The sequence below is a fragment of the Streptomyces sp. SirexAA-E genome (assembly GCF_000177195.2).
In the GTDB taxonomy this organism is placed as follows: domain Bacteria; phylum Actinomycetota; class Actinomycetes; order Streptomycetales; family Streptomycetaceae; genus Streptomyces; species Streptomyces flavovirens.
In genome coordinates this window covers 115,344-173,014 of sequence record NC_015953.1, presented here as the reverse complement: position 1 = coordinate 173,014, position 57,671 = coordinate 115,344, and the positions used below count along the sequence as shown (strand labels likewise).

Here is a 57,671-nt window from a genome sequence, read left to right as displayed (position 1 = left end):
ACCTGCTCGGGCACCACCCGCACACCCAGCCGTTCCGTGAAGAGTCCCGCCACCTCTCCCAGCCAGCCCGCCGCCACGGCCGGATCGAGACCGGGCCGGACGGCCCCGCTCATGTAGCGGCCCGACTTGTCGTTCACCGTCCACCGCTCCAGCTCCTGACTCCACCGGAATTCTCCGGAGATCCGGCTCATCCCGGTGTCCGACCGTCCTGACTCACCGAAGCGGGCCGCGATGCCCGTGTGCCCCAGCCCGTCCAGGTCGTCCCGCAGCTCGTCCGGCGTCAGGTCCGGGGTCACCCGCCGCATGCCTGCGAGCAGCGCCTCGAACTGTTCGGGCGTGACGATCGCGCTCGGCCGTTCGCTGCCGAGCAGGACCCGCCCCTCCGCGTTCACCGTGTAGATCCAGACCGCGTCCTTGTTGCCGGTGATCAGCAGGGCGGGGTCGACCTCGTCCAGGGGCGTCCACAGCGGGTTCACCCGTACGTCGCCGGCGGCGTCCCGCTCCTCGGGCTCGACGCGTTTCGGAGCCACGCTCTCGCCGAAGACGAGCAGGTCGGTGGGTTCCGCGGTGCTTCCGTCGTAGTGGTCCCTGCCGTTGTAGTGGACCTCGATCACTCGGGACGCGCGGCTGGGTCCGACCCTGCGGGTGTCGGCCAGGCGGCCGTTCCACGCCACCTCGATTCGGGCCTCGAACGCGTGGGCTAGCAGGGGCAGGAAGATCTCGCCGACGTCGGTCATGTAGCGGTCCTCCCAATGGGAGACGGCGTCCAGGACCGCGTAGGTCTCCACGGTGTCCAGCGGGGCCGTACTCGTCGGGTACACGGCGGCCAGCTCCGCGCGCAGGCCCGCCTCCGACCGGTCGGCCAGCACGTCCGCGTCCACGCCGTGGTGCGCGAGCAGCGGAACGAGCCCGGCCCGGTGGAGTCGCGCGATCCGCTGCCCGAACTCCGTCACCGTCGACAGGCGCAGCTGGCCGATGACGGACTGGGGCAGCCGGCCTTCGCTCGTGGTCAGGTAGCTCCGGACGGCCTCGCGCATCGCGCTGACGACAGCGGTCTCCGGGCCGCCCGGCTCGTACCGGGTCGCGGACCTGACCACCGCGCGGCCGCTCAGGTCCCGGCGTACGCCGCTCGCGTCGCCCAGCCAGGCGTACGCGTCGGGGTGGGACTCCGCCAGGCCGGGCAGTCGGCTGCGTACATGAGCGGGGTCGCTGGCGATCAGCGAGAAGAAGAGGCACTCCCCGGTGCCCGGAACCCGCACCGGCCGCCCCCTGGCAGCGGCAGCAGCGCCAGGCGGAAGCGGAGCGGGCGGGGACGGCGGAGCGGGCGGGGACGGCGGGGCGGGCGGGGCCTGCTCCGGCCCCGGCTCATCGGTTCTGTGGCCGTGCTTCGGCTGGTCGAACCGGGGCCCGGAACCCGACACGCCGGAGTCGGCCCCGACCGTCCCTCCCGCCGGATCGACCACGTCGACCGTCGGCCTCGCCGTCTCAGCCGTCTCAGCGGTCTTCGCCGAGGGCGCCTCGGTCTCCGCACCGGACTCGTCCGTCACCTCCACCGCCGCTTCCCGTACCGCGAGCTGGTAGTGGCGGCCGACCAGGCTCAGCACCACACGCGGTCTCGGGCCACCCGTCCGTACGTCCAGCGAACCCGCCAGGTGCCCGGTGGGGTCGGACGGGCCCGGGCCGAAGTCCTGGAAGCGCCCTTCGCCGTCCACGACCGTGATGTCGACGTCGAACGTCCGGGCGGCCAGCACCGGCAGCAGGTCCGCGGCCCCGTGGTCCCAGCCCGCCTCGCCCTCCGTGTTCCCCGGACGCGTCAACTGGGCGACGGCCAGCGCGGCCCGGGCTTCGGGACCCAGGTTCACGGAGTGCGGGACCAGGCCGCCGAGCCCGTCGAACTCGCGGCCGCCGGGGGTGTTCTCCCCGAGCGGCCCGGACCCCCGCAGCCCGGCCCCGGAGGCCTCGGCGTCGCTGAAGGTGTCGGTGACGTCCGGGGCGACGGCGTCGAGCAGGTCCGCGTCCGACGGGTCCATGAGCCTGGCCGCGAGCGCCCGTCGCACGGTGTCCACCGCCGCCCGCCGGTCCGCGAGGTCCACCCCCCGGTCGGTGAGCAGGTCCGGCGCGCTCCTGCTCAGCCCCTCCACCAGGGCGTGCAGGAAGGCGTCCCCGTCCTCCGGCACATCGTGCAGGGCGTACGTGACGTGGTCGGGCGAGGTCAGCCGGGAGCCCTCGCCGGTGCCGGCCCTCGTGTACACCGGCGGCCGGGTGGCGGCAGGCGGCTTGGGCGGCGGGGGAGCGGCGGCGGGCTTCCGGTGGCTGACGGCCGGGGGCTCCGGCCGCCCCGCGAGGCGGGCCCGGCCCTCGGCGGTGGCCGCTTCCTGGTGCCAGCGGGTGAGCTGGTCGGTCGCCGCCCGCACCCGGTGGTACTCCGCCGCCGCGGTCTCCGCCGTCGTCCTCAGGGCGTCGAGCAGGGCGCGCCGGTTGTCGAAGGCGGTGACGGCGGCATCGCGCCGGCGGGTGGCCGCCGCGACGCGGAGCGCCGCGGCGGCCACCGCCTCCTCGGCACGGCCCACGGCGCGGTCGGCCTCCTCCGCAGGCCCGCGCAGGGCGGCCATCCGTGCCTCGGCGGCCCGCAGTCGCGCCTCGGAGGCGGCAAGCGTGCCGCGGACCGCCGCGATCTGCTCACGCATCAGGTCGGCCCAGCCTTCGTGAGCGACTTCGCCGGCCGACTCCACGAGCGCGTCGAGTTCTGTCCGGGCCGCCCCCACTTGCGCCCGCACCTCGTTCCGGCGGGCCGTCGCCGCCGCCAGGGCGTTGCGGGGCCCCTCGGCGGCCCGGCCGGCCGCGGCCAGGCGCCGGCGGTCCGCCTCGGCGGACCTCTCCGCGTCGGCGAGGGTGACCCGTGCGGCGTCCCGCTCCTCCCGCAGGCCGATCGCCGCCCGCCGCTTCTTCCAGTACGCCTTGTCGGCGTCGACCCACGCCTTGCTCGCGCTGCCGACGGCGTCCCACGCGGCGCCCACCCGGGCGGGGAAGTTCGTGTCGTCGATCAGCCCGAGCTCCCTGGCGACGTCGTCCCTGACCCAGGCCAGGGCGTACGCCTGGGAACTCACGGCCTTCGGACCGGGCCGGACGTGGCCGAAGGTGCCGCCGACGAAGCGCCCGACCCGGCTGTCCTTGACGCCCCGTCGTACGTCGGCGACGCTCAGCCAGGAGGTGGGGACCGCGAACAGGAAGACCCGCCCCGTCTTGGGCTTCGTGTTGATGGAGGTCAGCTGGTCCGCCGAGGTGGGCAGCGCGTCGCCTTCGGCGGCGTAGGGACCGGTGCCCGACCCGCCCAGCTGGTGGAGCCCCGTCTTGTCGGAGCTGATCAGGACACCGGCCCCGAGCGCGGAGTCCTGGGCGTTCTCCCGGCCGACGGTCGCCGCGGCGCCGACCCCTGTCCGCCGGAGCATCTCCATCTTCTTGCCGTCGGCGACGGTCAGCAGCCGGGCACGGCTGAAGTCGGGCTTGGCGTACAGGTCGAGCTGAGCCCTTTCGTCGCCGACGATGTTCTTCTCGCTCAGACCCGGGATGCCGTAACCCTGCGGCATCGTCGCCCGGTGGTAGTACGCCGTCAGGGCGGCGTTGCCGGTTCCGTCCTCCAGCGCCTGGGCGGATGCCGTGCCGAGCCGGGTCAGCCCGGTGTCCCGGGCCCGGCGGGGCGCGTCGGGCCCGTCCATGGAGAACCCCGCGTCGTACGAGAGGGCGAGCGCGTAGGTGTTCGCGACCTGGATGTCGGTGAGACCGACGATCCGGCGCACGTCGAAGCCGGTGTCGGGGAAGCGGAACGGTTTCAGGGAACCGTCCCCGTGCAGGGTGTCGGGCCCCAACACATACGGCGAGACGTCCTGCCGGGGCGCGGCGAGCGCCGTCAGGTCCGGGGCGTCCAGCAGGTCCGCGCCCGGATCCGTGTCGGGGGCCATCAGACTCAGGGGGACGTGCTCCCGCAGGGTCCCGGCGGGCCCCTCCTCGGTGAGGACCCGCTTGCCCCGGAACCGGTCGAACCCGGTGCGTACCGTGCCTCGCCCCTCCGGCGGCGGATCGTCCGCCTCCAGTGTGATCCGGAGGGTGTAGGGCGTCGCGATCTCCGCGTACGGTTCCGTCGAGGCCACCCGGAACACGGTCAGGGTGGACTCGGTACGGCTCTGGCCGCTGGATTTCCGGCCGGAGCCGGTCTCCGTGAAGGTGGGGCCCGCGGCCACCGCCGTGGAGTTCTCCGTGTGCACCGCCTCGCCGACGAGGTATCCGAAGTCGGCGCCCTTCGTGGACTCCGCGCTCTCGGTGACCGTCTCGATCGCCCGCCGGTTCTCCTCCATCTCCACGCTGTGATCCAGCATCGTGAACACCGCCTCACCGGGCACGAGTTGGACCCGGATCCGGATCTGCCGCTTGCCGAGGCGGATGCTGTGCCACCCCCACGCCCCGGTGCGGGCGGGAACTGACGCGCCGCCCCCCGTCATCTCCTTGTCCAGGGACCGCATGACCCGTGACGAGACCAGGGTGCGTACCCGCTCCCGGCCCGCGTCGTCGAGACCGAGCGTGGCCACCCGCCGTTCGAACGCGGCGAGCACCGTCGACGGGTCCAGCGCGTTGACGGCGTACGTGCCGAAGTTGTTCTCCCTGAGCCATGGCTGCGGGGACCAGCGGGCCTGGGTGTAGCGCGGCACCTCGCCCATGCCGTCCTCGATCAGCCCCACGAGGTGGGCGCTCTTCTCCGGTACGTGGGCCAGCCAGCCGCCGGGCACGGTCGTCATCCGCCCGGCCGCCGCGGCCAGCCGGTCGGGCACCAGCGGCCTGCCCGCGGCTCCGGAGCCCAGCAGGCTGGACGTCAGCGCCAGCCAGTGCTCGGCGGTGCCCGACACGAGTACCTGATGGCCGAAGCCCTTGCGGTTCATGTCGTGGACGAAGGAGCGGGCCACGGTCCTGCTCGTCTGGTCGGCCGTCGACCACGGGGAGGCGACCAGGCCGTACGTGCCGAGCAGTCCGGGCCCGGTCGCGTGGGAGCGGGCGTAGACGATCTGCCCGCCGGTGAAGAAGGTGCGGGTCCTGGTGAGCTTGCCGGCCGACTGGCCGCTGCCGCCGAGCACCATCTCCGTGTCCATCGGCACCGCTCCGGTCAGCGCCCGGATGCCGTCCACCGCCGTCAGATGCCGGAAGGTCGCCCAGAGAGTGGCGTACGGGCCCTTGCCCATCAGCCCCGAGGCACTCCAGCCCAGCGGTCCGGAACTCTGGTCGAAGTTGGCCGTCAGGTACTGGGCCTGGAAGGCCCGGAGCACCGCCTCGCGGGTGGGCGCGCCCTCCTCGGTGAGCTGCCACGCGCCGCCCGACCCGGAGGTCATGACCTGCCCCAGCGCCGCGACGAGCGCGGGGGAGGGCACGACACCGACGGTCAGGAACGGATGGTTCTGCAACTCCCGGAACATCCGCGAACCCCGGCCGTCCGGTGTCACCGGGCCCGCCTCACCCACCAGGTCGGCGGCGCGCACCAGGCTCCCGGGCCGGGACAGATCGCCCAGCGCCAGCGCCCGTGCCCGGTCGGGCCGCAGCGTGCGCACCGGCTGCGTGGCGACGGCCGTGTAGGGGTTGGCCGCCCCCCGGCCGTGCGGGTCCACGGCGGGGGCGTGCGAGCCCGGGATGCTGATGAGCACCTGCCCGGTCCGGGGGCCCCCACCGACCGTACGGCCGCCGGGCGTCGTCCCGATGAGCAGGTCCAGCGGTTGCCGGAAGACGAACGGCTGGGTCCCCAGCAGACCCAGCGTCGCGGCCCCGCGCAGCAGGCCGCGGAAGCGCCAGTACCCGCCGCGGTCCACGGTCAGCGAGAGGTCGTAGCGGTAGAGGTGCGAAGGCCCGGCGCTCACCGTCATCGGCTCGTACGTGGCCGTCGCGCCGAAGCTGGTCTCGTCGTCCGACTGCCACCCCCAGCGCACACCGGCGCTCGGCCCGCCCGCGTTGTGCGGGGCGCCGATGTCGTCCGCCATCGGGTCGCGGAAGGCGAGCAGCCCCTCGACACCCGCCTCCCCGAGGCGCTTGGCGCTCTTCTGCCCGTCCACCCGCTCCACACCGACCGAGCTGTAGCGCAGCTTGAAGTCGTCCTGCACACCCTCGAAGCGACGGTTGGTCAGCTCTCCGCGCAGCCATATGTACCGGTGCCCCTGCCCGATCCGGCCCGGCTCGACGAAGCGGACCCGGATGCCGGTCGTGGTCAGCGCCTCCAGATTCCCGGCCATGCTCCGGTGCGACAGGGCGGTGAGCACCTCGAGCGTGTTGGCGAGGGCCGTACGGTACTCGTCGTCGTCGCGCCACCGCGGCGGCAGGGCGCGCGCACCGGCGGACGGCCCGGACGGGGCCAGCAGGGCCGCCGTCCGCTCCCGCCACGTCCTGCGCTCCGGCGGCGCCAACTGGTCGAGCCGCGCGACGAGTCCCGGGTACGCCTCCGCGAGCACGGTCAGCACCTCGTCGGCGAAGGAGTCCAGAAGGGTGCGCCGCTGCCCCGCGGGGCCCGGCGGTCCCGTCCTCGTACCGTCGTCGAAGGCGAACTCCTCCACCCGGTGCATGCCCAGGGTGTGCGGCCTGTCCCGGGTCAGGTACGCGGGGGCGAACGGCTCGGGCGCTCCCGTCCGCAGCGCACGCCGCAGCCCGTCGTCCCAGCCGGCCAGCCGCCGCGCCTCCGTACGGGTCATCCGGTCGACGCTCCACGTGTGGAACTGCCGGGGCGGGGTGGCGCTGCCGCTGAGCTGGACGTGGACCGTCTTGCGGACCAGATAGAGGCCGGTGAGGTCGCCCTTGACCTGGCCGGCCGACTTGATCGCCCCCGATCCGCCCAGTCCCGCGGTGCGTGACACGGAGAAGAGACAGCGGAACGCCCCGCCGAACTGGAGCCGGAGATTGAGGGTGCTGTCCGCCAGGTCGAAGAAGTTGAAGGCCGGGCCCGCGACCCCGTCGATGCCGACCGCCGCCGTCTTCTGGAGACTCCGGTCGTTGCGCACGGTCAGGGTGTTGATGTCGCGCATCTCGGCGTCGGCCGTCTCCGTGATCAGCGTCGCCCGGCCCGGCACGACGTCGACGACGAAGACACCCAGGGGCGTGCGGGCCTTGTCGTCGGCGAACAGCGGGACGGTGGTGACGCGGCCCCTCGACAGGGCGGGGCTCTGCCGCTGGAAGCTCAACGAGGAGAAGAAGGAGTTCAGTTCACCGTAGGCGGTGCTGCCCGGTGCCACGCCGATCTCCTGCGCCGCCCAGTCCCGCATCCGGGAGACCGGCCCGAAGCCCTCCGTCCTGACCAGCCGGTAGGACGATTGCCGGTCGAGCTCCATGGAGCGGGGGATGCGCCCGGGGGCGGCCTTGGTGCTCGTCACACTGTCCGGCAGCCGCACGGACAGCCCGTCCCGCACCGCGAACCCGCGGAGGGCGGGCCCGGCGCCGGTCACGGTCCGGCCCTCCGCGTCGGTCACCCGCAGCTCGTAGTACACGTGGTCCAGGTAGACCCGGGAGCCGTCCAGCGAACGCGTCTCCGTCTGGGTCGTCCCCTGCTCGGTCTGTCCGTACCCCACCCGGTCGGTCCGGCCGAGCCGCAGACCGATCCGTCCGAAACCGCTGAACGCCGCCGCCCCCACCGGCCCGACGGGCCCGCCCAGAGCCATCTGGGTCACCGACTGCATGGTCTTGTTCTGTCCGGCCGCCGCGACCGAACGGTGCATCCCGTCCACCTTCACGGGACTGCCGTACGTATCGGTGAACTGCTCCCAGTCGCCGTAGTGGCGCACGGTGACCGCCAGCTTCCGCACACCGCCGTCCCGCGCCGTGTACGGGAAGACACGCCCGTCCCCGGCCAGCGTCTTGGGCTCGTGCGTGAACGCGTACGTGACGTCGTCCATCAGGGCCGACCCGGTCGGCCGGCCCTTCCCCGGCGGCGCGGGCCGCACGGTGTCACCGCCCTCCGCCAGTACCCGGCCGATCTCGGCCAGTGCCTGCCCCGTGCCGCGCAGCACGACGTCGCTGTGTCCGAAGGTCATGCCGCCGGAGACCAGCGAGAGGAGGATGTCGGGCGGCACGTCCCCGACGAGTTCGCCGACGTCGTCGATGTAGGCGGGCATCCGGGTGCCGTTGCCGAAGTCGACCGGCTCCCGGCGCCCGCCGAGCGGGCGGGGCAGGCTCCGGTCCAGGACGGGCGGCCTGGCGCCGGGGAGCACGGGGGCGTACGGCTCGGCACCGAGCGCACGGCCGGCCGTGGCCGGCCGCACGGCGACGGACGCGGTCGCCGTCGCGGGTGCGGGCGCGGTGGCAGGGGCGGTGATCGGGGCCGGGGCGGCGGTGGGTGCCGGTGTCGCGGGGGTCGACCCGGTGGTGGCGGGCCGGACAGCGGGAGGGTCCCCTATGTGTGCCGCGATCAGGTCCAGGTGGCGCCCGCGCAGGCCGCCCTGGGCGAGCCCCTGGGGCGCGGGGCGCCGGTAGTCCCCGAGGAGGCTTCCCTCGATGTCCGGGCGGTGCGGTGCGACCGCGTGCCGGGACTCGTCGCGAAGGCCGAGCATGTGCGAGATCTCGTGGGCGTAGTCGACGGGATCGGCGTCCGCCCACCACGCGGACCGTGTCATCTGCCGGTCGCGGCCGACGAGGTGGACGTCGAGACCGTTGGGGTGCGGATCCCTCTCGACGCGCTCCACGGTCACGTGCAGAAGGTCCCCGTTCGGCAGCCGGTGGCCGGGGGCGTTGAACACCGTCTCGACACCGCTGACGACCTTCTCCCAGACGCCCTCCGGCAGCCGGCCGGAACGGCCGACGCCGACCTGGACGGTCAGATCGGTGACCAGCTCGCCCCCCACATCGAAGCGCCGTACGTCGAACTTCGACCTCACCACGAACTGGGTCGTCCGCCCTGGCCGTTGCGGGTCGGGCGGCGTCGACAGCGGATCGACCCAGGTGTGCGAGCGTGCCTCCGGCACCGCCCCGGCACGCGCCGCCTCCCAGGCGGGCGATCCGAGGGCCCCGCGCCCCGGGGCCCCGGAAGCCTCCGGACTCTCCGTGGCCGCGAGGCCGTCCGGGGCCGCTGCCCCGGACGGCTCCTGCTCTCCCCCGGAGCGCATGTCCGGCGACGGCGGTGTGGATGCGGCCGACGGGGCGGGGGGAGTGCCCGGCCCGGAGACGGGCGAGGTGGTGGCGGGAACGGCCGGGGACGAGGCGGACACGGGGGAGGCCGGGCCCGGCACACCCGTGGCCGACGTGGTGGGAATCGGCGACGCCGGTGTTACGGACAGGGCGGCGGAGGCGGAGTCCGGCGCCACGGCCGGTGCGCTCGGCGGCGCCGCACCAGTGATTGCGGTCTCGGAGCCGGCGGCCCCGGAACGGGTGGTTTCGGAGTAGGCGGCCCCGGAACGGGTGGTTTCGGAGTAGGCGGCCCCGGAACGGGCGGCCCCGGCATCGGTGGCCCCGGAATCGGCGGGGAGTTCCCGCCCCGGCTCATCGGCCGGGCCGGTCCGGTCCACGCCGGGCGCTCTTCGCGCGGGCGGGGGAGAAGGGTCCGCCGAAGCGGTGGGCGAGGCCGACACCGGGACGTGCGGCACGGTGGCCGGAGCCCCGGACGGCTCCCTGCCGAGGGTGGCCTCCGTGTCGTCGACGCTCGTCTCCGTCACCTCGGCCGACCGCTGCGGGGCCCCGGTTGCCGCGCCCGGACCGGCCGTCGGCCGTATCGCCTCCGTAGGTGCCACCGCGTCGTCGCCTACGGACTCCGGAGGGGGCAGAAGCGTCTCGGCGAGCGGCGGCAGCACGGACCGTTGCGAAACGGGCGCGGAGCCCCAGGACGGCACCGACGCACCACTTGCGAGCCGGGCCGTGTCCGACGGACCGCTTCGGACACCGTCCGGCGGCGTCGGGACGGGCGTCGATGCGGGCCCGTCGACCGTCCGCGAGGACGTGGCGAGCGGAGTGGACGTCAGAGGCGTGGACGGCGCGGGCGTCGTGGGCGCGCCGGACGCCGTGGGCGCCACGGACGTCGTGGCGAGCGGGGACGGGGCCGCCGGTGGTGCCTCGGGCGCCGGGGACAGCGACGCGGGCGGCACGGCCGGCAACGGCACGGTCACGGGAGGGGGCGGGGTGCCCGGAGGTGTCGTGGTCAGGTGCAGGCCGCGTCCCATGACCGTGCCGGGGCCGGCCCCGGGCCCCGTGGACGGCGCCGTACGCGCGACCGGCCCGTCGCCGGGGGTACCGCCCGTCCGCGGCGGATCATTGAGCCTGCCGGAAGCCACCGGCGGAGCGGGGAACTTGTCGTTCAGCCAGAGCGCTCCTCGGCCGACCGCCGACTCGGCGTACATGCCGAACACCCCGCTGGTGCCGGACCCCACGAAGGTCTCCCACTTGAACTCCCACGTCCCGTCGAAGAGTCCGGTGACCAGCACCTCCGCGAGCGTCTCGCTGAGTCCCGAGACGACGAAGACCGCCGGGACGTCGTACGCGTCGTTGAGTCCCTTGGACAGAACGGGATTCCGCTTCGGGATGTCGATGTTCAGGTGGTCGAGGTACTGGCCGCCCCCTTTTCCGAACCAGTTCTTGAAATGGTTCGAGAAGTGTCCGAAGACGCTCCCGAAGACACCCCCGAGGGCACCGAAGGCCGCCGCCTTGCCGACATCACCCCAGTCGATGCCCGACGGCCTGCGGCCCGGCGGATTGACCGCGATCTGGGTGAGCTTGACCGCCAGCGTCTGGATCGCCTCGACGAAGGCCTCGCTGAGCGCGGGTGCGAGGTGGGTCATCCGCAGCAGCCGGTCGATGATCATCAGCAGTGCCAGCCTGCTGCGTGCCCGGGCCAGAGCCATCTGGGAGATCGAGGTGCCGCCCGTGAAGAACGCCAAGGCGGCCAGGAAGGCCAGCTCGATCAGGAGCATGACGATCTCGGCGATGATCTCCCACTTCGACTCCTGGATCTTCATCGAGTAGTCGATCTGACCGCGCGCCATGTCGTCCAGCTGATCGACGAACCCCTGGAGCCGGTCGACCCCTCCGTCGCCCGTCAGCAGGGACAGCCCCTGGGTGTACCCACGTGCGACGTCCTCCGGAAGCGCGTGGCCGGCGTTGCGCACGGACTGCTGTATGGCACCGCGCAGTTCGAGGACCCGTTTCGCCAGGTCGAGGTAGAGGTCACGGCTGTTCCAGGCCAGGTTCTCCCTGGCCTGCAACGGCATCTCGCCGAGCAGGACCCAGAGCATCTTCCTGACGTCCTCGGGGAAATCGATCTCCCGCACTCAGTGCTTCCCCTGCCCGCCTTGGACCTGGGAGCCCTCGTGCGTTCTCCTGCCGTGGGCCTCGATCCGTTCGGTGGCGTCGGTGCGGGTGCTCTCGATGTTCTCCAGGTTGGCGAGCGTCGCCGAGACCAGTGCGTCCAGCGCCTCGTACAGTCCCTGGACGACGTCGGCGCAGTACGTGTTGTTCCGCTGGTACCGCGGACGTACCTGGAGAGCGAAGTCGTCCGTCCAGCCGGGCCAGGCCGTGTAGGCGCTCTCCTGGTGCCGGAAGTCCCGCACCATCCGCTTGGCCAGGACGGGCAGGCTCTTCATCTCCTCGACGCTGCGCCGCAGACCGCTCGGGTCCGCCTCGTACACCCCGCTCATCCCCGGACGCCCTGCTCCTGGACAGGCCGCGGACCGGCCGCGGGTGCGTCGGCGGGGGCGGTGAGGCCGATGGCCCGGGCCGGAGCGCGGAAGGGCGTGCGGCACGGTCCGGCCATCGCTGTGACGGTCATGGGGGCCTCTCTCCTGGAGCCGTGTACGCCCGAACAGACGCCGCTGCCCGAGGTGTTGGTCCGACGGATCGTAAGCACGGAGACCCGCCTCCCGGAGCGCTCCGGCGGGCGGGGAGACGGACCCTCCGCCAGCATTCACGGCCGCGCCCCTGACCGTTGTCCGGCCGTTCACCACTCCCGGTCCATGCTTGCGTCGCACCCGTGTATGCCCGCTCCGCGCCTGCGGTTCTGCGTGACGGGACGTCGACCACGAGAGCAGCAGACACTCGACGAGTCGCTCGACGGGGGCCTGACGTGCCGTTCGTCAGCGACGTCGGACGGGCGGAGGGATCACTCCTCGACATCCGCGGCGTGTGGGGGCGGCGACCACGAGCGCGTACTTCTCCGCGGCCCCCGGAGACCGTTCGGCGGCCCGGACGCGCCTCGTGGCGGCCCGGACGCGCCTCGTTCGGCGCCCTGGCCGTCGTCTCGGAGTGCCCCCGGCGCACGCACACCCACGCCCGGGGCCGGTCAGGCGCGGGGCGGGGCCTGGGTGGGTGAGGGGACGGCTGAGGACCGCAGTTGCTCGATCACGTCGTCCAGGTGCGCCGCGGCGGCCCGGGCGGCCGCCGGGGCGTCACCGCTGACCACCGCGTCGATGATGGCCAAGTGCTGCGGCAGGGACTGCGCGGGGCGTCCGGGCCGCAGGGCCAGCCGGAACTGGAAACGCACCATCGGTCCGTTCAGCCGGTCGAGGTGGCGCCGGGCGACCTCTTGGCCACTGGCCTCGATGACCAGTTCGTGCAGCCGCTGGTTGAGGGCCGAATAGGCATCCCACGCGCCGTCGGTGACGGCCCGGCGCATGTCGGCCCCGATGCGTCTCAGCTCCGCCCGCTGTTCCTCGTTCGCCCGTGTCGCCGCCTTCTGGGCGCACAACTGCTCCAGTGCCGAGCGGCACTCCGTGATCTGGATGGCCTCCTCCACGGAGACCGTGCGCACCCGGGCCCCCCGGCGGGGGACGATCTCGAGGATCTCCTCGGCGGCGAGGTCCTGCAGTGCCTCACGGACGGCGCCCCGGGTCGCCCCGTAGGACTCGGCGAGGTCGTTCTCGACGAGCCGTTGCCCAGGGACCAGGTCACCGGAGCGCAGAGCGTACCTGATGGCGTCCGCCACGTACTGGCGGCCGGCGGCACCCGTGAGCCTGTCCGTCACTCGGTCGACCTCTTCCGTCGTCTCATCGGCGGTTCTCCTGCAGGGAGAACCCTAGTGTGCGGACGAGACGTGCCCGCACCCGAGTCCCCCTAGGTCGACAATTTTATCGAACATCTTGTCAACAATCTCGTTGATGATTTAGCTTCCTCTGCATACCCCGATCACGAAGGAGTCGGCCATGCCCGCCGTAGCGGCCCCCTGGGCCCCAGAGGTCACCAGTCGCGGCTCCCAGACCGCGATTCCGTGCCTGTTCATGCGGGGCGGTACATCACGGGGGCCGTTCTTCGACGCACGTCGGCTGCCCGACGACCCCGGCCTCCGGAATGCCGTCCTGCTGGCGGTGATGGGCTCACCGGACCCGCGGCAGATCGACGGCATCGGCGGCGCGCACCCCCTCACCAGCAAGATCGGTCTCGTGCGCCCGGCCACGGACGCCGCCAACGACCTGGAGTGGACCTTCGCCCAGGTGCAGCCCGGCGGCAAGGACGTCGACACGTCGTCCAACTGCGGCAACATGCTCGCCGCCGTACTGCCGTTCGCCGTCGAGACCGGCATGGTCACACCCACCGGGGACCGCACCACCGCCCGCGTGCTCACCCGCAACACCGGCATGGTCGCCGAGATCACCGTGGACACCCCGGCGGCCCCGTCGGGGGAGCGGTACGTCTCCTACGAGGGCCCGGTCAGCATCGACGGAGTCCCCGGCGGTGCCGCTCCGATCGAGATCGCGTTCCTGGACACCGCCGGCTCCGTCGCCGGTTCCCTCCTGCCCACCGGGCGGGTGCGGGACACCGTCGAGGTGCCCGGGACGGGTTCCGTCGACGTCACCCTGATCGACAACGGCCAGCCTCTGGCGATCGTCGCCGCCGAGCGCCTGGGAGCCACCGGCTACGAGACACCGGAGGAGATCGACGCGGACGAGGACCTCCGGGCCAGGGTGGAGGCACTGCGCCTGGTGTGCGGCGAGGCCATGGGCCTGGGAGACGTGACGGAGCGGAACTACCCGAAGATGACGTTGGTGGCGCCGCCGCGCGACGGCGGCATCCTCTCCACCCGCAGCCTCATCCCCCGGGTGTGCCACCAGTCCATCGGCGTGCTGGCCGCCGTCACCGCCGCCACCGCCTCCGTACTCGAAGGCACCGTCGCCCACGACGTGGCCGCCGCCGTGTCCGGCACGGAGCCCACCGTCCGCGTCGAGCACCCGTCCGGCGCGCTCGACGTGATCCTGGGCCGCGACCCCGATGACCCCCGCCGGGTCACACGCTCCGCGCTGCTGCGCACCGCCCGCCTGCTCATGGCCGGCGACGTGCTCGTTCCCCGTTCCGTCTGGGACCCGGCTCCCACCGCTCAGGAGAAGTCCTCGTGATCATCGACATCCACGGCCACTACACCACGGCCCCCGCACCGCTCGGGCAGTGGCGTGACGCCCAGGCCGCCGCGCTCACCGACCCGGTGCAGGCTCCGGACCCGGCCGGTCCGGTCATCAGCGACGACCAGATCCGCGAGTCCGTCGAGACCAACCAGCTACGGCTGATGGACGAACGGGGTATAGACGTCACCGTCTTCTCCCCCCGCGCCTCGTTCATGGCACACCACATAGGCGATTTCGCGACCTCCTCGGCCTGGGCGCGCATCTGCAACGACCTCTGCCACCGCGTCTCCGAGCTGTATCCCGACCGTTTCGTCCCGGGGGCGATGCTGCCGCAGTCGCCCGGGGTGGACCCGGCCACCGTGGTCCCGGAGATCGAGCGGACCGTACGGGACCTGGGAGCGGTCACCGTCAACCTCAACCCGGATCCCAGCGGTGGCCACTGGACCGCGCCCCCTCTGACCGACCGCTCCTGGTACCCGGTGTGGGAGAAGCTCGTCGAACTGGACGTGCCCGCCATGGTGCACGTCTCCAGCAGCTGCAACCCGGCCTTCCACACCACCGGGGCGCACTACCTCAACGCCGACACCACCGCGTTCATGCAGCTGCTGGCCGGGGACCTGTTCGCCGACTTCCCCGGTCTGCGCCTGGTCGTGCCGCACGGCGGCGGCGCCGTGCCGTACCACTGGGGCCGCTTCCGGGGCCTGGCCCAGGCACTCGGCAAGCCGGAACCGGAGGAGTCGCTCCTGCGCAACGTCTACTTCGACACCTGTGTCTACCACCAGCCGGGCATCGACCTGCTGCTGGACGTGATCCCCGTGGACAACGTCCTCTTCGCCTCGGAGATGATCGGCGCCGTCCGTGGCGTCGACCCGCGCACGGGCCACCACTTCGACGACACCCGCCGCTACATCGAGAAGGCGGGACTGTCCCCCGAGGACCTGGTCGCCGTCGAGGAGGGCAACGCCCGTCGGGTCTACCCCGCGCTGGACGCCCGCCTGACCGCCCGAGGCCGCTGAACCCCCCCCACCCCGTGAGCGGGGGACGGACGGGCGCCGCCCGCGCCGGTCCCCGTCCCCTCAGAGAAGGAGCCGCACCATGCACCACCTCGGAGTCGTCCACCGGAACATCGAACGCGCCGACCGGTCGGTGGTCGAGGCGCTGTCCGGGTTCGGGGTCGCCACCGTGCACGAGGCCATGGGCCGGCTCGGCCTGATGCGCCCCTACATCCGCCCCGTCTACGAGGGGGCGAGGCTCTGCGGTACGGCCGTCACCGTCCTCCTCCAGCCCGGCGACAACTGGATGCTGCACGTGGCGGCCGAGCAGGTGCGCGAGGGCGATGTCGTCGTCGCGGGCTGCACCACCCAGAGCGAGGACGGCTTCTTCGGGGAACTGCTCGCCACCTCGCTGCGCGCCCGCGGGGCCGAGGGCCTGGTCATCGACGGCGGTTGCCGCGACATCGACGACCTGCGCCGGATGGACTTCCCCGTCTTCTCCCGCGCGGTCAACGCCAAGGGCACCGTCAAGGCCACCCTCGGCTCGGTCAACGTCCCCGTCGTCGTCGCCAACGCACTGGTCACCCCCGGCGATGTGATCGTCGCGGATGCCGACGGTGTCGTGGTCGTCCCCGCCGCACGGGCCGCCGAGGTCGCCGAGGCGGCCGCGAAGCGCGAGGCCGCGGAAGAGGGCAAGCGTGAGCGTTTCCGGTCCGGCGAGCTGGGACTCGACCTGTACGCCATGCGCGGCCCCCTGGCCGAGCTCGGCCTGACCTACGTCGACTGACGCCCCGAGGAGAACCCGCCATGACTGATTTCACCGTCACCCCCGGCTGGCTCGACCGGCACCCCGATCCCAGCGAACCCGTCTTCGCCCTGCCGCCGGGTGCCGTCGACGCCCACTGCCACGTCTTCGGTCCCGCCGCCGAGTTCCCCTTCGCTCCCGAGCGCAAGTACACGCCCGCCGACGCTTCCAAGGACGACCTGTTCGCCCTGCGGGACCACCTCGGGATCGCGCGCAACGTCATCGTGCAGGCCACCTGCCACGGCGCCGACAACAGCGCCCTGGTGGACGCGCTGCTCACGGCCGGCGACCGGGCCCGTGGTGTGGCCACCGTGCGCCCCGACGTCAGCGACGAGGAACTGCGGCGCCTGCACGACGCCGGTGTGCGCGGCGTGCGCTTCAACTTCGTCAGGCGCCTGGCCGACGCGGCGCCCACCGAGGTGCTGGCCGCCGTCGCCCGCCGCGTCGCGCCTCTGGGCTGGCACGTCGTCCTCTACTTCGAGGCGGCGGACCTGCCCGACCTGGAGACCTTCTTCGCCTCCCTTCCGGTGCCGCTCGTCATCGACCACATGGGGCGCCCCGACGTCACCCGGAGCCCGGACGGGCCCGAGTTCGCTCGCTTCCTGCGCTTCGTGGAGGCCAACGACGTCCTTGTGAAGGTCTCCTGCCCCGAGCGTCTGACCGTGACCGGACCGCGCGCCCTGGACGGCGAGCGGCACGCCTACCGGGACGTGGTGCCCTTCGCCCGGAAGGTCGTCGACGAGTTCACCGACCGCGCCCTGTGGGGCACCGACTGGCCCCACCCGAACCTCAAGGACCACATGCCCGACGACGGGCTGCTCGTCGACCACATCCCCCACGTGGCGACCACGTCGGCCCGGCAGCAGGCCCTGCTGGTCGACAACCCCATGCGTCTGTACTGGCCGGAAGAGGCCCGCTGACGTCACCTGGGCCCGGCAACGGAGCCGGGCCCCCCATTTCCAGGAGCGTGCCGTGCAGCACATCCGCACCACCAACGCGGCGAACCGGCTCGACCGTTTGCCGATCTCGAGGTTCCACAAGACCACTCTCCTCGCGGTGGCGTTCGCCTATTTCTTCGAGTTCGCGGACATCAACACCTTCGCCATCACGGCACCGGTGGTACGCGAGCAGTGGGGTACCGACGTCAACCACATCGCCTATGTGACCTCGACGTCCTTCGTGGGCATGTTCATCGGCGCCGTCGTGGCCGGCGGGCTGGCCGACCGGCTGGGACGCAAGCGCACCCTGACCGGGACCACCCTGTGGTTCACCCTGTGGTCGTTCGCGTGCGTCTTCGCCTGGGACATCTGGTCACTCGGCGTCTTCCGCGTCCTGAGCTCGGCCGGTCTGTCCGCGATGACCGTCGTCGCCGTCGTCTACATCAGCGAGCTCTTCCCCAGCGCCAAGCGCGGCAAGTTCCAGGCGTACGCCATCGTCGTCGGCATCTGCGGCACCCCCGTCACCAACCTCATCGCCTCCGCGGTGGTGCCGCTTTCCGACTGGTCCTGGCGCCTGGTCTACCTGTGGGGCGCGCTCGGCGTGTTCTTCCTGCTCCTCGTGCGCAAGCTGGAGGAGTCCCCGCAGTGGCTCGAGTCCCGCGGCCGCCACGAGGAGGCGGAGGCCACCCTCGCACGCATCGAGGCGAGCGCGACGGCGGAGCACGGCCCCCTTCCCGAGGCGAGGGCGCCCGAGCCGCAGGGCCCGGTCGTCAGGCCGGGGCTGAGGATGCTCAAGGACAGGAAGTTCCTCTACCCGACGCTCCTGCTGTCGGTCCTGTGGGTCACCCAGACGATCGGCTTCTTCGGCTACTCCAGCTGGGCGCCCACGCTGCTGGCCGCCGAGGGCGTCAGCGTGGAGGACTCGATCTTCTACGTCGCCCTGACGACGGTCGGCGCGCCGCTCGGCTCCTTCCTCGCGGCCATGGTCACCGACCGGTTCGAACGCAAGTGGACCCTGGCGGTCTTCGGCCTGGTCATCGCCGCGTCCGGACTGATGTACGGGCTGACGTTCACCCCGGTGCTCATCGTCGTCTTCGGGTTCCTGGTGAACCTCTTCGAACGGGGCTACACCGCCCTGGCGTACGCGTACGCCCCCGAGCTGTACAACACCAGCGGCCGCTCGCTGGGCACCAGCATCGCCTACGGCCTGGGGCGTCTGTCGAACGCGGCGGGTCCGCTGATGATCGCCGGCATCTACAACGGCGTCGGCTACGAGGCGGTCTTCATGTTCATCGCCGGTACGTGGACCGTCGGCGCCCTCGTGCTGGCCGTCTTCGGCCCGGCGACGCGGCGCCAGAGGCTGGCCGCCGAGGCCGCGGCCCAGCCGCAGCCGCGCTCCGTCACCACGACGTCCTGACGGGAACCGAGGAGCACACCGGCCCACGCCCCACCTGAGGGGTGCGGGCCGGTGTCTCTTCTCATGGGGCGTCAGGGATCAGTCACTCATGTCGTGACGGTCAGGAATGCCGAGCCCGTGCGCTGGAGGGCCGAGTTCACCGCCGTTGCGCACGGCGATGCCGTCGTACTGGGTGGCCGTGTCCGTCGGGCTCTTGGGATCCCAGGTGAGTCACCGTCCGCGTGTCCGCGTCGTAGGTGTGGCTCAGCACGGTCGGGGCGGGCGCCGGTTCGGCCGTCGCCCGCGCAGCCGCGGGGGCGGCGGAATGCGCGGACGGCGCCGCCAGTGCGGGCACCGCCGCCGACCCGGCCGCCAGGGCCGGCCCCGCACTCACCACTCCCGCACGGCCCGGCCAACGCATCGAGCGCCTCAGGTCGTTCCTCCCATGATCGGACTGCGTACGAGATCACGTGGTGACAAGGCCGAACGAACCCCGGACGGACGGCAGACGGCCAGTCCTTCTCCGGGGCCGTCCCGTGTTCCCGCCGCAGCCCGTCGGGGAAGTGCCGACGGGCTGCGGCGGGCACCCTGAAGAGCGCTCAGCGTCGGCCGGCGGGGCGCGGTGTGAAGGGCAGGGGCGGAGTCAGGACGGGTTCGAGCAGCTGGGTGAGCTGCCGGCGCTGTGCCGCGTCGAGTCGGCCTGTCGCCGGAGCCAGAGCGTCCTTGACCTCCTCGTAGAGCCGTCCGGTGAGCTCGCGCCCCGCGTCCGTGATGAGGACGTCGACGACCCGCTTGTCGTCCGGGTTGGCGGCACGCGCCAGGAGCCCTCGCCGTTCGGCGCGGTCGATGAGGCCGGAGAGGGTCGACTTGTCCAGCCCGAGGAAGGCCGCCAGGTCGCTCATGCGGGGGCGCCGGTCCCGGAGGATGCCGAGGACCCGCAGCTGGGTGAGGGACAGGTCGTGCTCGGCACCGATGCGGGTGAGCACGCCCATGATCTGGAACGCGCTGCGGACGAGTCCGTCGATCAGGGCGTCCGTGGAGTCGTCGGAGGAGTCGTAGGAGTCGTCGGTGGGCATGGAGGCACCCTACTTGACATTGTTTGTAATCCCAATGACTCTGGATGTGCTTGGTAATGCAAACGAAACCCCTGGGGAGTCCCTCATGCGTGCTGCGGTCATCACCTCGTTCGACGCTCCGCCGGCCTACGGCGAGCACCCCGATCCGGTCGCCACCGGCGAGCACGACATGGTCGTGGAGGTCCTCGCCGCGGGCCTGCACCACCTCACCCGGGCGAAGGCGAACGGCACGCACTACTCCGCCACCGGCGACTTCCCGCTCGTGCCGGGCGTCGACGGCGTCGTACGCGACGGTGCGGGACGCCTCCGCTACGCGGTCCTGGACGACACGAATCTCGGCACGTTCGCGGAGCGGACCGTGATCGACGCCCGCCGCAGCGTGCTCCTGTCGGACGACATCGACCCGGTCCGCGTCGCCGCCGCGATGAATCCGGCCATGGCCTCCTGGGTGGCGTTGCGCCGGCGCATCGCCTTCCGCGAGGGCCAGAGTGTGCTCGTCCTCGGCGCCACCGGCAGCGCCGGAGGTATGGCGGTCCAGATCGCCAAGCGGTTCGGCGCCGCGCAGGTCGTCGCCGCAGGCCGCGACACCACCCGCTTCAAGGCCATCGAGGCTCTCGGAGCGGACCGGACGATCACTTTCGACGAGGCCGGGGTCGCGGCCGACGTCGATGTCGTCCTCGACTTCCTGTGGGGCGAACCTGCCGCCGGTGCCATGCTCCCGATGCTCACCGCCCGCGCCGACCGCTCCGCCCCGCTGACCTGGATCCAGATCGGGTCCATGGCCGGCGCGACCGCCCCTGTTCCCTCGGCGGCGCTGCGCGCGGCGCGACTGCAGATCCTGGGCAGCGGCATCGGCTCGGTCACCCCTCGCGACTTCATCGCCGAACTGCCCGAGCTGGCCGACGCGGTCACCGAGGGCGCCCTCGACGTCCACGCCCGGGCCGTGCCTATGGCGGAGATCGCGCAGGCGTGGACCGAGCGGACCAGGGAACGCCTCGTCTTCGTCCCGTAGTGCCTGCTGCCCCGCCCCCGAAGCGGGCGCCGGAAGCCCCCACCCCGACATGCGGAATCCCCGGCCGCCCGCCGCCCGAGAGCCGTGGCAGGCGGCCGGCCGGAGCCAGGGAGTGAACATGCGGAAACGCGCGTTGATCGTGGGCCTCGGTATCGCGGGCATGTCCGCGGCCGTCGGACTGCGAGAGGCCGGATGGGACCCCGTGGTCGTCGAGCGGGCACCCCGGCGCCGCACCGGTGGCTATTTCGTCAACCTGATGCCCGAGGGCGTGAACGCGGCTGCCGACCTGGGCCTCGACGACCTGCACACCCGCGATCCCGAGCGGGGAACCACGTGGGTACTGAACCGTCGGGGACACCGCAGGCCCGCTCTGAGCTGGCTCGATCTGCCCAGTCGGCCCACGGCGATGGTCCGCGGTGACGTGGAGGCAGCGCTCTGGCACACGATGGCCGGTCGACGGCAGGGCGAGGGCGGCGTGGAGGTGCGCATGGCCACCGTGCCCCTGGAGATCGTCCAGGACGACAGAGCGGTGGAGGTGATGCTGGAGGACGTCTCCTCCGGCACACGCTACCGCGAGACCTTCGATCTGGTCATCGGCGCGGACGGGCTGCGCTCCACCGTACGACGGCTCGCGTTCGGCCCTCATGAGCGCTTCATGACCTCATGGAACGCCATGATCTGCGCCTTCGGACCGCCCGAACAGGCCCCGTCCTTCGGCGCGCAGGACAGTATCGTCAGCGCACGCCCAGGGCGCGCGGTGTGGGTGTTCGGCCTGGCCGACCGGGCGCCCACCGCCCTGCTGACGTACTGCACCAAGGACATCGACGCGCAGTTCACCGGAGACCGGACCGAGCGCCTGCGCGCCGTGTTCCACGACATGGGCCACCCCGCCGTGCGACACGTCCTGGACGCGCTGCCCCAAGCCCCTGACCACCTGTTCGACTCCGTGCACCAGGTGAAGACGGACAGGTGGAGCACGGGGCGGGTCATGGTCACCGGCGATGCGGCATGGTGCCTGAACCTGTTCTCCGGTGTGGGCACCACAGCCGCCCTGAGGGGCGGGGCGGAGCTCGGCCGTGTCCTGCGGGAGCGCCCTGACCACCTCGGCGCGGCGCCGGCCGCCTGGGAGGCGGGGCTCCGGCCCTTCGTCGCCACGCATCAGCGCATGGCACGGCTCAAGCACCAGTGGTTCGTGCCGACCAACCGCGTGCTGGCGGGAGTGCGCGCCCTCGCCATGCACCTGGCCGTCAACGCCCGCCGCGCGGACACCGAAGCCCGCCTCCTCCGAGCGGCCTTGCGTGACGAGGTCGGCGGCACCTGTCACCCGCAGAGCGGAACCAGGCGACATCGCGGTACCGCAGTGCCGGGCAGCTGAGCCGGTCGGGGGGCGCGGCTGCCGGTCCTGACGCCTGCTCAGACCTCTTCGGTGATGAAGTCCGTCAGCGCGGCAGCGACGGCACCGGGCTGTTCATCGGGGATGAAGTGTCCCGCGTCCGGTACGACGACCCCGGTGGCGTGGTCGGCCCACGGTCTGATGGAGGCCGCCATGTCGGGAATGGAGCCGTGGCTGCTGGAGACCCCGAGGACAGGGACCGTCAGGCGCTGTCGTTCCAGCGCTTCATGGTTCTTCCGCGCGGACTCGGTGGCGTCCCGGTAGTAGGCCAGGGACGCACGGAGGCCGCCGTCGGCGGCCACCGACGCGGCGTACCGCTCGATCTCGGCGTCGTCGAAGGCGTCGGAGGCCAGGGCCTTGGCCTTCAGGAACCAGCCGACGTACTCCCGTTCGCGGCCGGCGAGCAGGGTCTCGGGCAGGTCGGGCACGAGGTGGAAGGCGAAGTGCCAGGTCTTCCACGCCCGTTCGGGGTCGGTCGGGACGGCGTCAGGGAGTGTGATGCCCGGGATTCCGGCGTCGAGCAGTGCCAGGCCACGCAGCCGGCTCCGGTACTTCAAGGCGAGGGAGAAGGCGACCCACGCGCCGATGTCGTGGGCGGCCAGCCAGTATGCCGAGACTCCGAGCGCGTTGACCGCGGCGTGGACGTGCGAAGCGACCGTATGCGTGTCGTAGCTGATGTCCGGGCGTTCGGAGTGGCCCTGGCCCGGCAGGTCGATCGCGATGACGCGGAATCGGTCCGCCAGGTTCGGCATCACCTTGCGCCATGCCCACCAGGTCTGAGGGAACCCGGCGAGCAGCACGACGGCCGGCCCGTCCGGCTGGCCGCCTTCGACCGCGTGGAGCCGGACGCCGCCCGCGTCGACCCACCGGTGGGTGAAACCGGCCAGGTCGGGCAGCGGCAGGTCGCGGACCGGGTTGCCGGAGTCGCGGGGGGCGCCTGCGGGGTCATTCATGGTTCTCCTCCACCGGTGTGAAGCGTGTGAGGCGTGTGAGGCGTGTGAGGTCTGCGGGATGTCCGGCCGGGATCATGCCTTCACCCTAAACCATCTTGAACTGCTTGGTTCAAGATGGTTGGATGGTCTGCACCACGAAGGCGGAGCAGGGGGGGGGCGGTATGGCGGGCAAGAAGCGGTTCGACGTCTCCGCGGCGCTCGACGCGGCGATGATCCAGTTCTGGCGGGCCGGCTACGCGGACACGTCGGTGGACGACCTGTCCCGGGCGACCGGGCTCAACCGCAGCTCCATCTACTCCTCCCTCGGCGACAAGGACGCACTCTTCCTGCGCTGCCTGGAGCGCTACACCACCCGCTACGGAGACAAGTACGACGCCGCGTTGTCCTGCGCCGCCGACCGGCCCCTGGCGGCCGTGCGGGCGTTCTTCGACATCACCCTGGAACGCATCGCGGATCCCGGTCTGCCCGACGGATGCCTGGTGGCCCAGACCGTCATGGCGACCCCGGTGCTGAGCGCGGGCGTCGCGGCGCGTGCACGGGAGGCGATCGGCTTCCAGCACACCCGGCTACGCGCCGCGTTGCGGGCCGGCCGGCTGCCCGAGGAGGCGGCCGAGTCCTTCGCGACCCACCTTGCGGCCGTGAACCAGTCCCTCGCCGTCATGAGCAGGGCCGGGACGAGCGCGGAGCGGCTGCGCGCCGTCGTCGACGTGGCCCTCGACGCACTTGCGCGGACTCTCGGCGCGAGCCCGGCTCTGTAGGCCCCCGGACGGTACGTCCTGTTGGTCGCCGGGTCGCCGGGTCGCCGGGTCGCCGGGTCGCCGGGTCGCCGGGTCGGCGCGGCGAGTGGCGGGCCGCGGCGCGAGCTGACAACCGACAGCGTCCGGAGGCCGGTCGCCGGACCGGACGCGCCGTCGTACCGGCCGAGATCGTAGGGCGCTGTCGGCGGGAAGGGGGGCCGCCCACGACGCCGGGCCGAACTTTGAACTCGGAGATGACAAAGTATGGACTTGCCCAGCAGAAGTCCCCTAACGTGACGGCGCAACCGCAGGCGTAGCGCTATTTCGCGGATCCGTACAGCCCGACCGGAGTGCAACCCCGTTCTGGAGGACCTATGCATCCACGGCTGTTCCAACGTGCCCGAAGCCGGCTCGTCACGCTGCTCGTCGGCGGCTTGTTCGCGGGAGGTGTCGGGATCGCACCGCCGGTCGCCGCCGCACCGGACGACATCCCGCCCCAGGAACCGGGCGTCACCCTGCGCGTCTTCGACACCCAGGTGCCCCTCGGCGAACTGTGTACGCTCAAGCCGGGCCAGACCCCCAACCACGACAAGCTGATGCCCACGGTGGACTGGTCCACGGTCGAGGACTTCGGCGGCTACGCCGACAACTTCGTGGCCGAGGTCTCCGGGTATCTCGTCGTCCCCGCTGACGGGACGTACGCCTTCCGTCTCAACAGCGACGACGGTTCACGGCTGACCATCGACGACCGGGAGGTCATCGACCACGACGGTCTGCACGGTGCCGAGCCCAAGGACGGGTCCGTGCAACTCACCGCGGGATCACACCCGTTCCGCGTCGACTACTTCGAGCGGGGCGGCGAGCAGCAACTGACGCTCGCCTGGAAGCCACCGGGCGTGGAGGAGTTCGGCGTCGTCCCGCGCGAGGCCCTGAGCACCGACGCCGGGGTCGTCCGGGTCACCGCGCCGGGCCGCAAGGAGTGCGAATCGGGCGCGGACAGTCCCGGCGACGGCCTGCCGCTCGCCGATGTGCGTCCCGACCTCGATCTCACCGACCTGCGCCCGGACGGCTTCGAACCACAGGTCACCGGCATGGACTGGCTGCCTGACGGACGTCTGGCCCTCTCCACCTGGGGTGGCTCCGAGAGCCGGACCGGCGAGGTGTACCTCCTCGACCACGTCACCGGGGGCACCAGCCGGGACAAGGTGACGGTGAAAAAGGTCGCCGAGGGCCTCCGCGAGCCGATGGGCATCAAGTACGTCGACGGTTCCCTGTACGTCTCGCAGAAGCACGAGCTGACGCAACTCGTCGACAACGACAAGGACATCGTCACCGACGAGTACCGCACGGTCGCCACCTGGCCGTACGGCGGGAACTTCCACGAGTTCGCCTTCGGACTGCTCTACCGCGACGGCTACTTCTACGTGAACCTGTCCGTCGCCATCGACTACGGCGGCGCGACCACCACGCCGCAGCCGGTCGAGGGCCGCGGCACGACGTACAAGATCGACAAGAAGACGGGCAGGATCCACGCCATCGCGGGCGGCCTGCGGACCCCGAACGGGATCGGCTGGGGTCCGGGCGGTTCCCTCTTCACCACCGACAACCAGGGCGGCTGGCTGCCCGCGTCGAAGCTCGTCCAGATAAAGCAGGATCGCTTCTTCAACCACTACACCCAGCCGTCGGGCCGGTTCGACGACCGGCCCGTCACCCAGCCGGTGCTGTGGCTGCCGCAGAACGAGATCGCCAATTCTCCCAGCACGCCGCTGTACCTGACAAAGGGCCGTTTCGCCGGCCAGATGCTGTTCGGCGACGTCACCTACGGCGGACTCCAGCGTGGCTATCTGGAAAAGGTGAAAGGCCAGTACCAAGGCGCCGTGTTCCGCTACACGCAGGGGCTCGAGGCCGGCGTCAACCGCATCACCATGGGTCCCGACGGTGCCATATACGCGGGCGGCCTCGGGGCCGACGGCAACTGGGGCCAGGAAGGGAAACTGAAGTTCGGCCTGCAGAAGCTCACGCCGAACGGCGGCAACACCTTCGACATCAAGGAGATGCGCGCCGTACCCGGCGGCTTCGACCTCGAGTACACCCAGCCGCTCTCGGAAGCCGCCGCCGAGCAGTTGGCGTCCCACTACCAGGCGGAGCAGTGGCGCTACACCCCCACCTCCGACTACGGCGGTCCCAAGATCGCGGAGGAGCGGCTCGCCGTTCGCTCGGCGGCCCTTTCCGACGACGGCCGCACCGTGCGGCTGCGACTCGACGGGCTCAAGCCCGACCGGGTCGTACACCTCCGCTCACCGCGCCCCTTCGCTTCCGCGTCCGGCGAGACGCTGTGGAGCACGGAGGCCTGGTACACGCTCAACGCCCTGCCGGGCGAGCAGCCGCCGCCGGCCACGCTGTACGAGGCGGAGGAGGCGCGGCTCACCGGCGCGGTCGGCATCCGCACCGACCACACCGGATACTCGGGCAGCGGCTTCGTCGACCGCTACGCCACGGAGGGCCAGGGCACCACGACCTTCGAGGTGACCGTCCCCAAGGCCGGCGAGTACGACGTGAACCTGCGTTACTCCAACGGCCCCGACCCCTTCGAGGGCACCAAGTCCCTGTCCCTGTACGCCAACGGGAAGAAGCTGCGGCAGACGGAACTCGCCTCGACCGGCACCTGGGACGCCTGGTCGACGCAGACCGAGCGGGTCCGTCTGCACGCGGGGGCCAACACTCTCTCGTACCGCTTCGACCCGGGCGACACCGGTCATGTCAACCTCGACCTGATCACCGTGCGAGCCCCTGGGGCACCGGTCTCCCTCTTCGACGGCACCGCCGCATCCCAGGAGCAGTGGCAGCACACGGACGGCCGCCGCGTCGAATGGCCGTTGACCGACGAGCGGTCGATGGAGGTGTGCTGCGGGGACATCCGCACCAAGGACGCCTACCAGGACTTCCGGCTGCGAGTGGAATTCCGGGTGCCGCTGCTGCCGGACGACGTGACCGGCCAGGACCGCGGCAACAGCGGCATCTACCTCCAGGACCGTTACGAGCTCCAGATCCTGGATTCGTACGGCGACACCACCCTCGGCGCGAACGAGGCGGGTGCGATCTACGAGAAGAGGGCACCGGACGTCAACGCGGCCACGGCCCCGGAGACGTGGCAGACGTACGACATCACGTTCCGCGCGGCGCGCTTCGACGACGACGGCCGCAAGACCGCCGACGCCCGCGTGACGGTGGTGTGGAACGGCCGGAAGGTCCACGACGACGTCGCGATCGACGGACCGACCGGCGCGGGTGCGCCGGAGCTCCCGTCGGCAGGAGCGATCCGCCTCCAGGGCCACGGGAGCAAGGTGCGCTTCCGCGACATCCGCATCGAACCGCTGAGCTGAGGCCCGGGACCCTCTGCCGGTGCGGGGCACCCATGAGACCTGGGCGCCCCGCACCGTTCGACGCGGGCGAGACCGCGCGGACGTCACGGGCCTCCGTGGGGACGCGGCGCGCGGGCGCCGGACGCGGCCGCCGTTGTGTCGTGCCGGCGTGGCCGGAACCGCACGCACCAGGCCCGGTGCGAGGCACCACCGTGCGGCGGCCGGTGGTCACCAGCAGGGGCTGCCGTCGTCCTCGCGCCAGGTCACCTTCGTGACGGACATGGGCACGGTGAAGTAACTGCCCTGGCCCCTGCTGACACACGCCGTGCGCGCGGTCCCCTGTCCCTCGTCCTGGGCGACGACGTACGTCATCGTGACGTCCCGGGACGTGTTGTTGTAGAAGATGTGGCCGCGAGCGCTGCCGGACCATTCGCCCTGGGTCGCCAGCGACGGAGGCATATCGGTGTCTCCGTACCAGAATTCGGGCCAGACGCAGAACGTGTTTTGCGGGCAGTTGCCGGAAGCCCATGCCGAAGCGGTGGGCGCCGAGGCCATAACTCCGAGGAAGGCCGCGGGCAGTGCTGCGAGGGCGATGGTCCTCAAGCGCATGGGGGTATCCCTTCCGGAGACGTCTCGTTCACGCTAACCGTAATGATGTTGAAAGATCAAGTGTCAGGTTCGCGACATCCCCGAGGTCGGGAGGTCCGGGGGTCGGTGTCGGGTGATCGCGCCGATTCTCATACCGGTATAGTTTGACCGGTATAGTTGTTGGTTCACGTGAGGAAAGTGGCACATGATCGAGATCCTGAACCCCGCCCTGCTGGCCCGTGCGAAAGACACAGGTGCCCTGGTCGCGGACATCCTGCAGTCACTGAAGGAGCGGAGCACGATCGGGACGAACCTTCTGGACATCGACCGGTGGACCAAGGCCATGATCGCCGAGGCGGGAGCGCTGTCCTGCTACGTCGACTACGCGCCGTCCTTCGGGCGCGGTCCGTTCGGCCACTACATCTGCACGGCCGTCAACGACGCCGTGCTCCACGGGCGGCCTCACGACTACACGCTCGCCGACGGCGATCTGCTCACTCTCGACCTTGCGGTCTCCAAGCGCGGGGTGGCCGCGGACGCCGCCATCAGCTTCGTCGTGGGCGATGCGCGGCCGACGGAAAGCGTCGCCATGATCGAGACGACCGAGCGCGCACTGGCTGCGGGGATCGCCGCCGCCGGACCCGGAGCTCGTATCGGCGACATCTCCCACGCCATCGGCACGGTCCTCGGCCAGGCCGGCTACGAGATCAACACCGAATTCGGAGGCCATGGCATCGGGTCGACGATGCACCAGGACCCGCACGTCGCGAACACCGGGCGGCCCGGCCGCGGATACAAACTGCGCCCCGGGCTCCTGCTGGCGCTGGAGCCGTGGATCATGGCGGACACCGCCGAACTCGTCACCGACGCCGACGGATGGACCCTCCGAAGCGCGACGGGCTGCCGGACGGCACACAGCGAGCACACGATCGCCATCACCGAGGACGGAGCCGACATCCTCACCCTGCCGAAGTCGTCGCGGTCGTAAGGGAGCCGGTTGGTCATGGTCGGGCCGGCGGTCGTCGTGCACGGCAACCCGTCGCCGTGCTCGGCCGACGAGGACGCGTCGGCGGCCGTCGCCCGGTTCCGGTGCGTCGTGACCTGCCGGGCCCGGACGCACCGGAAGCGGCGCTCACCGCGCGTGGAGGGCTGCCTCTCGTAACGCGTGGCCGTAGCGCGTGACCCTGACGGCGATGCCGTTCGCCACTGTCATCACGTATCGGGCGAGCAGGTCGGGGTCCGTGGCCGAAGGCAGGTCCCACTCGTCGACGGCCCGCTGGAACCGGTGGCGGAGGCGGCTGCGGCCGTCCTCGCGCCAGGCGGTCAGGGCGTCCTGGGCGGGTCGCTCCGGGCGCGATCGCCCCCCTGAGTCGACATCGCCATAGGCGAGGAGCACGCGGTCACCGTCAAGGCGGAACTGGCGGCGGGAGTGCCGATCGGCCACAGGGGGCGCCCGGAGGAGGTCGCCGCCGCCGCGGCCTCCCTCGCCTCCGCGGACAGCAGCTTCGTGCTCGGCACCACCCTGCACGTCAACGGCGGCGAGAACCGGTCCTGACCCCGTGACAGGTCGTCCGGCCGTCACGAGCACCGCGCAGCACGCCCGGGCCGGACACCGAACACTCGCGGTCGAACCAGGTGCGAGGCGGGGCGGCTTCGGGGAGGGGTGTGGTGAGTGAGAGGGGTGTGTCAGAGTCTGTGCATGCTTGAGATCGTGGTGAAGACCGAGAACGGGGAGCGGCACGTCCGTGTGTCCGCCGAGGAGCTGGCCGGGTTGGTCCGGCGCATCGGTGGCGACGGCGACCGGTTTCTGGTGGTCCAGCGGATACCCGACCTGCCTGACGTCTTCGCCCAGGTCTGGCACGAGGCCGGTGCGGACTACACGCTGGAGCGCCGGGACGGTGCCGTCGACCGGCACTTCCGGACGACGGCCGACGGGCCCGAACCCGTGATCGCGGCGATGACCGGCTGGGCCCGCCAGGGGGTTCGTCGGGACCAAGGCCTGACCTGGTCGCCGCTCGACATGGGCCCCGCCCGCGAAGTGCCGCCGCTCGAACTCGACGACGACCAGCGCGTGGAGTTGGAGAGGCACGTCCGCGAGGTGCTGGTCGGCGGCTACGCCTCCCGCGCCGAACTGGCGGAGCTCGCGGAGGAGTTCCTGGTCACCCGGGACCGCCGGCCCGTCTTGCGCGAGCAAGCGGAGGCGCTGGCCGACCGGTTGTGGCTGGAGCGGGTCGCGGAGCAGGCCGCATGGCAGGGCGAGACCGACCCTGAGCGGCTCTCCCGCGCGTTCACCGCCCTGCGGGAGGCCGGCATCACGGCCCGCGAGAACTTCACCTGCTGCCGCACCTGTGGTCAGTCCGAGATCGGCGGCGAACGCGAGCCCGGCGCCCGTGGCTTCGTCTACTTCCACACCCAGTGCACGGACTCCGCCGCAGCCGGCCACGGACTGATGCTCCTCTACGGCGGTTTCGACGGCTCGTCCGAGACCACGGCGGCCATCGGCCACGAGGTCGTGGCCGCCCTCGAAGCAGCCGGACTCCGCACCGAGTGGGACCGTGACCCCGACCGGGCCGTCACCGTCACCCCATTGGACTGGCGGCGCCGCCTGGTCGGCTGAGGGCTCTCCCGTGATACCCGGCGGGCGACAGGTGCCTGACAGCATCCGGCTGCGCTACCGGCGGGAGGCCGTCGACGGCTTCCTGGCAGGGCCGGCACAGGGCGGGCCCTGTGGGCGTGATCGTCAGAAGTCGCCGAAGAAGCGATTACCCCCTGATCACTGAACATGCCGGGGCAGTCGGATTTGCCCGTCGTGGTCGCCGGTGCCGGTGAGAGCAGAACGCGCTCACACACACGACGATCCGGGCCCGACAGGGGACACCACGCTCGCGCGGCGGACGGAGTCTCGCCACGGCCGAGGTCAGTGACCGCTCAGGCACGCACGGGCCGAAGCGCGGAACGCGGCCACCAGCCGGCCATGGTCCCCGGCCCGGGTCGCCACGACGACGTGGCCCGGTTCGACGCCGTGCAGCGGGACGGTGGTGAGGTCGCGTCGTGTGCCGCCGGTGTGCAGCGCGGCCGGAATGATGGCCACGGCCTCTCCGGCGGCAATGCGTTCGATCTTGTCCTCGATGGTCGTGACCGGGGGCCCGCCTGGTGCGGGGCGGCCTCCCGGCCGCGGATCGATGCGCCAGTGAGCGTCCCACTCCGGATCCGGGAAACGGGGGATCGGCTCCTCCTCGATGTCGTCGAGCGTCACCGACTCCCTTCCCGCCAGCCGGTGCCGGGCGGGTACGAGCAGCAACTTCGGCTCGTCGTACAGGACCGTCACGTCCAGGCCGTCGGTCCGCAGCGGCAGCCGGGTGACCGCCGCGTCGACCCGTCGGTCGAGCAGGGCCTCGCGCGGCTCGTTCCACTCCAGGTGCAGTGTGCGTACGTCGGCGTCAGGATGTCTGTGCCGCACGTCCCGTACCGCCGGGGTGACGATCAGCCCCGCGGTGTAGCCGACGGTGATCCGGGTGGGCTCCGCGGCGGCCCTGGCGGCGGCCGCGGCCCGCTCGGCCGAGCGCAACAGGCCGCGTGCGTGGGGAAGGAAGGACTCTCCGGCCTCGGTGAGCCGCGTGCCCTGCCGCGTACGGTCGAGAAGCCGCGCACCCACCTGCGTCTCGAGCTGTCTGATCTGCCGGCTCAGCGACGGTTGCGCGATGTGCAGTTCGGCTGCGGCCCGGCCGTAATGCAGGTGCGACGCGACGGCGGTGAAGTAGCGCACCAGCCGGAGGTCGAGATCCGTCATGCCTGAAGTGTATGACGTGTTCCGGAACAGGTCTTTGATCACCGAGGGGACGCGTCCCTAGCGTGAGATCCATGCCAACCAACAACGAGATCGTGGTCCGGCGCTTCTACGAGGCCCTCTCCACCGGTGACACCGCGCTGGTCGACGAGGCACTCGCCGCCGACTGGGAAGCCGTGCCGCCCTTGCGTACCGGGTGCGGCCCCGAGGGGTGGAAGGCGAGCATCGCGCACCTTCGCGGCGTCTTCAGCGACCTGACCGTCGAGTTCGAAGCCGTCGTCGCGAACGGGGACATGGTCGCGGTGCGTGCGGTCAACCGCGCGAAGCACACGGGGGAGTTGCTCGGCGTCGAGGGAACCGGCCGCGAGGTCGAGTTCCGGGCGGCCGACTTCCACCGGGTGGTCGGCGGCCGCATCGTGCGGACCTGGCATCTGGAGGACTACTTCGCGATCGCCACCCAGATCGGACCGGAGTTCACCCGTGGCGCTTGAGGGAAAGACAGCGGTGGTGACCGGGGCAGCCCGTGGCATCGGGTACGCGTACTGCGAGCGGCTCGCCGCGGACGGCGCCAACGTGGTCGCCGTCGACATCGACGACCCGGCGAACGCCGTGACACAGCTGACGGGCAGCGGCGACGGACTGGGGCTGGTGTGCGACATCAGCGAGCCGTCACAGGTCGACGCCGTGGTCGGCACGGTCCTCGACCGGTACGGGCACTGCGACATCCTCGTCAACAACGCCGGGGTCTTTCCCTTCACCGACCTCGACCACGTGACGATCGAACTGTGGCGAAGGGTGCAGGCGGTCAACGTCGAGGCGATCCTGCTCTTCACCCAGGCGTTCGCGCCGGGGATGCGGGCCGTCGGGTGGGGGCGCGTCGTCAACACGGGTTCGGGCATCACCACGACGCAGAACCGCGACCTGGCGTACATGACCAGCAAGGGCACCGTGCACGCGCTGACCCGGGCGCTCGCCAACGAACTCGGCGACAGCGGCATCACGGTCAACGCGATCGCCCCGGGCCTGGTGGCGACGCAGGGCTTCCTGGGCCGCGTCAGGACGAACGGCCCGACCGCCGACGAGGTGGTCGCCCGCATGACGGCCATGCAGACCATCAAACGCCGGTCGGTCCCGGCTGATCTCGGCAGCGCCCTCGGCTTCCTGGTCTCGGACGACGCCGGCTTCGTCACCGGCCAGATCCTGCACGTCGACGGCGGCGTGACCCGCACGGGCGCCCGACCGTGCCCGACGCGCCCCGCTGCGCCGCCGCAAGGCACCGGACCGCTACCCGCCCGCGCGACCGAGTCGACGTACTCGATCAGCGCGGGAGGCGCGGGGAGGCAGGGTCGTGGCGGGGGAGGGGCCCTCGCTCAGGCCGCGCGCCGGCCGGTGTGCAGTGGGGTGCCGACGGCGAGGTCCTCCGGGTCCAGCGCCAGCGACAGGGCGGCGGTGGCGCCGACGTCCGCCAGGCTGTGCGCGTCCGGGAGGAGTTCCACCCCGTGGGCGTCCGGCCGGTGGATCAGCACCGGTACGTACTCACGGGTGTGGAGCGCGTGGCCGATCGTGGGGTCGTTCCCGTGGTCCCCGGTGACGATCAGCCGGTCGCCGGGGGCTGCGAGCAGCGCCACCAGCCCGGCCAGGCCCGCGTCCACCTGTTCCAGCAGGTGTCCGTACCGCTCCGGATCCTGCTGGTGCCCCGCCAGGTCCGTCTCCTGGACGTTCGCGACCACGAGGGCATCGCCCTCGGCGCGTACCGCCTCCAGGGTGTGCGACAGGACGTCGACGGTGGCGACGGCCGGATGACGTGTCGCCCCCGCGCACTCCAGGATGTCGGCGGCCTTGCCGACCAGGGTCACCGGGATGCCCGCCCGGGCTGCCAGCTCGGGAAGCTGGCGGGTGTGGTCGAGCGCGGCCCCGAGGTGCTGCACCTGGAGGCCGCCGTTGCGGTAGAAGCCGCTGGCGGGCGTGTCCAGCCCGATCGTCCGCCCGTCGCCGGGGCGGACGAAGCCGCTCAGCGGGCCGTCCGCGTGTCCGCCGACGGCGATGACCCGCGCGACCGGAGCGACGGCGCGCACGGTACGGGCGATGGCGAGGATTCCGCCGGGTCCCTCGAAGGGGAGGTCGTCGACGCGGCCGGAGGCGTTCCAGTTGATTCCGGGATCGGCCTCCAGATTGTCGTGGACCAGGACCGCCCCGTCGACGACGAGCAGCGGCTGCCCGTCCAGCGGTTCGACCCGGTGGCCGGCGGTCGTGAGCGCGTCGGACACCTCGTCGAGGTGATCGGCGAGCCTGGCCACCGTCACCCGGCTGAAGTCGGCGCCCATCATGGTCTGGTGGCCCGCGAAGGTGTCCGCGCCCGGGTAGCCGAGCGCGGCCCTGCCCGCGGCCACGGGCAGATGGGTGCGGCGTGCCAGGTCCGGGTGCGGGTGCACCAGCCCGAGCCCCAGCGCCCCGAGCACCGGCAGGCGCAGCGGCCGTCCGAATGCGGTGCGGCAGTGGTCGAGTACGTGCCCGCAGGTGTCGGCGGCGATGTCGCCGGGGCGCAGGACGCCCGCGTCGGGCATGGCACCGACGCCGAATCCGTCGATGACGACGATGACGGTCTTGGCCATGAGGTGCTCCTTACAGGGCTCGGCCATGGGCGTCGTACAGCCCGTTCAGCCGGGGGCTGCCGGAGGCCAGTCCGGAGACGACGGCGACGGTCGAGCGGGTGACGAAGATCTGGGTACGGAAGGCGAGCAGCGCGGTGTCCCCGACGCGGACGTCCGCCGCACGGGTGGGCGCGTCGAGCAGCCGGTAGTAGTCGATGTTCTCGGCGGGCGCGCTCTGCACGCCCAGCCGGATGCCGGTGCGCGGCAGGAGGGCGCTGCGGATGTGGGAGCGGTTGTAGAAGCCGCCGCCGTATATCGCCGGGCGGCCGTCGTCGAGGGTGTGGGCGACTTCGCTGACGTACACGTACGCGGGCTTCTCCGGTTGGGCGGGGTCGAGGGCGTGCAGCGGGGTCGTGCCGGTGAGGGCGTGGCCCGGTTCGCCGTGGGTGGCCCCCAGTTCGGCCAGCAGCGGGAGTGAGGCCATCGAGGTGGCGCTGGGGGCGCTGAGCTTGAGGCCGTGGTGCCCGCGCGCCGCCAGGAGTTCGCGGGCCTCGATCGCCAGGCCGAGGTTGGGGGTGGCGGCCGGCATGCCCGTCGTCGGATCGCACAGGACGCACGGGAAGGCGGTGACGCCCGCGATCCGGATGCCGTCCAGTGCCTCGGCGTCCTTGGCGAAGGCGTCCAGGCGGTCGAGCGGGACGCCACCCTCCTGGCCGGGGTAGACGGTGCCGGCGGCACCTTCGAGCCGGATCAAGATGTCCTGGACGAAGCCCAGTTCGCGTGCCGCCTCGGAAACGGCGCGGGCGTTGGCCAGGTCGAAGACCGTGACGGTCTCCGGACGCCAGGCCAGCATCTCGGGCAGCGCACGCCGGGGAATCTGGACGAGGTGGCCGAGGTTGCCGGGCTGCGCTCCCGCGGCGTGCAGGGTGCGGGCCTCTGCCGGGTCGATGGCGGCCGAGCGGGGGATGTGCCGGGCGACGGCCCGGATCAGTTCGGGGTTGCGGCCGACCTGCTTGACGACGAACCAGAGGCCGAGGCCGAGACGTTCGGCCTCCGCCGCCAGCAGTGCGGCGTTGGCCTCGACGGCGTCCAGGTCCACGACATAGGTGTCGGGCGGGATCTCGCCGTTCCGGTGGAGCGCGGCCGCCGCGTCGACGAGCCCGGGGTTGCGGGTGAGCACGGTGTCGAGAAACACGGTCAGTCGTCCTCCGGGGCGTCCAGGGCGGCGAGCGAACGGCGCAGGATGTCGATGACGAGATCCGCACCCGCCCTCATCGGGTTGATGCGTACGGTCCAGTCGGCGAGTTCGGGTGAGTCGTCGAGAGCCGAGCTGGACATCCGGTAGAAGAGCGGGGCGATCTCGTAGCGCGAGTTGGAGCCGACGGGGTAGGGCGCGGCTCCGAAGCGGGCGGCGACGGAGGGCAGCTTCGCGGCGACCGGCCGGTCGAGGCGCACGAGCAGGCAGCGGTCCTGGGCGTTGGCGAGACGTACCTCGGCGACGCCCTGGACCTCACCGGCTGTCAGCCGTTCCGCGACCTCGGCGCCCACCCGCGACTGCACGGCCCACATGACGGGAACGTGGGTGAGGGCGCGCAGGGCGTCGAGTGCCTGGTGGCCCTGGACCTGCCCGCCGCCGGAGTAGTTGTCGCGGCGGACGTGCGCGACCAGGTCGCGGGCGCCGACCACGAGGCCGACACCCTCGGGCCCGTGCAGCTTGAAGAGGGAGAAGCAGGAGGCGTCGGCTCCCAGCTCCACACCGGCGGCGGGGGTGCGCATGACGGCGTAGTTGTCGTCGACGATCGTGCGGACCCCGGCTGCTCGGCAGGCGGCGATCACCTCGGCCGGATCGTAGGAGTCGGCGAGCCGTTGGCGCGTGTGCTGGATGTAGGCCCACCGGAACCCTCCGGACGCGAGGGCCTCGCCCAGCGCCTGGGCGTCGTTGAGGTCCACCTCGACGGTCCGCACACCGATGCCCCTCAGCGTGACCGCCGTCGTGCGGTAGACCGGGGCGCGGTGGATCAGCAGCGGATCGCCCGCACGGACGGCCGCGTTGAGCGCGGCCCGGATCGCGCCGGTGCCGGCGCCCTGGACGAAGGCCGCGTCCTGGGCACCGAAGAAGTCCGCGAGTACGGCTTCGACGAGGGCGGTGGTCCTGGGCCGGCCGAGGCCCGGGACGACTCCGGCGTCGGAGGAGAAGAGCTGGTGCCCCTCGAAGTGTGCCGCGGTCGCCTCCAGCAGTCGGAACTGCGTGGCGACGGCGGCGTCCAGTCCGACGGTCGGCAGTGGAGAGGTGGGGGGAAGTACGGGAAGTTCGGGGCTCATGTCAGTTCTCCTCCACGCTCGCGCCGGTCAGGAAGCGCAGTGGGTTGCGGCGGGTCAGCAGGTCGATCAGATCGTCGTCGGCGCCCGCTGCCCGGAGCTCGGGCAGGAAGCCTCGGAAGAGGTGCCCGTAACCCTGGCCGCCTTCGTCCCGGAGGTAGCCGTGGCGCGAGATGTCGCAGCTGAGCAGTGCCCGGTCGGCGTGCCCGGCCTCCACCAGAGCGAGAAGCAGCCGCAGCCGGGTCCGGTCGCTCTGGTAGGACGACTTGCCCACCGTGTCGAACGCGACGTACGCCCCGCTGGCCGCGAGCTCCCGGTGGACACCCGGGTCGTCGAGCAGATCCTGGTGGCCGATGCTGACGCGGTGGGCGGGCAGCCCCTCGCCGGTGAGCAGTTCCAGCTGGGCGAGCCCGCCCCTGCCCAGCTGCGCGTGGGTGGCGAGGGAGAGACCGGTGGCCCGCGCGGCCCGTGCGCCGGCCCGCAGCACCTTGGCCTCGGGAGCGGTCGGGACGTCCCCGTGGCTGCCGATCTCGCCGAGGACGCCGGGCCGGATCCCGGTCCCGCCGATCCCGTCCTCGATCTCGCCGACGAGGACCGCGGTGAGCTGTTCCACGTCGGCGTCGTCGATCTCCGGCGTGTGGAACGGCTCGTAGTACCAGCCGGTCGCCGCGACCACCGCCACCTGCGCGTCCCGCGCGATCGAGGCCAGGGCACGGACGTCGCGTCCCATGCCCCGGCAGGTCAGCTCGACGACCAGACCGAGCCCGAACTCCTCCCGCAACGCGCTCAGCTCGGCGGTCACCGCCGCCGCGTGGAGCCGCGGGTCGAGGACGGCCGCGCCGTCGCCCTGTTGGTCCAGGTCGAGGACGAGGTGCTCATGGGCGAGGGCGGGGCCACGCACGGAGGCGGTCGGGAGATCGCCGCTCACGGTACGCAGAGTGCGCCGGGCCGGTTGCTTCATCGTGGGGTTTCCTTCTTCGTGTACGGGCCCTGTCCGGTTCGAGGGCGGATCAGCCCTTGATCGGGGTGAACAGGTCGAGCCAGTACAGGAGGTTGAGCAGGATGCCGCCGACGATCACGGCAGCCGGTGCGGCGGCCATCTTGACGACGGGGCGGCCCATCGCCTCGTTCAGCAGGTACAGTCCGCCGACGACGAGGATGCCGAGCCCGCCGCCCATGGCGTTGGCGGCCATCAGCGAACCGAAGAGGATCGCGAGCTGGAGGGTGTCGCCGATGGCGCTGCGCAGGTGTTCGGAGGAGTCCCGGACGCTGGGCAGCTTGCCGAGGACCCTGCCGATCCAGGAGAGGGCCAGCACCTCGACGGCGAACACGAGCGCACCGACGACGGCCGCCAGGAACGGGTTCGGCATCAGGTAGCCGATCGGGTACACCAGCGTGAAGCCGGCGATGCCGTACGCGCCGGAGGCGAGCGCGGTGGTCGCGATCAGCGGGATGAAGCCGAAGACCCGGTAGAAGTCGACCTGGGCGGCCTCGGAGTACTGCCCCTTCGCGATCAGGAAGCTGGTCGCCTCACCGCCGCCGAATATGTGCATCTGGGCGAGCACACAGACTCCGGCCCCGAGCACCATGAACAGCGGCAGGTACCGGCGCAGCCGTGCCGCGCTGGCGCTGAACAGCGACGCCATCGGATCGTCCTCCAGGACGACCTCCTCGACGTTCGCGGCCCGGTCGGCCCGGCGCTGCCGGACGTCCTTGGAGACGGCCAGCCCGATGAGCATGAGCACACCGGCGGCCATGGCCAGCGCTCCGGCGAACATGTTCGGCCAGAGCTTCATGGTCATGACGACGAGGGCCAGTTCGAGGACCCCCGCGACACCGCCCCACCTGCGGCCGAACTGCTTGGTGATGGCGAGCACCGGGAACAGCGAGAAGAGGAACAGGATCGGCGTCGACATCTGCTGCATCGCGGTGAGGAAGTCGACCGGCAGGTCATGGGCGACGTTGTTCGCGCCGTTCAGACCGAAGACGACCACCGCGCCCCAGGCGCCGCCCAGGATCGGGGCCAGCCACTTCTTCGGCGCCAGAATCCCGAGGATGTCCGTGGGCAGGAAGACCAGCCACGGGTTCAGGACGCCGGTGGACAGCGCCATCGGGGCACCGAGTCCGAAGATGAACCCGGCGGAGAGACCGAAGGAGACCGCCGTGGTCGCGCTGCGGGTGGTACGCCCCTGGATGAAGTCCAGCATGAAGGGACGTACCCCGTCGTTGAAGACGGCCAGGGCCATGTGCGAGATGTAGGCCGTCAGCGCACAGAGGGCTATCACGGTGAGTTGCTGGGCCAGCGTGAAGTCGAGGCCGGCGCCGGCGGCGAGTGTGGTACTCACGAGTCACTCCTTGGTGCCCGGGATGATGGGAACAGGCTGGGATCAGCCGCGGGCGGCGATGGCGCGTGCCATGAGGGGCGCGATGACGTCGATCTGGTCCATCGAGAAACCGAAGACCTTCTTGCCGTCGGCGAGCAGTTCGGTGATCTTCTCCTCGGTCGGGACGCTCCGCCCGAAGGTATGGCAGGCGGCGCTGCCCATGAGGCCGACGAGCACACCCAGCGAGGCGCCGGCGCCCGTGTGGCAGGTGCCCAGGTAGTAGTCGGCCTGGCCGGCCCGCAGCTTCATCGCCGCGTCCATGTCGCTGGAGGCGACGACGTCCAGCGAGTCGATGCCGAGCTTGCCGATGGCCTCGGTGACCTCGGCCTTGCCCACTCCACCGGTGAGGATCTTCGTCATGGCTGTTCTTCTCTCTGTGTCGGTTCGTCGGTTCGTGTACGGGCCGGAGCGGTGTTCCCCGCCTGCCGCGACCGGTCAGGACAGGGGTGCGGCAGGGGGCTGCTGAGCCAGTACGGCCAGGTGCATGCCGAGGAAGTTGACCTCGGACTCGGGCAGCGAGGCCCCCAGTTCCCGTTCGGCACGGGCCGAGACGGCACGGGCGCGGGCCACGGCGTCGGGGTGTCCGGCCAGCTCGGCGGCGACCTGGTCGTCGGTGAGGAACTGCTCGATCGGTTCACCGTCCAGGATCCTGCCGAGGGCCATCATCAGATGACTGGTCAGCATCCCCGCCGTCGCCTCGGTGACCGTGCGGCCCTCGGCCTCCAGAGAGGTCAGCTCGGTGGTGACGAAATCCGCCACCTCGGGCCGGACCTGACCGCCTTCGCGAAAGAGCTGGATCCGCTGTGCGAGCTGGTCGTCCATGGTGATCCTCCTAAAATCAACAGTAACCAGGATTTTGTATTTTGAGGGCGAGCGACTCTCGGGAGTTGTGAGACCCCGGTCACTGAACCCGCTGGTCAGTACGCACCCGGGCCGCTCGGACCCGGTCGGTCAGTACGAGGGGACGCGCTCGCCGCGGAGCACCTCACTCTGCAGTCGGGTCACCAGGGAGAGATCCAGCGAGTCACGGACCGCGGCGAGCGCGTTGGCCCCCTCGGACCGGCCGATCACCGCGGCGCTGGAGTTGCGCAGGGCCAGCTCCCGGGTGACCTCGTCCCCGAGCGGAAGTACATCGACCCCGATCCCGAGCCGGTCCTGCGCCTCGTCCAGGTTCCAGACGGTCGCGTCGACCTCGTTGCGGGCGAACAGGTCGCCCAGCTGCATGTACGACGCCTCCCGCCACTCCACGTCCTCGCGGTCGGCGAAGACCCGCTCCACGAGCATCCGCAGATCCTCCGACGCGTGGTCGACGGCCACCCGCAGTCCTGGCGTGTCCAGGTCGACGCCGTGCCGGACCAGCATGCCGTGCGCGCCCACATATGTGGCAGGACCCAGGTCGGCCACCAGCTCCACCGGATGCTCGGCGATCAACTGGTCGGCGGCGAAGCGCGACAGGACGACCAGGTCGACCTTGCCCTCCAGCAGCGCGGCGGTCCGGGCTCCGGCGCCTCGCATGAACGTGATCGCGAACGGCGCACCCGCGTCCTCGAACGCGCTGCGCAGCCCGGTCGCCAGGCCCTCGTACCGCCGCGAGTAGGGGAGCGGCATCGCCGCGAGCAGGGTTCCCAGACCGGACAGCCGCCACAGGACGGCGCGGTCCGAGTGGACGAGGAACGTGCCGAGATGACCGCGTGCGGTCGTGGAGATCGCCCCGGACTCCTCCAGCAGGCGGAGAGCGGCCTGGACCGTTCCGTTTCCGCAACCCAGCTCCTCCGCGAAGTCACGTACACGGGGCAGGCGGGTGTCCGGCTCGTGGTGCAGGAGCAGGACGGCCAGCTGCCGCGCGGCGAGGCCGTTGCGTGTGAGGAAGCGGTCGTCGAAATCGTTCACGACAGGACAGTAACCAGGATTTTGTATACTGACAAGGGTCAAGACGGCCCCATCTCGCGCAAGGGGAAGCACAGGCGCACCCCTCCGCCCGAACACTTGCGACAGGGCGGTCGGCCGTTACGGGGTGATGTTCTTCGCCGGCCCCGCAGCGGCGTTCGGCCGACGTCGGTCGCGCGTTGCGTCCCGGGGGGCCTGACGTTCCTCTGCCCGGCCCCTGCCGGGCTCGACGGCTGTGGCGAGGCGATGGCACCCCTGCGGGGCGTGCTCGCCACGGCCCGGTCCGTAGGTGCCACCCTCACCCAGGTGCGGGCGTACGCGCCCGACCAGGGCCTTCGGCGGAACTCAACGGCCTGACGAACTGTCACCCCCTTCGGACGGTGGGCTCGTAGCGGTGGAGGAAGGGGGCGACGGGGTGTCGTCGTGGTCGTGTGGGGAGTCGGGCGAGCCGCCCATCATGCGCAGCATGTCTTTGCCGCCCGTGCGCAGGAACCGGGCGACCAGGGCTGCTGCCGGCAGGAGAAGGACGATGTTGAGCCAGGTGGTGTAGTCCCAGCTCACCCCGCTGTCCGGGACGGTGGCGTGGGCGCGGTCGGGCACGAGGCCGATACCGCCGAAGACGAACTCGACGACGTATCCGGCGAGGACCATGGCGGTGTAGAAGGTGCCGAGCAGGAAGAGGGCCATCCGCGTGCCGTAGTACTTCCGGTAGATGTTCAGAATGGGAAGGATCAGCAGGTCGGCGAAGAGGAACGCCACGACGCCACCGAAGCTGATTCCGCCCTTCCACAGCACCACGGCGAGCGGCACGTTTCCCACCGAGCACACGAACGAGGCGATCGCCACCACCGGGCCGATCAGCGGGCCCCACAGCTTGGACAGGAGCGGGTGGCCGTCGAAGAAGAAGGAGCGCCAGAAGGAGTCGGGCACCCAGGCGGCGATCGCGCCGGCGACCAACAGGCCGACGGCCAGGTCGCGCAGGATCGCCGCCCATTCCATGACGAAGACATGGGACACCGAGGTGAAGCCGGCACGGGAGAACAGGCGCCGGGCGAAGGAGCCCTCGCCCTGGACGGACATGTCCATCGCGGCGTGGCCCTCCATGGAGCCGGCCACCCCGCGTTCGGCCTGCTCGCGGGCTCCACGCAGCAGCCGGTCACGCAGGAAGAAGCGGAACAGCACCGCCAGGACGACGATCATGACGGTGCCGCCGGCGAACTCGGCGGCGGTGAACTGCCAGCCCATGAGCAGGGCGAGAATCACGCCGAGCTCGACGACGAGGTTGGTGGAGGCCATCTCGAAAGCCATCGCCGCGGTGAAGTTCGCGCCTTTGCGGAACAGCGAGCGGGCCAGCGCGACCGCGGCGTAGGAACAGGACGAGGAGGCGACACCCAGCCCGGCTGCGGTGACCAGGGTGCGGGGGCGGTCGTCGCCCAGCAGGGAGACGACGGTGGACTTGCGGACCACGGCCTGCACCACGGCGGAAAGGGTGAAGCCCAGAATCAGGGCCCAGGCGATCTCCCACGCCATGGAGCCGGTGATCGACAGGGCATGCCAGATGGCGTGCATACGCGTCCTCCTGTGGCCCCGGACGGCCCCGATGCGACGCCCGGATCGTGTACCCCAAGGGGTAACTTCGCCGGACGCCGCGGAGGCGCGCGCCTCGCCGTCGTCATCCGCTTGCCGCGACCCCCGGCCGACGCCCGGACGGGGCTCCGGCCCGCCCCACGCCGTCGTCCAGCCGCTCACGCAGGCACGCCAGCACGACGCCCACCGGGGCCAGCACCAAAGGCAGCAGCACGAGCGCCACCGCGACCGGAGTGATGATGACGAGCACACCCGTCACCCATACGTTGTCGTCGGTGGTGGCCAGCATCAGCAGTCCGGCCCAGTGCGCCACATACGTACCGAGCCACTTCAGCACGATGAAGACGATGGTGATCGCGGCCGAGCACAGCAGGAAGACGCCGGTGGTGCGCAGCCGGGCCGTCCGGGTCAGCGTCCATGAACGGCGGATCGCGGCCGTCGCCGAGGAGTCGTCCGCCACCCGTACGGCGGTGGCCAGTGACAGACGGGAGAGAAGGACGAGCCCGAACGCCCAGATCACGGCGGGCAGGATCCGGCCCACCAGGATGAACTGCAGGGTCGCGGGCTCGTGGTACGTGGGCCAGACGACCCCGGGCACCATCTCCCTGTCGACGGCGGCCAGGACGAGCAGGCCCGCAGCCCCCGGGACGAGCGCGGACCCCAGGGTGAGCACCTGGATGCGGAGGGCGGCACCGAAGTGCGGACGGGAGCGGCGCCACAGGGTGCGGAGCGTGAGCGTGGGGGAGGCCGTGTCCGTGCGTTCCCGCGCGTGCCGGACGGTCACGGCCTGGGCGGTGAGCAGCCAGGCGACCGACACGATCGCGACGAGGAACAGCAGTGCGTACACCCACATCGCGACCCGCACGAGGCCGTCCCACTGGTCGATGTACGCGGCGTAGGACTCCTCGTAGTCGATGGAGCTCTCGGCGGACCTTCTGGCCTGCAGGAAGAGGCCCCACGCGGCGGCGAACCCGCCTGCCACCGCTCCGCCCCCGACGAGCAGCGCCGTCGCGCCGACCAGGAAGGCGGAACCGAACACCGGGCGCCGGTCGCGGCCGGTGATGCGCAGTCCTTCGGCCACGGCGGAGGCGTCGGCGCGAGGATCGTGCGAGCTGGTCACGGAACTGTTGGTCATCGTGGGGCACACTCCCGCTCCCCGGCCGCGTGGGCGGCGGGCCGCACCCCGCGGTGGCCGTGCCCGCCGTACCGACCGCACGGACGACGGGTCCCGTGCGGCTGCTCGTTGCGGGCGACCGGTACCGCCACGCCTCCGTCGAGCGGGACGGCGACGGCCCGTGGCTCGGTCGCAGGGGCAGTGCCATCAGAGTGATCGTTCATGACGTTCTGGACGCCCACATCTCTCTGTTCGGTTCCGTTTCCTGACCGGACCGGGGATGTGAGCTGTCCGTTCGCGCGCGGCATCGACCGTCCGGAAGGGACTGCCCGGCTCTCGGTGACGGGGCGGAGGACGAAGACGAAGACCCCGAGGGCGTGCACTGCCGTCATCGCCCGCCCCTCCGCCCCGGCGGCCGTGGTCCGCTCGGAAGGCCGGTCGCGGAACGGGTGCCTCAGAGGGCGGCGGTGCCACGCGCCGAGCGGCGGTCCAAGACGGTCTCGACGATCCTCATGAGCCGCTCGCCCACCTGGTCGATGCTTCCGTTCTGGGCGCTTACCTGAGCCCCTTCGAGGACGAAGGTGATTTCCGCGGCTGCCTCGTCCGGCCCGGACAGCCCAGCTCGGACGCACAGGGCGGTGAGCCGGCGCGCCTGGTCGGCCTTGTGGTCCTCGATCAGCCGACGTGCTGGATGGGTGCGGTCGGGCAGTTCCGCGATGGAGTTGATGAACGGGCAGCCCCGGTGGGAGATTTCGGACAGTCCGTCGGCGATGAACCGGGCCAGCCCGAGAATCTGGGCCCTCGGGTCATCGGGATGTGCGGCCTCCAACCGGTCGAACGCGGCGGTGTAGTCGGCCGCGACGATCCGGAGCCATTGTTCGACCAGCGCGTCCTTGGTCGCGAAATGGCGGTACAGCGCCATCTTGGTGGTCTCCGCCCGGTCGGCGATCGCCTGGACACCCACCGCCTTGATTCCCTCGCGTGCGAAGAGTTCCTCGGCCGCGTCGAGGATGCGCTCCCGGGGCGGCAGCTTGGCCACTCTGCTCTGCCTGCTGACTCTGTCCATGGTCGGCGTACGGCCTTTCGTCGGTCCTGACCGGGCGTTGCGTCACCCTGTTCCCATGTTACGGTACCGACCAGTCTCAGGCGATACCCAGCGGTATCACATGCCACTGATCGGTATCGCGAGGCGGCCCATCACTCTTCTTCCGGGAGGACGGAAATGAAGCTCTCCGAGTACGTGGCCTATGACGCTGTCGGCCTGGCCGACCTGGTCGCTCGCGGCGAACTGACACCCGTCGAACTCGCCTCGACCGCCCAGACGGCGTCCGACGCGGTGAATCCGCACATCAACGCCGTCGTGGAGACGTGGCCCGCACAGGACACGCCGGCTCCGGGCAGCACACCACTGGCGGGAGTGCCTTTCCTGATCAAGGACCTTGCCGTCGCGATGGCCGGCAAGAGGGTGGAGCTGGGCAGCAGGCTCGCCGCGGGGAACGTCGCCGGGGCGGACTCGTTTCTCATGGCGCGCCTCCGTCGTGCCGGACTGGTGACGCTCGGACGCACGGCGACCCCGGAATTCGCGTACAGCACCACCACGGAAGGAGTCCTCTACGGCGCCACCCGTAACCCCTGGGACGCCACCCGCAGCCCTGGCGGCTCCAGCGGCGGCTCAGCGGCAGCCGTCGCCGCGGGCATCGTCCCGATCGCGCATGCCACCGACGCCGCCGGATCCATCCGCGTACCCGCCGCCGCCAACGGCTTGTTCGGCCTGAAGCCGACCCGTGGCCGGGTGTCCATGGGCCCCGACGCGGACGAGGTCTTCAACGGGCTGGCCGTCCACGGCGCCCTCAGCCGCTCGGTACGTGACAGCGCCACCCTGCTGGACCTGATACAGGGCCCCGAAACCGGCGACCCCTACTTCGCCCAGCAGCCGGAGCGGCCCTACGCGCGGGAATCCACCCGCTCGCCGGGGAGCCTGAGGATCGGCCTCCTCACACGGCCGTGGGGCGGTCGGGCCGTCGACACCACCGTCACCGACGCCACGCTGCGCTCCGCGCGACTCGCCGAGTCCCTGGGCCACAGAGTGGAGGAGGTCCAACTCGGCCTCGGCGTCGACTGGGAGGAGTTCATCCTGGCCAACGCCCGCATGTGGACCGCCAATCTGGTGACGTCGATCGACGACCTCGCCACGGCCTTCCGGCGTCCCGTCGACCTCACCACCCTCGAACCCGAGATTCTGGCCGGCTATGCCTACGGGCGGCGGGTCAGCGGGCCCGAGTTCGTTCGAGCGCTGGCGACGCGGAACAGCGTCGCGCGAGCGATCGGCCGGTACTTCGCCGATTACGACCTGCTGCTGACTCCGACTCTGCCCGAACTCCCCGTCCGCCTGGGGACGTACGCCGAAGGTTCCGAAGGCGCCGACGGACTCGGCTGGATCGAGCATGTCTTCCACCGCTCACCCTTCACCGTCGCTTTCAACGTCGCGGGCACCCCGGCCATGTCCGTCCCCTTGGAGACCGATCCCGCCACGGGACTCCCCATAGGCATCCAGTTCGCCGCCGGCTACGGGCGCGAGGACATCCTCTTCCGCCTCGCGGGACAGCTCGAACAGGCCGCTCCCTGGGCGCAGCGGAACCCTGTCGTGTGGGCGGGCGACCACGACAAGACCTGACCACGAACGACCACACCTGACCGCGACCGCGCCGACGCGACGGGACTGCGGACACCGGCACCGAGCCTCTACTCGGAGCCGAGGTGGGGAAAGATCATGTGAGAAGTGTGCCCGAAGTGAGGAAAGTATGACCGCTTCAGGCGCTTCTGTCCCATGGCTTTGTCAGAAGTGTCCTTGTTTCGTAACTGCGCTGTTCCTTGATCGTCGCGTCGGTCACGCTGGTAGTCGACCGAGCGACAACCGGGCGGAATGACCAACCGACCGCACCATCACGACCAGCAGAGGGATGCGCGCCATGCTCCGTAGGCACAACCGCAAGACCGTCCTCACCGCCGCCGCCCTGATGGCGACGACCCTGCTTCTCACGGCCTGCCAGGAGGGGGGCGCGGACAGCGGCAGCGAGTCGAAGGGGGCCTCGACGTCGGCTTCGGCCTCGGACTCGGATCCCGGGGGGAAGGCCGGAGACGGTGAGAAGGGCACCGACACCGCCGAGGGGCTGTCGGGCCAGGGGTCCGACAGTAGGACGGCCGGCAAGGGCGTCACCGGCAAACGGAGCGGAACGGTCTCCTACATGGCCCCCGGAAAGTACATGGTCACCGGCAAGGACAACGGCCGGCAGGCGTTCTTCGTCTCCGAGGACACCGAGATCCAGGGCGCGGGCAAGATCTGCGGTGACGCGAACGGCCAGGCCGCCACGCCCTGCACCGAGGAAGAGCTCGAAGCCGCGGCGAAGAAGGGCTTCGGTGCCTCGGTCGAGCTCAAGGACGGCGTCGCCGTCAGCATCGTGGAGGACCACGCGGACAGCGGCACCGGCGGCGACGCCTCCGGCCTCTTCTCCGGGAAGCTCGGATACATGGCCCCCGGCAAGTACACCCTGACGGGTGACGGTCCCGAGCGTGCGTTCTTCACCTCCACCGACACCACCGTCAACGGCGCCGGCTGGATCTGTGGCGAGCGCACCAAGATCACGGACTGCACCGAGGAAGAACTCGAAGCCGCGGCCAAGAAGGGCAGTGTCGCCGTCGTCGTCGAGATCAAGGACGGCGTCGCCGTCACCATCGACGAGGAGCACAACTGATGTGTCCACGGACTGAAAGGCCGGTGCGCTCAGCTCGGAGACCCGCTGGGCGTGCGGGACAGGCGGGCAGCGGTGGGAGATACCCCTAGCGTTGAGGCACCGTTACCGAGATGCGTCCCCGGCGGCGCCGTGGTGGATCCGGGCCGTGGTGGATCCGGACCGTGGTGGCGTCCGCGCCGACCAAGTGGGTCCGGGCCGTCGCGGGGAAGGCCGCCGCGGCAACACACCGGTCAGGCAAGGCCCCCATCGCCGACGCCAGTCCGTCGAGCGGCGCTCCTGGCCGCTCGACGATTTCCTTGCCGAGCGAGCTGTTCGCCGCGTCACGCGTACGAGCCGGTGGGCCGGTGCCACCCGTACGCGCACGAGCAGGTCCTTGGCACGGAACAGGGACGCGAGTGGACCGACGCCGCGGGGCGTGCCGCGACGCCGAACGCGTCGGAAGCCTGACCTCCGGCCGGGCCCCGCCCACACCTGTCAGGCGGCGCTTCCCGCCAAGGGCCGGGCGGTGTCGGGGGCGGGGTCGGTGTCCTCCGCGACCGCGACCTTCGCCGCTACTCCGATTCCGAGCTTCTGGAGGATCTTCTTCTCGATCTCGTTGGCGAGGTCGGGGTTGTCCTTGAGGAAGTTGCGGGCGTTCTCCTTGCCCTGGCCCAGCTGGTCGCCCTCGTACGTGTACCAGGCGCCGGCCTTGCGGACGAAGCCGTGCTCCACGCCCATGTCGATCAGCCCGCCCTCACGGCTGATCCCCTGGCCGTAGAGGATGTCGAACTCGGCCTGCTTGAACGGCGGCGCGACCTTGTTCTTGACGACCTTGACTCGGGTGCGGTTGCCGACCGCGTCGATCCCGTCCTTGAGCGTCTCGATACGCCGGATGTCCAGACGCACCGAGGCGTAGAACTTCAGCGCCCGGCCGCCGGTCGTGGTCTCCGGCGAACCGAACATCACACCGATCTTCTCGCGCAGCTGGTTGATGAAGATCGCTGTCGTCCTCGTCTGGCTGAGCGCGCTGGTGATCTTGCGGAGCGCCTGGCTCATCAGACGGGCCTGCAGACCCATGTGGGAGTCGCCCATCTCGCCCTCGATCTCCGCACGGGGCACCAGGGCCGCGACGGAGTCGATCACGATCAGGTCGATCGCGCCGGAGCGAATCAGGATGTCGACGATCTCCAGCGCCTGTTCACCGTTGTCCGGCTGGGACAGGATGAGGTTGTCGGTGTCGACACCGAGCTTCTTGGCGTATTCGGGGTCCAGGGCGTGCTCGGCGTCGACGAACGCCACCGACCCGCCGGCCTTCTGGGCGTTCGCCACGGCGTGCAGCGTCAGCGTCGTCTTGCCGGACGACTCCGGGCCGTACACCTCCACCACGCGGCCGCGCGGCAGACCGCCGACGCCGAGCGCGACGTCGAGCGCGGTCGATCCCGTGGGGATCACCTCGATCGGCTCGTTCGGCCGCTCACCGAGACGCATCACCGCACCCTTGCCGAACTTCCGCTCGATCTGTGCGAGCGCGGTGTCCAGTGCCTTCTCGTGGTCGGTTCCTGCCATGAGTTTCACCCGGTCCGATTGAGTGGCACGCCGCACGTCGGAGAACGTGAGCGTCTACTGCCGACAACGGACGTGTCGGAGGTCCTGAAAGCGAACATCCGATCGATTTTCGTGTCCCCTGAAAGGTACCAAACCGAGGGAAGCGGGACGGGTGGCGCACCGGACCGCTCCGGACACAGACCGCGCCCCCGCTTCTTCCGCTGGGTCACGGCGTCCTCGAATGTGGCCACTGCCTACGGCAGCGCCTTCCGCCGCGTCCAGGACGGGTTCCCCTCGCAAGCCGTCTCGCGGCTCGGAACGCGGACAGGCGTGTGGATCTTCGTTCCGTGTCGCTGAGTTGTCCCACGGAGGGAGAGTGGCGACGCCACTCGCGGCCACGTGTGGAGGTAACGAACGCGTGGACGGATGCAGGTGTGCCTCGCGCTCGGCAGGAGAGCTGCTCACGTGACGGCCATGAGGCAGTAAGCGCCGGAGGATTGGGTTGATCCGTATGAGTACGATCGTCTCTACACATACCCCCCATGTCGAGAGCTGAGGACCACATGTCCGGACACCTTCCCACTACGAGCGTCACGGCTGACTACGCCCAGCGGGTTTCTGACGACCTGTCCGCCAACCGGAGCGAGCAGGAGCGCGTACGTGCCGAACTGGCACGGTTGCAGGACGAGCTGGTCCGCCTGGAGGAAAGCGAGCAGGTCCTCACGAAGATGCAGGAGGTGCTGGGCGGCACGGCCAAGCGGGTGGCGAAGCAGAGCATGGGCCGCAAGACGGCTGCGGCTCCCGCGCCCCGACGCTCCGGCGGCAAGACAGCGGCAGGCAAGTCGGCTGCCGCCCCAGGGCGCAGGACGCCCAAGAAGGCGGCCTCTCCGAAGAAGGCGGCCTCTCCCAAGAAGCTGGGGGAGCCGACGTGGCTGGAGCTGACCACCTCCTACCTGGCGGGACAGAGCGAACCCAAGTCGGCGGCGGAAGTCGCAGCCTCGCTCACCGAGGCACACCCTGAGCGCGCGGTCCAGGTGACGGTGGTGCGCAACACTCTGGAGCAGGGGGTCGCGCAGGGTCTGCTGGAGCGTTCCAAGCAGGGGCGTTCGGTCTTCTACAGCCTGGCTTCCGCCGCCCCGGTCCCGTCCGCTTCCTGACGAGCCCGTGCACGGTCGGCGGTGAGACGCCGAAGGACCGGTGGGGCCTCGGCGCTCACGGCTGCCAAGCCAGGATCGGGTCTGCGGTCTGCTGCTGGACAGCAAGTCGACGACGGTGTCGTCCACGTGTTCGCGGCGGCCGACGCGACGGGCCGGTGCTCGCCAGTTCCCCCGGCGGGCGATGTCGTGCCTGGCCTGGACGCGGCGTGAGGAGTGGGCCTTGCCTCGGCGCTCGCGCGTCTTCTCCCGCCAGAGTGCGGGTCGTTCTTCTTCTTGAACTTGCGGTGCGGTGGCGTCACGACGGGTCCGGCGGTCCGGGCATCGGTCCGTCGGATCGCTGGAACGCTCGACAAGGCGCTTCCCGAGCTGTTCGCATTCTCGACTATGACCAGCGACGTGCTGCCGCTCGGCAGGGGCCTGTGCCCGGACCGAGAGGTCTGAACTCTTCACCCTGACGCCGGCTCCAGGCACCGACATCAGGGCCTAGGAAAGAGGGCGTGGTACTCCCGAAGTCGGCCCGGACCACCCGTCATCGGGTCTCGCCCCTACGCTCTTGATCATGACAAACGGATTCAGCGAACCATTCCTGCTCGAGGCGGAACGGCACTCCGTCTGGGGCGCTGCTCAGCTCGAGGCGCTGATGGAGTTCCTGCCCGAGGCGCCGTGGAGCGCGGACCTGCCGACGTGTTCGTACCGGCAGGGGGAGGTGCAGCTACGGGTCGGTGTCCTGGGCACGTACGACATGGAGGCGGGTTCCTGGCTGTGGGGCTGGGCGAATCCGGGGCTCGGCGGGAGTGAGGTCGTTGCCTTGTCCGCTGCGGTGGCACGGTACGGGCAGACGCACGGGATTCCTGAGCTCACCGCCGAGGAAATGGATCTGTCCGGGTTCGACGATCCTCGGCGGGCCGCCGAGATGCTGGCTTTCGCGGGGATGGGGGTAGCGAACACCCCTGGATACATCGGTCAGCCCGCCGGTCCCGGCACCCAGGTGTACTTCCTGCCCGACGACCCGAAGGTGCCGAGCGCCCAGCTCGATCCCGTCGCCCTGCCACGCGTGCTCATGACCGGGGCCTCGCTCATCGGGTATGCGCCGCGACAAGCCGTCATGGGGTACTTCGAGCGCCACGGGGTGCCGCAGCGTGTGGAAGGCGACCGGTTGATCGCCGATCTGCCGACCGGGAACGCCGCCGTTGTCTCCTTCGACCGGATAGGGCGGATCGGCGACATCCAGCTGACGGTCAGCGGCTGATCCGGGGGAGTGCCGTCGTCGCGATCACCGGCACCCCTGGCGGCGGGCGCCACCTGCGTCGTGCGCGTCATCCGGATCGAACGTGATGTCTGGCTGCGGGGGCTCGTCGAGCCGGCCGTGGCGCGGTGCTCGGCGTCATCGCCGTAGGGGATCACGGCGCCTCCGTGCAGGGGAACGAGTGGTGCTCATGTGCAACCACCCACCGTTCGGACTGCTTGCGCAGCCCCAGGGTCAGCCGCAGCCGCAGACCGGGACGGGCGGCCAACTCGTCGGGCGTCCCGCAGCGCAGCAGGGCGTACGCGAACGCGACCTCCCCGCCTGCGGTGACCTCCAGCTCCTCGACGTCGAAGTCCGCGCCTTGTGCCTGCCACTCGAAGAACGGCGGCCACAGCTCCCGGTAGGCGGCCAGGCCGCGCACGCCCCTGAACGGTGGCGGCACGTCGAAAACGACGATGTCCTCGGCGTGATCGGCCACCACGGTGCTCAGGTCACCGCGGTGCACCGCCCGCGCCCACTCCTCGACCAGCGTGCGGATCTGTTCGGTGTCGTCCGGCATGGCGATTCCCGGTCCTCCAAACGTTGCCCTTGTCCGTCATAGGGGACGTGGGAGCCGACGGGGTCTCTCGACACGCGGGCGCGGCCTCGCCGCCGAGGCGGTCGTCCCCAGCACCTCGGGAGTTCGGGGTGATCGGGAACTACGGGAGCGTTCCCCTTGCGGACTTGAGGTCCAGCCACAGCTCGGTGAACCGGTCGAGCAGTCCGGCGGCCGCCGTCACGTCGTCCGTCAGCGGCCGGTCGGCCAGCTCCGCGTCGAGGACCGAGTCCGCCAGCTGGAAGGCGCGTCCGAACGGCAGCCCGGGATCGATCCGCAGGTCGCGTTGGCGCAACGCCCGCACAGCGGCGATGAGTTCGCACCCCACGACGAGCCGGTACGCCTGGCACGCCCGCAGGGTCTGCCGCGCCCCCAGGGACGCGAAGCTGGCCTGTTCCTCCACGCCCCGTGAGAGCACCGCGTGGCCGAGGGAGGCGGGCGCGGAGAAGGCCCGCAGGTCTCCGAGGGCTGCTCCGGCCGCGTATTCGAGGATCATCACTCCCGACGAGGCCGGCTCGCCGTCCGCGAGGAAGGGCCGCAGACGAGTGAAGCCCGGCTCGTTCAGCGTCGAGAGGCGGGAGGTCGACAGACGGGCCACCTGCGTCACCGCCAGTCTGAAGTGGTCCAGAGCCAGGCCGAGTTGGGCGAGATAGAAGCCGCCGTGGTGGTAGGCCGCCATGTCGTCGGCCGAGATCAGCGGATTCTCGGCGGCCGCGTTGATCTCGACCGTGAGGACCTCTTCGAGCGCGTCCGCCGCGTCGTGCGCGGGCCCGTGGATCTGCGGTACGCAGCGGAAGCCGTACGGGTCCTGGATCCGGCCGAGCGGCGGTGTGGGGCGGTCGGGGGCGCCCAGCAGCAGCCTCATGCGTTCCGCGACCGCGGTCGAGCCGGCGTGCGGCCGTGCCTCGTGCACGGGCAGCGCGTACGCCTCGAACGACCCGTCGATCGCCATCAGGGACAGCGCCGCCACCACCTGCGTGGCCGCGATCAGGCCCCGCAGCTCGTGCAGGGCGAGCGCGGACTGGCCGAGGGTCAGAGCGTTGCTGCTGATCAGGGCCAGGGCATCGTTGTTGTCGAGAGGCTGCGCCGCGGGGGCGGCCCCCGTTCCCCGCCAGGGGTGTTCGCCCGCCAGCGCGAGGCCCATCTGCGCGAGTGCCGCGATGTCGCCGGTGCCGACCGAGCCGAATTCGTTGACCTGCGGGTAGGCGCCCGTCTCCAGGGCCTCGCAGAGCGCGGTGACGACGGTCGGCCGCAGCCCCGCGCCCCCCGCGAGGAGTTGGTTGGCACGGACGGCGAGCATGGCGCGGACCTGGCGCGCGGGAAGCTCCTCGCCGATCGCTCCGGCGTGGCTGCGCAGCAGCCGTAGTCCGTGGTCGGCGGCCGCCTCGGTGGGCACGGACTCATTCCGGTTCGCCCCCACGCCGGTGGAGCGGCCGTAGACCCGGCCCCAGGAGGCGATCTCGCGCGCCGCGTTCCAGGAGGCTTCCACGCGCTTCATGCCGTCGGTCGACGGAACGGGCCTGGCGACGGATTCGGCCATGCGTACGACATCTGCGACCATCAGTCGGCGGCCGTCGAGGACGATGGCCGTGCCGTTGCCGCTGGCCGCCCAGTCCGCAATATGAGACGACATTGGTAGCAATTGCTCCTCTATCGGGCGCTCCGTACTGTTCTGCGGCCACCCGTGACCAGGGATCTCCACCTGTGCGGCGACAACCTGTTGACCAACTATTGACAACCTATTCAGTCACCGAGAACTCTGCATGATGATATGCAGCCGGGCAAGGGACTCCTCATGATCCAGTTCGATGCGGTCCACAAGCGCTTCCCGAACGGCACAACCGCAGTGCAGGACCTCACCCTCGACATGCCGGAAGGCGGCGTGACCGTCCTTGTGGGATCTTCCGGTTGCGGTAAGACGACGACGCTCCGCATGATCAATCGGATGGTCGACCCGACCTCAGGGACGATCAGGGTGGCCGGGAGGGACGTCCTGGAGCAGGACGCCGCCGAGCTGCGCCGCTCCATCGGCTACGTCATCCAGCAGTCCGGGCTCTTCCCGCACCGCACCGTGTCGGACAACATCGCGACCGTACCGCTGCTGCTCGGCTGGGGCCGCAGGAAGGCCCGGGCTCGGGCGGCGGAGCTCCTGGAGACGGTCGGCCTGTCGGCCGACGCCGGCAAGCGCTATCCGCACCAGCTCTCCGGCGGACAGCAGCAGCGCGTCGGCGTGGCCCGCGCACTTGCCGCCGACCCGCCGGTACTCCTGATGGACGAGCCGTTCGGTGCCGTCGACCCAGTGGTCCGCACTCAGCTCCAGAACGAACTGCTGCGCCTGCAGAGGGATCTGAGCAAGACGATCGTCTTCGTCACCCATGACGTCGACGAGGCGGTGCGGCTCGGTGACCGCATAGCCGTCTTCCGGACCGGCGGCCATCTCGTCCAGTGCGCCGCCCCCGCCGAACTGCTGGCCCGCCCGGCGGACGCCTTCGTGGCGGACTTCCTGGGCGCGGAGCGCGGCCTGAAGCTGCTGTCCCTGACGACGCTCGCCGGTGTCGCCCAGGGGCCCGCCCCCGAGGGAGCCCGCTGGCAGCTGACCCTCGATTCCGCCCGTAAGCCGCTGGTCTGGCACGACACGGAGAACGACACGGCGCTACCGCTCCGGCCGCTGCAGGACACCGACTCGCTCCTGTCGGCGCTCAACGAGTCGATCGCCGCACCGAGCGGCCTGGTCGCCCGGGTCGACGCGGACGGTGTCCTCACCGGCGTCTCCTCCCGCGAGGACATCCACGACCGCGCGGGCCGTGTACACAGCGAGGCAAGCGCGGTGGCCGCATGAGCGTCGACTGGTCGTGGATAGCCGACCACACCGACGATCTCACCGCCTTGACCCTCTCCCACCTGCAGGCCGCCCTCACCGCCGTACTCCTCGGCCTGCTCGTCTCGCTTCCCCTGGCCGTGGTGGCGCACCGGGTACGCAGGCTGCGCGGACTGCTCCTCGGGCTGTCGAACATCCTCTTCACCATCCCGTCCATCGCCGTCTTCGTACTCCTCCTGCCGGTCAGCGGACTCACCCGCACCACCACCGTCATCGGCCTGACGATCTACACGCTCGTCGTGCTCCTGCGGAACACCGTCGAGGGCCTCGACTCCGTCCCCGCGCGGACGAAGGAGGCCGCGAAGGCCATGGGCACCCGGCCGCTGCGCACCCTGATCACCGTAGAACTGCCTCTCGCCCTCCCCGTCATCATGGCAGGCGTGCGGATCGCGACGGTGATGGCGATCTCCCTGGTCTCCGTGGCCACGTACATCGGCGACGGCGGACTCGGGCAGCTGTTCACCGACGGATTCCAGCGGAACTTCCCCACGCCCGTCATCGTCGGCGTCGTCCTGACCCTGCTCCTCGCACTCGTGGCGGACGCCCTGCTCGTCACCGTCCAGTACGTCCTGACGCCGTGGACCCGTCGGCAGAAGCGGGGGGTCTGACCTCATGTACGAACTTCTCAAGGGCCTCGGCGCCTGGCTGGTCAGCAGCGAACAGTGGGCCGGTTCCGACGGCATCGGGCACCGCCTCACCGAGCACCTCCAGTACTCGCTGCTCGCCACCCTCGTCGCCGCAGCCATCGCGCTGCCCGTCGGCCTGCTCATCGGTCACACCCGGCGCGGCGCGTTCATCGCCATCAACCTGTCGAGCTTCGGACGGGCCCTGCCCACGGTCGGGCTCGTCGTGCTGGTCTTCCTCGCCAGCGGCCTGTCCATGTGGCCCGTCTACATCGCCCTGGTGGCACTCGCCGTACCCTCCATCGTCACCAACACGTACGCCGGGATGACGGCTGTCGACCCCGAGGTACGGGACGCGGCGCGGGGCCAGGGCATGCGTTGGCACCAAGTGCTCCTCCAGGTCGAACTGCCCCTGGCGCTCCCCCTGATCATGACCGGGCTGCGGCTCGCGCTCATCCAGGTCGTCGCGACCGCCACGATCGCCGCGTACGTCTCCTTCGGCGGACTCGGCCGGTACGTCTTCGACGGGCTCGCCCAGCGCGACCTCGTGCAGGTACTCGGCGGCGCCGTGCTCGTGGCGGTGGTCGCCGTCGTCCTGGATCTCGCGCTCTCCGCCCTCCAGCGCGTCCTTTTCCGCCACCGCCCCGCCACGCCGGCCTAGGAGTACGCACCATGAACCGCAGAACTCTCCTCGGCGGCCTCTTCGCCGCTGCCACCGTCCCCGCGCTCGCCTCGTGCAGCAGCGGCATCACCTCTCTCGACGGAGGGGGATCCAGCGGCGGGGGCGGAGGCTCCAGCGAGGGCGGCGTCACCATCGGCACCGCCAACTTCACCGAGAACCAGGTCCTCGGCCATCTCTACGCCGCGGCGCTCGATGCCGCCGGGGTGAAGAACACGGTCCGCCCCAACCTGGGCACCCGCGAGATCCTCATCCCCGCGCTCAAGGGCGGCGACATCGATCTGCTGCCCGAGTACCAGGGCGCGCTGCTGCACTACCTCGACGCGAAGGCCACGGCCACCGAGGAGGGCGAGATGCAGAACGCCCTCGCCATGGCCCTGCCGCGCGGACTCCAGATCCTCCCCTACGGCAGGGCCGAGGACTCCGACGCGTTCGCCGTCACCCGGGAGACCGCCAGGGAGTACGGCCTCAAGTCCCTGGCGGACCTGGCGAAGCACAACGGCAAGCTCGTCATCGGCGCGGCGCCCGAGGTGAAGAAGCGCGCGGTGGGCTCGGTGGGCCTCAAGGACGTGTACGGCGTGGAGTTCAAGGAGTTCAAATCCCTCGACTCCTCGGGCCCGCTGGTCAAGGGCGCCCTGAAGAAGGGCGACGTGGACGTGGCCAACCTCTTCACCACCGACACCGACATCGTCGCCGAGGGCTGGGTCGTACTCACCGACCCCAAGAACCTCATCCCCGGCCAGCACGTCGTCCCGCTGATCGCCGACCGCAAGGCCGACTCGACGGTGCGCAAGGCGCTCGCCCGCCTGGGCGGCCTGCTGACCACCAAGGACCTCACCGAGCTCAACCGCTTGGTGGACAAGGACCGCAAGGACCCCGAGGACGTCGCCCACGACTGGGCGGCGAAGCACGGGATCAGGAAGTAGCCGCGGCGGAATCGGGCGACAGGACACACCACCGAGAGGCCAGGAGCCGAGTCGTGCCAGGTGAAGCCCTGGGGGAGCGCCGCTCTGTCGACTCCGTCGACGTCGTCCCGGACGGCTGACGGCACGGGACCGCGTTCCCTTGCAAGGGCCCGGATCGCCGGTTGGCACCGCACCCGCCGGGGCCTCGGTCGGACCATGCAACGACCGTCGGCGCCCCGGGGGACCGGTGGCGCGGCGCGCGTGGCTCTTTGGAGTGACGAAGGGCGGCGTGCGAGGTCCTAGTGTCGGAGGGATGAGAGTGATGGACGACAGGTGGCCCCGGTGGGGCGCCGACACCGGGCTGGTCGTGCTGACGTTCCTGCCGCCGCTGCTGTCACAGCCGTACGTGGACACATCCGGGCCGGCCTGGGCGTCTCTCACGGCGTACGAGGCGGTGGGTGTGGTGGCCCTGCTGCTCAGGCGGCGGCTGCCGGCCACCGCCTTCGTCGTGGGATTCGCGGCCCTTCTGGCGGCGCTGGTGGGGAGCGCGGGCGCGGGGGCCAAGCTGTCGCCACTGGTCTTCCTGCCGCTGGCGGTGCTGCTCTACAACCTGGGCAACCACTGCGCGAGCTGGCGGAGGACGGTGTCGGCGGTCCTCGCCGCCGTCGTGCTGGGCGTGGCCGGTCTGTGGCTGAACCGGATGACGACCGACTCCGGTGACTTCCAGGGCGGCCTGGACGTCCTCGCCGCGCTGGCCCCGATGCCGCTGGCCTGGGCGATGGGATTCGCCGCGCGGACCCGGCAGGCGCTGCTGGCCGCGGCCGAGCGACGGGCGGCCGACGCGCGCCGGGCGCAGGCTCTGGAGGCGTCGCAGGCAACGCAACGCGAGCGGGCACGGATCGCCGGTGAGATGCACGACGTGGTCGCCCACTCGCTGACCCTGCTGGTGGTACACGCGGAGACCCTGCGGGCCCGCGGCGGCGAGCTGCCCGACTGGGCTCGCGCCCAGGTCGACGGGTTGGCGGCGGCGGGCCGGCAGAGCAGCGGCGAACTGCGTGACCTGC

The 57,671-nt window shown here is 71.2% G+C and carries 46 protein-coding genes (2 of these 46 cut by a window edge); 22 read left to right on the top strand and 24 right to left on the bottom strand.

All coding sequences use genetic code 11. The features are described 5' to 3' along the window. The 4 genes from SACTE_RS00670 to SACTE_RS00660 all read right to left on the bottom strand — a co-directional run. Window positions 1-11,267: the 5' portion of a hypothetical protein gene (locus tag SACTE_RS00670; RefSeq protein WP_014044091.1), read on the bottom strand. The gene continues 259 nt to the left of window position 1, outside the view; 11,267 of the gene's 11,526 nt are visible here — the first part of the coding sequence; it begins with the start codon at window positions 11,265-11,267; its stop codon lies off the left edge, out of view. Further along, window positions 11,268-11,633 (bottom strand): hypothetical protein, encoded by a 366-nt coding sequence (locus SACTE_RS00665; protein WP_014044090.1) that lies wholly within the window; start codon window positions 11,631-11,633, stop codon window positions 11,268-11,270. Further along, entirely contained in the window at window positions 11,630-11,764 is a 135-nt protein-coding gene (locus tag SACTE_RS35350; RefSeq protein ID WP_014044089.1) for a hypothetical protein, read from the bottom strand. The genes SACTE_RS00665 and SACTE_RS35350 overlap by 4 nt, the downstream gene beginning before the upstream one ends. Window positions 11,765-12,274: 510 nt before the next feature. Then, window positions 12,275-12,955 carry a GntR family transcriptional regulator gene (locus tag SACTE_RS00660; protein ID WP_014044088.1) on the bottom strand — a complete coding sequence of 227 codons (681 nt, stop codon included), beginning with the start codon at window positions 12,953-12,955 and terminating at the stop codon, window positions 12,275-12,277. A 178-nt stretch (window positions 12,956-13,133) separates the two neighbouring features. On the opposite strand from SACTE_RS00660, the gene SACTE_RS00655 reads away from it, so the two are divergent. From SACTE_RS00655 to SACTE_RS00635, 5 genes are all read left to right on the top strand, one after another. Then, window positions 13,134-14,321, top strand: coding sequence for a 4-oxalomesaconate tautomerase (locus SACTE_RS00655; RefSeq protein ID WP_014044087.1), 1,188 nt, complete (start codon window positions 13,134-13,136; stop codon window positions 14,319-14,321). Continuing rightward, window positions 14,318-15,343, top strand: coding sequence for an amidohydrolase family protein (locus tag SACTE_RS00650; RefSeq protein WP_014044086.1), 1,026 nt, complete (start codon window positions 14,318-14,320; stop codon window positions 15,341-15,343). Before SACTE_RS00655 ends, SACTE_RS00650 begins: the two co-directional genes overlap by 4 nt. Window positions 15,344-15,422: 79 nt before the next feature. Continuing rightward, the gene (ligK, locus tag SACTE_RS00645; RefSeq protein ID WP_014044085.1) at window positions 15,423-16,106 is read left to right on the top strand and encodes a 4-carboxy-4-hydroxy-2-oxoadipate aldolase/oxaloacetate decarboxylase; all 684 of its coding nucleotides are present in this window, start codon (window positions 15,423-15,425) and stop codon (window positions 16,104-16,106) included. Window positions 16,107-16,126: 20 nt separating this feature from the next. After that, entirely contained in the window at window positions 16,127-17,044 is a 918-nt protein-coding gene (locus SACTE_RS00640; protein ID WP_014044084.1) for an amidohydrolase family protein, read from the top strand. Window positions 17,045-17,096: 52 nt separating this feature from the next. Further along, window positions 17,097-18,479: an MFS transporter gene (locus SACTE_RS00635; protein WP_014044083.1), complete on the top strand. Its 1,383-nt coding sequence runs from the start codon at window positions 17,097-17,099 to the stop codon at window positions 18,477-18,479. Between the two features lie 578 nt (window positions 18,480-19,057). Here SACTE_RS00635 and SACTE_RS00625 read toward each other — a convergent pair. Next, window positions 19,058-19,534 (bottom strand): MarR family transcriptional regulator, encoded by a 477-nt coding sequence (locus SACTE_RS00625; RefSeq protein ID WP_014044082.1) that lies wholly within the window; start codon window positions 19,532-19,534, stop codon window positions 19,058-19,060. Window positions 19,535-19,619: 85 nt separating this feature from the next. On the opposite strand from SACTE_RS00625, the gene SACTE_RS00620 reads away from it, so the two are divergent. Together SACTE_RS00620 and SACTE_RS00615 are read left to right on the top strand one after the other, a co-directional pair. Then, window positions 19,620-20,546, top strand: coding sequence for a zinc-binding alcohol dehydrogenase family protein (locus SACTE_RS00620; protein ID WP_014044081.1), 927 nt, complete (start codon window positions 19,620-19,622; stop codon window positions 20,544-20,546). Window positions 20,547-20,664: 118 nt separating this feature from the next. After that, the gene (locus tag SACTE_RS00615) at window positions 20,665-21,921 is read left to right on the top strand and encodes an FAD-dependent monooxygenase (protein ID WP_014044080.1); all 1,257 of its coding nucleotides are present in this window, start codon (window positions 20,665-20,667) and stop codon (window positions 21,919-21,921) included. Window positions 21,922-21,959: 38 nt separating this feature from the next. Here SACTE_RS00615 and SACTE_RS00610 read toward each other — a convergent pair whose 3' ends face one another. Then, window positions 21,960-22,892 (bottom strand): alpha/beta hydrolase, encoded by a 933-nt coding sequence (locus SACTE_RS00610; RefSeq protein WP_014044079.1) that lies wholly within the window; start codon window positions 22,890-22,892, stop codon window positions 21,960-21,962. A 161-nt stretch (window positions 22,893-23,053) separates the two neighbouring features. Between SACTE_RS00610 and SACTE_RS00605 the strand changes: the two genes are divergently transcribed. Together SACTE_RS00605 and SACTE_RS00600 are read left to right on the top strand one after the other, a co-directional pair. After that, window positions 23,054-23,650, top strand: coding sequence for a TetR/AcrR family transcriptional regulator (locus tag SACTE_RS00605; protein WP_019992975.1), 597 nt, complete (start codon window positions 23,054-23,056; stop codon window positions 23,648-23,650). Between the two features lie 353 nt (window positions 23,651-24,003). Continuing rightward, window positions 24,004-27,012 carry a family 16 glycoside hydrolase gene (locus SACTE_RS00600; RefSeq protein ID WP_014044077.1) on the top strand — a complete coding sequence of 1,003 codons (3,009 nt, stop codon included), beginning with the start codon at window positions 24,004-24,006 and terminating at the stop codon, window positions 27,010-27,012. A 207-nt stretch (window positions 27,013-27,219) separates the two neighbouring features. Here the strand turns inward: SACTE_RS00600 and SACTE_RS34205 are convergent, their stop codons facing one another. Continuing rightward, window positions 27,220-27,600, bottom strand: a complete 381-nt coding sequence (locus SACTE_RS34205; RefSeq protein WP_014044076.1) for a hypothetical protein — start codon at window positions 27,598-27,600, stop codon at window positions 27,220-27,222. A gap of 184 nt (window positions 27,601-27,784) precedes the next feature. On the opposite strand from SACTE_RS34205, the gene map reads away from it, so the two are divergent. Then, window positions 27,785-28,567 (top strand): type I methionyl aminopeptidase, encoded by a 783-nt coding sequence (map, locus tag SACTE_RS00585; RefSeq protein WP_014044075.1) that lies wholly within the window; start codon window positions 27,785-27,787, stop codon window positions 28,565-28,567. A 144-nt stretch (window positions 28,568-28,711) separates the two neighbouring features. Here the strand turns inward: map and SACTE_RS35535 are convergent, their stop codons facing one another. Then, window positions 28,712-28,975 (bottom strand): hypothetical protein, encoded by a 264-nt coding sequence (locus tag SACTE_RS35535; RefSeq protein ID WP_041676411.1) that lies wholly within the window; start codon window positions 28,973-28,975, stop codon window positions 28,712-28,714. Here SACTE_RS35535 and SACTE_RS32760 point away from each other — a divergent pair. Both SACTE_RS32760 and SACTE_RS00575 read left to right on the top strand, forming a co-directional pair. After that, the gene (locus tag SACTE_RS32760) at window positions 28,955-29,134 is read left to right on the top strand and encodes an SDR family oxidoreductase (RefSeq protein ID WP_309251012.1); all 180 of its coding nucleotides are present in this window, start codon (window positions 28,955-28,957) and stop codon (window positions 29,132-29,134) included. The two genes, SACTE_RS35535 and SACTE_RS32760, sit on opposite strands and share 21 nt — an antisense overlap. A gap of 144 nt (window positions 29,135-29,278) precedes the next feature. Further along, window positions 29,279-30,196, top strand: coding sequence for a hypothetical protein (locus SACTE_RS00575; RefSeq protein WP_019992979.1), 918 nt, complete (start codon window positions 29,279-29,281; stop codon window positions 30,194-30,196). 300 nt (window positions 30,197-30,496) lie between these two features. Here SACTE_RS00575 and SACTE_RS00570 read toward each other — a convergent pair whose 3' ends face one another. Then, a complete protein-coding gene (locus SACTE_RS00570) occupies window positions 30,497-31,369 on the bottom strand; it encodes a LysR substrate-binding domain-containing protein (RefSeq protein ID WP_019992980.1) in 873 nt (290 codons plus the stop codon). A gap of 71 nt (window positions 31,370-31,440) precedes the next feature. Between SACTE_RS00570 and SACTE_RS00565 the strand changes: the two genes are divergently transcribed. Beyond that, window positions 31,441-31,857 (top strand): ester cyclase, encoded by a 417-nt coding sequence (locus SACTE_RS00565; RefSeq protein ID WP_014044071.1) that lies wholly within the window; start codon window positions 31,441-31,443, stop codon window positions 31,855-31,857. Between the two features lie 178 nt (window positions 31,858-32,035). Here SACTE_RS00565 and SACTE_RS35345 read toward each other — a convergent pair whose 3' ends face one another. From SACTE_RS35345 to SACTE_RS00510, 12 genes are all read right to left on the bottom strand, one after another. Beyond that, a complete protein-coding gene (locus tag SACTE_RS35345) occupies window positions 32,036-32,572 on the bottom strand; it encodes a hypothetical protein (RefSeq protein WP_176724335.1) in 537 nt (178 codons plus the stop codon). A 164-nt stretch (window positions 32,573-32,736) separates the two neighbouring features. Continuing rightward, a complete protein-coding gene (locus tag SACTE_RS00560) occupies window positions 32,737-33,978 on the bottom strand; it encodes a phosphopentomutase (protein ID WP_014044070.1) in 1,242 nt (413 codons plus the stop codon). 10 nt (window positions 33,979-33,988) lie between these two features. Further along, the gene (locus tag SACTE_RS00555) at window positions 33,989-35,152 is read right to left on the bottom strand and encodes an alanine racemase (RefSeq protein ID WP_014044069.1); all 1,164 of its coding nucleotides are present in this window, start codon (window positions 35,150-35,152) and stop codon (window positions 33,989-33,991) included. A 2-nt stretch (window positions 35,153-35,154) separates the two neighbouring features. Next, window positions 35,155-36,279, bottom strand: coding sequence for an aminotransferase class V-fold PLP-dependent enzyme (locus tag SACTE_RS00550; protein WP_014044068.1), 1,125 nt, complete (start codon window positions 36,277-36,279; stop codon window positions 35,155-35,157). Between the two features lies 1 nt (window position 36,280). Beyond that, window positions 36,281-37,237: a phosphotriesterase gene (locus SACTE_RS00545; RefSeq protein ID WP_014044067.1), complete on the bottom strand. Its 957-nt coding sequence runs from the start codon at window positions 37,235-37,237 to the stop codon at window positions 36,281-36,283. A gap of 49 nt (window positions 37,238-37,286) precedes the next feature. Next, window positions 37,287-38,621, bottom strand: coding sequence for a YhfT family protein (locus SACTE_RS00540; protein WP_014044066.1), 1,335 nt, complete (start codon window positions 38,619-38,621; stop codon window positions 37,287-37,289). Window positions 38,622-38,663: 42 nt separating this feature from the next. After that, a complete protein-coding gene (locus tag SACTE_RS00535; protein ID WP_014044065.1) occupies window positions 38,664-39,020 on the bottom strand; it encodes a DUF2620 domain-containing protein in 357 nt (118 codons plus the stop codon). Between the two features lie 75 nt (window positions 39,021-39,095). Next, window positions 39,096-39,482, bottom strand: coding sequence for a PRD domain-containing protein (locus SACTE_RS00530; protein WP_014044064.1), 387 nt, complete (start codon window positions 39,480-39,482; stop codon window positions 39,096-39,098). A 129-nt stretch (window positions 39,483-39,611) separates the two neighbouring features. Beyond that, on the bottom strand, window positions 39,612-40,550 hold the full coding sequence (gene yhfZ, locus SACTE_RS00525) for a GntR family transcriptional regulator YhfZ (protein WP_014044063.1): 939 nt from the start codon (window positions 40,548-40,550) through the stop codon (window positions 39,612-39,614). A 342-nt stretch (window positions 40,551-40,892) separates the two neighbouring features. Then, the gene (locus tag SACTE_RS00520; RefSeq protein WP_014044062.1) at window positions 40,893-42,116 is read right to left on the bottom strand and encodes a permease; all 1,224 of its coding nucleotides are present in this window, start codon (window positions 42,114-42,116) and stop codon (window positions 40,893-40,895) included. 103 nt (window positions 42,117-42,219) lie between these two features. After that, the gene (locus SACTE_RS00515) at window positions 42,220-43,269 is read right to left on the bottom strand and encodes a hypothetical protein (RefSeq protein WP_014044061.1); all 1,050 of its coding nucleotides are present in this window, start codon (window positions 43,267-43,269) and stop codon (window positions 42,220-42,222) included. Window positions 43,270-43,702: 433 nt separating this feature from the next. Further along, window positions 43,703-44,314 carry a TetR/AcrR family transcriptional regulator gene (locus SACTE_RS00510; RefSeq protein WP_014044059.1) on the bottom strand — a complete coding sequence of 204 codons (612 nt, stop codon included), beginning with the start codon at window positions 44,312-44,314 and terminating at the stop codon, window positions 43,703-43,705. Between the two features lie 156 nt (window positions 44,315-44,470). On the opposite strand from SACTE_RS00510, the gene SACTE_RS00505 reads away from it, so the two are divergent. Together SACTE_RS00505 and SACTE_RS00500 are read left to right on the top strand one after the other, a co-directional pair. Next, window positions 44,471-45,922 carry an amidase gene (locus SACTE_RS00505; RefSeq protein WP_014044058.1) on the top strand — a complete coding sequence of 484 codons (1,452 nt, stop codon included), beginning with the start codon at window positions 44,471-44,473 and terminating at the stop codon, window positions 45,920-45,922. 295 nt (window positions 45,923-46,217) lie between these two features. After that, complete coding sequence (locus SACTE_RS00500; RefSeq protein WP_014044057.1) at window positions 46,218-47,000, top strand: hypothetical protein; 783 nt, start codon at window positions 46,218-46,220, stop codon at window positions 46,998-47,000. A gap of 474 nt (window positions 47,001-47,474) precedes the next feature. On the opposite strand, the gene recA is transcribed toward SACTE_RS00500, so the two are convergent. Continuing rightward, the gene (recA, locus tag SACTE_RS00495) at window positions 47,475-48,545 is read right to left on the bottom strand and encodes a recombinase RecA (RefSeq protein WP_014044056.1); all 1,071 of its coding nucleotides are present in this window, start codon (window positions 48,543-48,545) and stop codon (window positions 47,475-47,477) included. A gap of 521 nt (window positions 48,546-49,066) precedes the next feature. Here recA and SACTE_RS00490 point away from each other — a divergent pair. Together SACTE_RS00490 and SACTE_RS00480 are read left to right on the top strand one after the other, a co-directional pair. Continuing rightward, window positions 49,067-49,681, top strand: a complete 615-nt coding sequence (locus SACTE_RS00490; RefSeq protein ID WP_226995137.1) for a hypothetical protein — start codon at window positions 49,067-49,069, stop codon at window positions 49,679-49,681. A 559-nt stretch (window positions 49,682-50,240) separates the two neighbouring features. Further along, a complete protein-coding gene (locus SACTE_RS00480) occupies window positions 50,241-50,930 on the top strand; it encodes a DUF6882 domain-containing protein (protein ID WP_014044054.1) in 690 nt (229 codons plus the stop codon). A gap of 151 nt (window positions 50,931-51,081) precedes the next feature. On the opposite strand, the gene SACTE_RS00475 is transcribed toward SACTE_RS00480, so the two are convergent. Together SACTE_RS00475 and SACTE_RS00470 are read right to left on the bottom strand one after the other, a co-directional pair. After that, window positions 51,082-51,486 carry a nuclear transport factor 2 family protein gene (locus SACTE_RS00475; RefSeq protein ID WP_014044053.1) on the bottom strand — a complete coding sequence of 135 codons (405 nt, stop codon included), beginning with the start codon at window positions 51,484-51,486 and terminating at the stop codon, window positions 51,082-51,084. 139 nt (window positions 51,487-51,625) lie between these two features. Next, a complete protein-coding gene (locus SACTE_RS00470) occupies window positions 51,626-53,155 on the bottom strand; it encodes an aromatic amino acid ammonia-lyase (RefSeq protein ID WP_014044052.1) in 1,530 nt (509 codons plus the stop codon). Window positions 53,156-53,293: 138 nt separating this feature from the next. Between SACTE_RS00470 and SACTE_RS00465 the strand changes: the two genes are divergently transcribed. The 5 genes from SACTE_RS00465 to SACTE_RS35340 all read left to right on the top strand — a co-directional run. Next, window positions 53,294-54,361 carry an ABC transporter ATP-binding protein gene (locus tag SACTE_RS00465; protein WP_014044051.1) on the top strand — a complete coding sequence of 356 codons (1,068 nt, stop codon included), beginning with the start codon at window positions 53,294-53,296 and terminating at the stop codon, window positions 54,359-54,361. After that, window positions 54,358-55,008, top strand: a complete 651-nt coding sequence (locus SACTE_RS00460; protein ID WP_014044050.1) for an ABC transporter permease — start codon at window positions 54,358-54,360, stop codon at window positions 55,006-55,008. Before SACTE_RS00465 ends, SACTE_RS00460 begins: the two co-directional genes overlap by 4 nt. A gap of 4 nt (window positions 55,009-55,012) precedes the next feature. After that, window positions 55,013-55,684: an ABC transporter permease gene (locus tag SACTE_RS00455; protein WP_014044049.1), complete on the top strand. Its 672-nt coding sequence runs from the start codon at window positions 55,013-55,015 to the stop codon at window positions 55,682-55,684. 11 nt (window positions 55,685-55,695) lie between these two features. Continuing rightward, a complete protein-coding gene (locus tag SACTE_RS00450) occupies window positions 55,696-56,628 on the top strand; it encodes an ABC transporter substrate-binding protein (RefSeq protein WP_014044048.1) in 933 nt (310 codons plus the stop codon). Between the two features lie 301 nt (window positions 56,629-56,929). After that, window positions 56,930-57,671, top strand: the 5' portion of a protein-coding gene (locus tag SACTE_RS35340; protein ID WP_014044047.1) for a histidine kinase. The gene runs 440 nt beyond the window's last position; 742 of the gene's 1,182 nt are visible here — the first part of the coding sequence; its start codon is at window positions 56,930-56,932; the stop codon falls past the right edge of the window.

Bases quoted from the DNA above. Each gene is read 5' to 3' on its own strand.
- SACTE_RS00665 (WP_014044090.1), bottom strand. From the start codon at position 11,633: ATGAGCGGGGTGTACGAGGCGGACCCGAGCGGTCTGCGGCGCAGCGTC.
- SACTE_RS35350 (WP_014044089.1), bottom strand. From the start codon at position 11,764: ATGACCGTCACAGCGATGGCCGGACCGTGCCGCACGCCCTTCCGCGCT.
- SACTE_RS00655 (WP_014044087.1), top strand. From the start codon at position 13,134: ATGCCCGCCGTAGCGGCCCCCTGGGCCCCAGAGGTCACCAGTCGCGGC.
- ligK (WP_014044085.1), top strand. From the start codon at position 15,423: ATGCACCACCTCGGAGTCGTCCACCGGAACATCGAACGCGCCGACCGG.
- SACTE_RS00640 (WP_014044084.1), top strand. From the start codon at position 16,127: ATGACTGATTTCACCGTCACCCCCGGCTGGCTCGACCGGCACCCCGAT.
- SACTE_RS00625 (WP_014044082.1), bottom strand. From the start codon at position 19,534: ATGCCCACCGACGACTCCTACGACTCCTCCGACGACTCCACGGACGCC.
- SACTE_RS00620 (WP_014044081.1), top strand. From the start codon at position 19,620: ATGCGTGCTGCGGTCATCACCTCGTTCGACGCTCCGCCGGCCTACGGC.
- SACTE_RS00615 (WP_014044080.1), top strand. From the start codon at position 20,665: ATGCGGAAACGCGCGTTGATCGTGGGCCTCGGTATCGCGGGCATGTCC.
- SACTE_RS00610 (WP_014044079.1), bottom strand. From the start codon at position 22,892: ATGAATGACCCCGCAGGCGCCCCCCGCGACTCCGGCAACCCGGTCCGC.
- SACTE_RS00605 (WP_019992975.1), top strand. From the start codon at position 23,054: ATGGCGGGCAAGAAGCGGTTCGACGTCTCCGCGGCGCTCGACGCGGCG.
- SACTE_RS00600 (WP_014044077.1), top strand. From the start codon at position 24,004: ATGCATCCACGGCTGTTCCAACGTGCCCGAAGCCGGCTCGTCACGCTG.
- SACTE_RS34205 (WP_014044076.1), bottom strand. From the start codon at position 27,600: ATGCGCTTGAGGACCATCGCCCTCGCAGCACTGCCCGCGGCCTTCCTC.
- map (WP_014044075.1), top strand. From the start codon at position 27,785: ATGATCGAGATCCTGAACCCCGCCCTGCTGGCCCGTGCGAAAGACACA.
- SACTE_RS00575 (WP_019992979.1), top strand. From the start codon at position 29,279: ATGCTTGAGATCGTGGTGAAGACCGAGAACGGGGAGCGGCACGTCCGT.
- SACTE_RS00570 (WP_019992980.1), bottom strand. From the start codon at position 31,369: ATGACGGATCTCGACCTCCGGCTGGTGCGCTACTTCACCGCCGTCGCG.
- SACTE_RS00565 (WP_014044071.1), top strand. From the start codon at position 31,441: ATGCCAACCAACAACGAGATCGTGGTCCGGCGCTTCTACGAGGCCCTC.
- SACTE_RS00560 (WP_014044070.1), bottom strand. From the start codon at position 33,978: ATGGCCAAGACCGTCATCGTCGTCATCGACGGATTCGGCGTCGGTGCC.
- SACTE_RS00550 (WP_014044068.1), bottom strand. From the start codon at position 36,279: ATGAGCCCCGAACTTCCCGTACTTCCCCCCACCTCTCCACTGCCGACC.
- SACTE_RS00545 (WP_014044067.1), bottom strand. From the start codon at position 37,237: ATGAAGCAACCGGCCCGGCGCACTCTGCGTACCGTGAGCGGCGATCTC.
- SACTE_RS00535 (WP_014044065.1), bottom strand. From the start codon at position 39,020: ATGACGAAGATCCTCACCGGTGGAGTGGGCAAGGCCGAGGTCACCGAG.
- SACTE_RS00530 (WP_014044064.1), bottom strand. From the start codon at position 39,482: ATGGACGACCAGCTCGCACAGCGGATCCAGCTCTTTCGCGAAGGCGGT.
- SACTE_RS00520 (WP_014044062.1), bottom strand. From the start codon at position 42,116: ATGCACGCCATCTGGCATGCCCTGTCGATCACCGGCTCCATGGCGTGG.
- SACTE_RS00515 (WP_014044061.1), bottom strand. From the start codon at position 43,269: ATGACCAACAGTTCCGTGACCAGCTCGCACGATCCTCGCGCCGACGCC.
- SACTE_RS00510 (WP_014044059.1), bottom strand. From the start codon at position 44,314: ATGGACAGAGTCAGCAGGCAGAGCAGAGTGGCCAAGCTGCCGCCCCGG.
- SACTE_RS00505 (WP_014044058.1), top strand. From the start codon at position 44,471: ATGAAGCTCTCCGAGTACGTGGCCTATGACGCTGTCGGCCTGGCCGAC.
- SACTE_RS00500 (WP_014044057.1), top strand. From the start codon at position 46,218: ATGCTCCGTAGGCACAACCGCAAGACCGTCCTCACCGCCGCCGCCCTG.
- recA (WP_014044056.1), bottom strand. From the start codon at position 48,545: ATGGCAGGAACCGACCACGAGAAGGCACTGGACACCGCGCTCGCACAG.
- SACTE_RS00490 (WP_226995137.1), top strand. From the start codon at position 49,067: ATGTCGAGAGCTGAGGACCACATGTCCGGACACCTTCCCACTACGAGC.
- SACTE_RS00480 (WP_014044054.1), top strand. From the start codon at position 50,241: ATGACAAACGGATTCAGCGAACCATTCCTGCTCGAGGCGGAACGGCAC.
- SACTE_RS00475 (WP_014044053.1), bottom strand. From the start codon at position 51,486: ATGCCGGACGACACCGAACAGATCCGCACGCTGGTCGAGGAGTGGGCG.
- SACTE_RS00470 (WP_014044052.1), bottom strand. From the start codon at position 53,155: ATGTCGTCTCATATTGCGGACTGGGCGGCCAGCGGCAACGGCACGGCC.
- SACTE_RS00465 (WP_014044051.1), top strand. From the start codon at position 53,294: ATGCAGCCGGGCAAGGGACTCCTCATGATCCAGTTCGATGCGGTCCAC.
- SACTE_RS00460 (WP_014044050.1), top strand. From the start codon at position 54,358: ATGAGCGTCGACTGGTCGTGGATAGCCGACCACACCGACGATCTCACC.
- SACTE_RS00455 (WP_014044049.1), top strand. From the start codon at position 55,013: ATGTACGAACTTCTCAAGGGCCTCGGCGCCTGGCTGGTCAGCAGCGAA.
- SACTE_RS00450 (WP_014044048.1), top strand. From the start codon at position 55,696: ATGAACCGCAGAACTCTCCTCGGCGGCCTCTTCGCCGCTGCCACCGTC.